The sequence below is a fragment of the Bradyrhizobium sp. STM 3562 genome (genome assembly GCF_045571435.1).
GTDB lineage: Bacteria > Pseudomonadota > Alphaproteobacteria > Rhizobiales > Xanthobacteraceae > Bradyrhizobium.
Window position 1 is genome coordinate 1,308,612 of the sequence record NZ_CP120694.1, and the last position, 57,671, is coordinate 1,366,282.

The following is a 57,671-nucleotide window of genomic DNA, read 5'->3' on the forward strand; positions in this document are numbered from 1 at the left end:
CTGGTGGCGGCCACGGTTGGCGCCGTCGGATTCTTCGGCTTTGGAACGAGCATCCACGGTGAGCAGGGCATTGCCGGAGCGCTCATCGGAACCGGTGCGGAGGCCATTTTCTCCGCCCTCGACATCCTGTGGATCATCCTGCCGGCCTTATCGCTCTATGAGCTTCAGCAGCGCTCAGGTGCGATCGACGCCATCCGGACCGGGTTGATAAGCCTGTCCTCGGACAAGACCTTGCTTGCCATCATCATCGCCTGGTTCTTCGCGCCCTTCATGGAGGGCGCGGCGGGCTTCGGCACACCTATCGCTCTGGCCGCACCTCTCCTGGTCAGCCTCGGCTTCACACCCGTGGTGGCGGTCGCTTTGCCGCTCATTGGTCATGTCGCCGGCACTTCTTTTGGCGCGCTCGGCACTCCGATTCTCGCACAGGCCGACGTGTCAGGCATCAGCGGCAACAGCATCGCGCTCCCGACCGCCTTACTGCACACGGGCCTGGCGCCGTTGCTGGTGCTTTCGATCGTGTTCATCGCGAGCACGGGACGTTTCCAGGCGAAATATGCGGCATGGGCCGTCCTCGCCGCGGTCTGTTTCCTGCTGCCTTACCTGGCCTTGGCCACGTGGGTGGGACCAGAGCTGCCGACGATCGGCGGAGCACTTGCCGGCGGATTTGCATTCGCCTTTGTCCTCAGGTGGATGCATGCGGAGCAGGCCGAAGCCCTGGATGCGAGATCGCTCGCCATTGCTGGTCTGCCATATGCCGTGCTGGTCGGCTTGATCCTTGTGACGCGTCTCGTTCCGCAGATCCGCGATACGCTGCGGCAGGTCGTGCTCGAATGGGCGCTGCCCGGACCGTTCGGCGGCCGTATCGAGCCCCTCTATCATCCCGGCACCATGCTGCTCGCAGGATTTCTGTTTGGGGGGCTCCTGCAGGCGTGCAAGCTCGCCGATCTGGCCGGTGCCGTCGCTGCTGCCGTTCGCCGGTTGGTTCCCGTCGCCGTTGCCTTGTTCGCGATGCTCGCCATCGCCCGGCTAATGGTCCATGCGGGCATGATAGAGGCGCTGGCGGCGACAGCCACACGGACTGGTCGCGCCTGGCCGCTGCTTGCTCCCTCAGTTGGGGCCATCGGCTCCTTCATCACGGGCTCCACGACCGTCTCCAACATCCTCCTGACGGATCTTCAGCAGGCTGCGGCCGTCAGGCTCGGCCTGCCAGTGCTTGCGTTGATTGCTGCTCAGGGATTCGGAGCTGCCGTCGGCAATTGTGCGGCTTTGCACAACATCATCACGGGCGCGGCCACGGTCGGTCTGCAGGGACGTGAAGGCGATATTCTGAGGACGACGGGACCGGTTTGTCTTGGGTACCTCGCGCTCGGAGGCATTCTGGCGCTCGGGCTCGCGCGATGGTTCCCCTGAACAAGTTGAAGGGACGATCCGGAGTGCACGTCGTGTGCCCATCGCTGTTCGGGAACAAAGATATTGCAGGACCACTGTCCTATCTGGCAACGCGCGGCTTGGACTGATTTCGGCGATCAATCGTCGGTTGCATGCACCGGTTTACTCAAAGATTGGACCGTGTAAGGTGATTGAGCCCAGAACCCGTGCTCCGATCCCGGGAGGCCGCAATGAACATCGCCATGTTCGAGACCGAGGAATGGGAGCGTCAGGCCTGCGCGCGCCTCGAGCCGCACCATCGCGTGCGATGCGTTGCTGAGCCGCTGGACCAGCGGAACGCGGCTGATTTCTCCGATGCGGAAGTCGCCAGCCCGTTCGTCAATTCACGGCTTGATGCATCGGCACTTTCGCACTTTCCGAGACTGAAGCTGATCGCGACGCGATCCACGGGATACGATCACATTGATCTGCGCTACTGCGCGGCGCATGGCATCATTGTCTCGAACGTGCCTGACTACGGCGACTCGACGGTGGCCGAGCACGTGTTCGCCCTGCTGCTTGCGGTTGCGCGCAAGATCGTGGACTCGGTGGAGCGGACGCGGCGCGGGCGTTTCACGCAAACCGGGCTCCGGGGCTTCGAGCTGCGCGACCAGATGATCGGCGTGGTCGGTACCGGCCGCATCGGGCTCCGTGTCATCGAAATCGCGCGCGGCTTCGGCATGAATGTCGTTGCTTACGATCTCCAGCCGGACGAAGCAGCGGCGAACCGCCTCAAGTTTGCCTACACCAGCCTCGATAGACTGTTGTCCGATTCCGACGTCGTTACGTTGCACGTGCCCGCGACGCCTGGCACCGTCCGCTTGCTCTCAGATCGCGAGTTCTCCCGCATGAAGCCGGGAGCAATCCTGATCAATACGGCACGCGGCCATATCGTTGACGTCGAAGCGCTGGTGCGGGCACTGGCTGACGGCAAGCTCCGCGGCGCCGGCCTCGACGTCCTGCCGCAGGAGCCCTTGATCCGCGAAGAAGCGGCGATCTTCCACCAGGAAGCGGTCCGGGACGCCGAGGATTTCAAGGCGCTCGTTGCGAACCACGTGTTGCTGCGTTTTCCCAACGTGATCGTTACGCCGCACAATGCCTACAACACCGAGGCGGCGTTGGAGCGAATCATCGCGACGACACTTGCGAACATCGAGGCATTTGCCCAGGGGACGCCGCAGAACGTCGTATCCTCGCATTGAAGCTGACGCGGGAGGAATTGCTTGCGGAGCCCCGCGAGCGGCTTCGCAGTACGCGCCCGCGTGATCACGATGGACGGGCAAGCGGCACGCTGGTTCGCTCGCCCGGGCGCAGGACGATGTGCCGGTCGTCGACCGCGATGGAGATCGCGTCCGCGCCACTTGGATCGCTCGCCAGCGTTAGCGCATCCTGGGTTATGTCGACGCTCAGCGAATGCTGGCGATAGCGGAGCCGAAATGCAAGCCGGCGCAGTTCGTTCGGCAGCGCCGGATGGAAATGTAATTCTTCGCCGCGCAGCTCCAGCCCGGTGAAGCAGCGTTGCAACAGGTCGATCGTGCCAGCCATGGCGCCGAGATGGATGCCTTCGCGCGTGGTCCCACCCTGAATATCGCCGATGTCGCTTTGCAGAGCTTCCGTGAATAACGACCAGGAGCGCTGCCGGCAGGAGCGCGCCAAAACCCAGGCATGCGCGATCGCGCTCAAGGTGGAGCCGTGCGAGCTGCGCCGCAGATAGTAGTCGATGGTCCTGGGGATCGTGCCGGGATCGAACGCGTAACCGACGCGGTTGAAGAGTTCCGCTAATTCCTCTGCCGAAAACAGATAGAACAGCATCAGCACGTCAGCCTGCTTGGATAGCTTGTAGCGATTGGGCGTGTCGCGCTCCGCCTCAAGGATGAGATCGAGGCGCATGATGTTTGGGTATTTGCGCCGATAGGCATCCCAGTCGAATTCCTGCAGCGCCTCATAGCCCTCGAACTGACTGAGAATGCCGTCCTCATGGAATGGCAGATAAAGCTTGGCGCTGACATGTTCCCAACGCGCGAGTTCCTCCTGATCGATCCGCAGGCTCTGGCACAGCTCGTGACAGCGTTCCTTCGGGAGCAGTTCAAGCAGGTCGAGCGCGCGAGCGATGCACCAGACGGCCATGACGTTCGTGTACGCATTGTTGTCGAGGCCCGGCGTGTCCCGATCCGGATAGCCGTCATGGAATTCGTCCGGGCCCATCACGCCGCGGATGTCATAACGGCCGCTTGCTTCGTTCCATTGCGCGATACTGGCCCAGAACCGGGCAATCTCGAACATCAACTCGGCGCCGAAGGCGTAGAGGAATTCGGCATCGCCGGTGGCCTGATAGTACTGCCAGACATTGTAGGCGACGGCCGCGCCGACATGGCGCTGAAGATGCGTATCGTCCTTGATCCAATTGCCCGACCGCGGGTTGAAGTACATGAGGTCGGTTTCTTCGCGCCCGTCGCTGCCGCTCTGCCATGGGTACATCGCGCCGCGGAATCCGGCTTGCCGAGCGGCCCAGCGCGCCTCATCGAGACGGCGGTAGCGGTAGAGCAGCAAGGCACGGGCGAGGATCGGCAGGCGCAGGTTCAGCAATGGGAAGATGAACAGCTCGTCCCAGAAGATGTGGCCGCGATAGCCCTCGCCATGCCAGCCGCGGGCGGGGATGCCGGCGTCCAGCTCCATGCTGTGGCTGGAAGCCGTCTGGAGCAGATGGAAGAGGTGCAGGCGCGCGGCCAAATGCGCGTCATCCGACTCCTCGCTCGGGGCATCGAGCAGGTCGAGGTCGCTGCGCTCCCACAAATGCGCCCAGACGCGCTCATGGGCTTGCAGAAGTTCATCAAATCGGTCGGCCCTGGCGATGGCGGTGCGCGCGGCGATTTCCGGGTCGGCGATGGCGCGGTCCCTGGAGGTATAGAGGGCGGCGATCTTCTCGATCTCGATGCTGGCACCCGGCACGACATCAAGGACGATGTCATAGCCGACACGCGCCGCTTGCTCGATCGGGTATTTGTCGACGGCGGCATCCAGTCCTCGCACGCTTACGTCCAACCGTGCGGCCTGTGCGATCCGTAGCTGCGACTGCGTCGTCTCCACTTGGAGCAACATGGAGCAAGGTGCAATCGCCGCCGCTTCGCACACGCGTAGATGCTTGCTTTCGAACGCTTTGTAGCGCGGCACGCCGGCATTGGCGACGTCGCCGTCCAGCATGGCGCGCACCGTGAGCCGACCGGACCAGTTCTGCGAGCTGATGGTGACATGCTGGCCCGCGAGGTGCTTGCTGTCCATGTGCACGAAACGGCGCTCGGCGAGGCTGGTTTCCCGCCCCTGCCGGTCGCGTACCCGCATAGTCCGCAAGTACAGACCACGCCGCAGATCGAGCGCCTGACGATACTCAAGGATTTCGACGCGACGCAGGTCGAACCATTCTCCCTCTTCGATTCGGAAGGTCAGTGGCAGCCAGTTGGGGAGGTTGACGAGGTCCTCGTGCTCGACGGGGCGGCCATCGATCACGGTCGTGAGCCGGTTGTAGCCACCGGCAAGATACGTGCCGGGATAGTAAAGATCATCAGCGTGCGCCTCGGCGGCGGCTCCGCGGGTCACGAAGTACCCGTTGCCAACGGCGAACAGCGTTTCGCGACGGCCCTCTAGGGCCGGGTCAAAACCCTCATGAGCAAACAGCCAAGGATCCGGCCGAGCATGGGCCGCGGGATGGCGCGTCTCCGTCCCCGGCCGCGCGATGAACGGATCAAGCCGATGCACATCCGGCTTGGCGGTGAACCGTCGCTGCGTCATCCCATCATCCAATTCCAAATCGATCTGGTTGAGGTCGGCGACAACGAGATCGGCACCGGCATTCTCCAGCTCCGTCCCGTCGCCTGTCCGGTCGATGCCGATGACGAGGCCGAAACCGCCGGCTCGTCCGGCCGTCACGCCGGCGATCGCGTCCTCAATGACGACGGTGCGCTCGGGCGACGTGCCGAGGCGCCGCGCCGCCGCGAGAAAGGTGTCCGGCGCCGGCTTGCCTGGCAGCCCCAAAGTCGCGGCATCACGTCCATCAATGCGAGCGTCGAACAGATGATCGAGCCGTGCCGTCTGCAGGATCTCCTGGCAATTGCGGCTCGCCGAAACCACTGCCGTCTTAAGACCGAGCGCGCGCAGACGTCGGATCAGAGCCACTGTGGACGGATAAACATCGACGCCTTTGCTGCGCATCTCCTGCAGAAACAGTCCGTCCTTTCGCTCCGCGAGCCCGTGGATGGTGTCGACCTCGGGGCCATCGGTCTCGCTGCCTTCCGTGACGTCCACCCCCCGTGCGGCGAGAAAGGCACGAATGGCCTCTTCGCGCGGACGGCCGTCGATGTACCTGCGATAGTCATCGAGCGTGAATGGCACGAAGGCAATGCCGGTGCGGCGCGCACGCTCGTGGAAAAAAACATCGAAGGTTTGCGTCCACGCCTGGAAATGGATGCCCGCGGTATCCGTGACCACGCCATCGAGATCGAAAGCCGCGGCGTCAAATTGCGACGGGACTAAAGCGTTTTTGCGAGACATCTCTCGGCTCACGGAGTGGTTGCCATCGCGCTTGTTCATTTAAGTTAAACGGAGCGGCGCGGCTCCACATACACTGCTGCGCCGAGGAGGCCTGCATGAGGACGCAAGATCTGGTCGATCGGTATGCCGTCCAGGTACGAGCTGAACCGTCCCTTTGCGATAAAAGCGCGGGTCAGCGCTTCCACATCCCACACTGGCCGCAGCCCGCGGCACAGTCCGCCAGTGATGATAACCCCGCCCCCGGTGAGAAGGGTCAAGGCCAGATTGCCTGCCGTGGAGCCAAGGATGGACGAGAAGATCCTAATCGCCTCAAGGCAAGTGGGGCACTTGCCTGCTGCAGCGCGGGCCGAAACGTCTCTTGGATCCTGCACGTCGATGATCTGCCCGTTCATCTCGGCCAGCGTTTTAGCAATCGCCAACAGCCCTGATCCGGACAGCAAGCGTTCAGTTGAGACATGCGCGTATTGGTCTTGGAGACGCAACAGGATTTCCGCTTGGACGCGGTCCATCGGGGCGAATGTAGCGTGTCCGGCCTCGCTCGGCCGACCCACGAGTGTACCCGCATTATTCACTAGAAAGGCAACGCCGAGTCCGGTTCCTGGGCCGATCACGAGGACAGCTTCTTGTGGATCGCGGGTTCCCGACTTCAGCGAACCGATCTCGTCGGGTGGCAGTGCAGCAACGCACAGCGCCTGGGCGACAAGGTCATTGATGACGACCAGCTTGCGCAGGCCAAGGCGCCGGCGCACATCGCTGATCGAGAAGTGCCAAGCGCTGTTGCTGAACGTTATCTCATCGCCCAACACAGGGCCTGCCACGGCAAGCACCGCCTCGTCCGGCCGGGGAACGCCGGACAGATAGTCCTCCACTGCCTCGAGAAGGCTGGGGTATTGAGCAACGGGCAGCTTGCGTACGTCGTATGGCTGCGTACCAGGCTCCGCAATCGCAAACCTCGCGTTGGTTCCGCCAATGTCTCCGACGAGTCGCATGGCGCTCATCCTCTAAGGATGGTAACCTTTGATCTTCTATTTCCAGGCGAGAAGGCTTGCGACATGATACAGCAGCCGGAGGTAGTCTCAAAGCCGATCGTTACACTGACGCTGAACCCGACCATCGATCTCGCGTTTCAGTCGAATGAGATCAGACCGATCCGTAAGAACCGTGCGGTAGAACAACGCATTGACGCAGGCGGTGGCGGCATAAATGTCGCGCGCGTCCTGAAGGAGCTGGGCGCCGAAGCCTGCGCCATTTACCTGGCTGGCGGCGCAACTGGTCTCGTCCTGAACGAGCTTGTCGCGAAACTGGACGTGCCGGCAAAATGCATCGACATAGCTGGCGGCACACGCATCAGTTTTACGGTCTTCGAAGAGATTTCGGGACTGGAATATCGTTTCGTAAGCGAGGGCTGCACCCTTCTCGAACCCGAGTGGCAATCGGCTCTATCGCACCTCAGGGAATCCGATGCGGACTACGTCGTCGCGAGCGGCAGCCTGCCGCCCGGTGTTCCCATCGATTTTTACGCCCGCCTGGCGGGGATTGTGCGGAGCAATGGAGCACGCTTGATCCTCGATACGTCAGGACCCGCGCTCCAGGCGGCACTATCGGCAGGAGGCATTTATCTCGCCAAGCCCAGCCTTGGGGAGTTCGAGACGCTGACACACCGAAAGTTTGAAAGCGCCGGGGAGCTTGTCGATGCGGCGTCGTCTTTGGTTGCCACTGGCGCTATCGAAAACCTTGCAGTCACCATGGGACGTGATGGCGCATTGCTCGCACATCCATCAGGCACGTTGCGCCTAAAAGGTCCCAAGGTGAAGCCATTGAGCGCCGTGGGGGCGGGCGATAGCTTCGTGGCGGGCATGACTTTCGCGCTCGCACGCCGACAAAATGTTGAGGACGCGTTCATGCTCGGCATGGCCGCGGGAGCCGCTGCCGTCCTGACCCACGGCACCCAATTGTGCCGTCGGGAGGATATCGAGCGTCTCCATGCGGAAGTGATGGCCGAGCGCCTATCCATGCAGGCGACGTAGCGCGCTGCGAGCCCCGTCGCGCGTTTTCGGAATTGTTACTCTACTCGGCGGCGTGAGCTCGACGTCGCAGCCGCTCCGTAACTGAGCCTGGCCCGGATAACCGGGTGAACACAGACCAAACGGGGACAACCAATGGGCGCAGTGGCAGACGCGACCAGGACGACTGGCCTCATAGCTTGGCATGCGATGTCCGCCAACGACGTTGAGAACTCGCTTGCCACCAACTGCGAAAAAGGTCTCGATCCCGCCGAAGCAGCGAGGCGCCTGCAAACGTATGGGCCAAACCGGTTGCCGGAGGGCAAGAAGCGGGGGCCGCTCATGCGGTTCTTGTCTCAGTTCAACAACGTTCTGGTTTACGTTCTGTTGGGTGCCGGCTTCACGAAGCTTATGCTCAATCTGTGGGTCGACGCGTCGATCATCTTCGGCGTCGTCATCCTCAACGCGCTGCTCGGATTCATACAGGAGGGCAAGGCCGAGAAAGCGCTGGATGCGATCCGCAACATGCTGTCCGCTGAAGCTCGAACCGCGCGCGGCGGAGAGACGCGCATGATTCCCGCGGAGCAGCTCGTTCCGGGAGACATTGTGCTCCTTGAGTCGGGCGACAGGATCCCCGCGGACATGCGGCTTGCCGAGGCGAAAAACCTGCGGACCGAGGAGGCAGCCCTCACCGGCGAGTCCGTGCCGGCCGACAAGAGCACAGAAGCTGTTTCCGATAATTCCACGGTCGGGGATCGGGAATGCATGGCGTTCTCTGGAACCATGGTCGTGTCCGGGCGTGCAACCGGCGTCGTCGTCGCGACGGGCAGCGAGACCGAGCTCGGTCGCATCAACGCGCTGCTCACCAGCGTGAGCGCGCTCGAGACGCCACTGCTGCGCCAGATCAAGAAGTTCGGCTACGTCATCACCGCGGTCGTCGGTGCTGTGGGCGTGCTGGTGTTCGCCTACGGCAAGTGGGTGACGCACATGGACTTCGTTGAGCTGTTCCAGGCCGTGGTCGGCATCGCCGTCTCCGTGATTCCCGAGGGGCTGCCAGCCATCATCACAATCACGCTCGCGATCGGCGTTCAACGCATGGCCGAGCGCAATGCCATCATCCGGCGGCTGCCGGCGGTGGAAACGCTGGGGTCGGTATCGCGCATCTGCTCGGACAAGACCGGCACCTTGACGCTCATGGAAATGATGGTGGTGTCCGCCGTCACCGCCGAAGCGGCCTATCATGTCACCGGGAATGGCTATGCCCCGGAGGGTGAGGTCAAGAGGGACGAAAAGCCCGCCGACAAGGAGCCGGTGCTCACGCTGATGGGACGCGCCTCCATGCTGTGCAACGATGCGGAGCTGCTTCAGGAGCAAGGCACCTGGAAGGTGGAGGGCGATCCCACGGAGGGGGCCCTCTATCCGTTCGCAATCAAGCTCGGCTTGGACCGGCGAACCGAGCAGACCGCGTTTCCGCGCATCGACGCCATTCCTTTCGAGTCCGAGCACAAGTTCATGGCGACGCTTCACAGGTCTAGCGACGACGGACGGGAATGTCTTTTCGTCAAGGGCGCGCCCGAGGTCATCCTTGAGCACTGCGATCGACAGCAGACCATCGGCGGTCAGCCGGTGCCGCTCAATGCCGCGCATTTCCTGCAGGCTGCCGACATGCTTGCCGGTCAGGGCGAGCGTGTGCTCGCTCTCGCATGGCGGGAGAACCCAGGCTTGAAGACGGGAAACCTCGCCCCCGCCGACCTGCCGAAGGACCTTGTCCTGCTCGGCTTGATCGGTCTTCTGGATCCGCCACGCAAGGAAGCCATCGAGGCGGTCAGGGAATGCCATGGCGGTGGCATTCGCGTGACGATGATCACGGGCGATCACAAGATCACTGCTGCAGCGATCGCCAAAATGCTGGGTATTGGCGACGGCAGGACGGCAATCAGTGGCGCCGAGATCGAGGAGATGAACGAGGCCACCTTGCGGGAAAAGGTTCGCAACGTCGATGTCTTCGCGCGGGCGAGCCCCGAACACAAGCTTCGCCTGGTGAAGGCTATCCAAGCCAACAAGCAGATCGTGGCAATGACAGGCGACGGCGTGAACGATGCACCCGCGCTCAAGAAGGCCGATATCGGTGTTGCGATGGGGATCAAGGGCACCGAAGTCACCAAAGAGGCTGCGGGAATGATCCTGGCTGACGACAACTTCGCCTCGATCACCGCAGCCGTGAAGGAAGGCCGCACCGTCTACAACAATATTGAAAAGGCCATCCTGTTCATGCTGCCGACCAACGTGGCCCAGGCGCTTGTCATCATGGTCGCGATCTTTTTCCACTTCACAATGCCGATCACGGCTCCGCAAGTCCTTTGGGTCAACATGGTAACGTCGGTCGCGTTAGGACTGGTGATTTCGTTCGAGCCGCACGAGCTCGATGTCATGAACCGGCCGCCTCGCGCGGTGGATCGGCCCATCCTGACCGGCTTTGGCATCTGGCGCGTGCTGTTCGTCGGCTTCGCGTTGCTTGCGGTCACCCTGTGGGCGTTTTTCTGGATGAAAGCGCAAGGGGCCTCGGACGAGCTCGCCCGGACGGCCGCGGTCAACATGATCACGATCGGCCAGGTGTTCTATCTCCTGAACAGCCGCTACCTGCTGGACAGTTCATTGTCCTTCACCGCGCATCTCGGCAATAAATATCTGCCGCTCGGAATTGCCGCAGTCGTGGTTCTCCAACTGATTTTCACCTACGCGCCGCCGCTGCAAGCGATGTTCGGCAACGAAGCCATTCCGATCGGGGCTTGGCCCTGGCTCCTCGCGGCTGGACTGGCATTCTTTCTCGTTGTGGAGGCGGAGAAACTCGTCATCCGCTCGTCGGCTTGGTTGCGCAGGGCGGTGACTGCGGTGGAGGCTGGAGCACGGCTTCGTCAGGTGACTTCCGCGTGAGGAGCGCGACGCATGCAGGTGAGTAAAAACTAGTGAGACAGGAATACGGGAATTGCGATCCTTGCGCCAAAGATATCCCGTGTTGCGCTACCGAGCATCAGCGCGCGCTCGAATCCATGTGCGAATGCGCCCATCACAAGCAGATCGGCCTCTGTTTGGCGCGCGTAGGCTAAAAGGGTCGCACCGACGTTCAGAGTCTCACGATTGATCGTGCTGAATTTGGCATCAACGTGCCAGCGCGCCAGATGGCGGCAAAGCGCGGGTCCAGAATGTGGCGTTGAAAACGCCTTGTCATCAATGACCGACACGACGAGGACCTCACGCGACTTAACGAGAAGGGGCAAGGCGTCGTGCACCGCGCGAACCGCTGAGCGTGTTCCGTCCCAGGCAATCACAATCCGGCCGCCTGCAAGCAAAGGCGTGTTCGGCGGCACCAGAACAATTGGCCGACCACTGCCAAACAGGGCTGCCTCGACCAGTTCTTTGCGAGGCGAATCGAGCGGTCCGCGCACATCGATAATCAGGATATCGTGCACCTGGCTGCAACGGATCATTCGTTCGCGAAGCGAAGCCGGCTCATTCTCGGTCGATAGAATGTCACAGGATACGCCTGCATCCCGCGCCGCCGATTGAACGAGCTCCGCCGTTCGTGCCACCCGTTCACTTGACGACGTTGGCGTAGCGCTGGCTCGCTCGACCTGCCGGATGTCCGGTTCAGGCGCCAAGTCGCGGAGATCGGTTTCGATGTCCGCAATCAATGCGGACAGATGCGAGCCGTACGTGCGAGCCAGGGCGATCGCGTAGTGCCCTCCGCCGGATAGATCATCTCTGCACGCCGAAGGCGAAAGGAAAACGAGTATGTCCTTCATGTTTCACCCCCATGCAAATCAAAAAGTCCAAATTCATTTTCAGTAGCGGGGATTCGTATAAGCCGTGCCAACTCGCTCCCCGACGACCGACAATTGGCCGAACGGAAGCTTGCAAACCAACTTGTAGGATGACCAGACGTTCCAGATCGGGAACGTGCACGCGCGACGCGGCAATCTGACCGTGCTTCAGGCCTAGCAGCACAGAGCACTGTGGGGCGTTTTGGCTGGTGCACCTTGTCACAATCCGCTTGCCGGGATGGCGCTGGCGTACCAGGACTGAGCATCAGCCTGTCAAAGGCGATCCGGCGAGTAGCCCATACAACCATGCGATGTACGAGCCGGCGCAAAAATGCTAATACTGGCCAACAAGACCGACGCGGAAGCGTCGGTGGTTGAGCAGCAAGGAGGGTGTCATGCTCTTCGAGGGAGGCTTCACCTTTTCAAACTTTCTGATCGATGTGCTGACGATATTCGCCTTCGTGGTATGGTTCTGGTTCGTCATTACAATCTTTGCAGATCTCTTTAGACGTCACGATATTTCGGGGTGGGCAAAGGCCATCTGGGTCATTGTCCTGATTTTGACCTCCTATCTCGGCGTGATCGTTTATTTGATCACTCAGGGGCGAGGCATGGCCGAGCGCAATGCGCAACAGGCGCAGGCGGCTCGCGACGAATTGCGGCGCGTGGTTGGATTCAGCGTTGCCGACGAGCTTGGAAAGCTGGATCAGCTCAGGAAAGCAGGGTCTATCACTGAGGGCGAATTCACGCGTCTTCGCGCGAAGCTGGTTCAATAGCGGCGGTCCTTCCTTCGGCGTCGCTGGAGCGACATCGCTGCATCGGAAGAAGCGGCATCCTGGGTGCAATTCCTGCCTGATCGGGCCGGGGCAGAAAGGGTCATATCGCCATGCGTCGTCGACGGGCCAAGATCGTCGCAACCGTTGGACCGGCCAGCGCCTCGCCGGAGATGCTCAAGGGGCTGTTTCTCGCGGGTGTGGACACATTCCGTCTCAACTTCAGCCACGGAACCCAGGATGATCATGCGAAAGTGCATGCCGCGATCCGTGCGCTCGAGCGGGAGATGCAAAGACCGATCGGCATTTTGATGGACCTGCAGGGCCCAAAAATCCGCATCGGTACACTGCGCGACAAGAACATCACGGTTCGGTCCGGGGAGTCCATTCGCTTCGTTCGCTCCGGATCGGAAGGGGACCGTTCAGCGATACCCTTGCCGCATCCGGAAATCTTTGCAGCCCTCGCGCCCGGGGACGATCTTTTGATCGACGATGGCAGAGTGCGCGTTCGCGCGAGGCGCCTCGGCAAAGACGAGATCGAGGCCGAAGTGATTGTCGGTGGGGCGATCTCGAACCACAAGGGCGTCAATCTGCCCGGAACGATGCTCGATCTGTCGCCGCTCACCGCAAAGGACCGTGCCGATCTGGAATTCGGCTTGCGCCTTGGCATGGACTGGGTGGCTCTCTCATTCGTGCAGAAGCCGTCGGACGTGATCGAAGCGCGGGCCCTGATCGGCGAGCGCGCCGGGCTCATGGCGAAGATCGAGAAGCCGGCCGCACTCGAACGGATCGATGACATCATTCAGGCGTCGGATGCGATCATGGTCGCGCGCGGCGATCTCGGGGTCGAGATTCCGCACGAGGAGGTCCCCGGTCGCCAGAAGGAGCTGGTGCGCGCCTGCAGGCTCGCTGTCAAACCGGTGATCGTTGCCACTCAGATGCTCGATTCCATGGTAGCGGTCCCGACGCCTACGCGCGCCGAGGCCTCGGATGTTGCAACCGCGATCTACGACGGCGCGGATGCCGTGATGTTGTCGGCGGAGTCGGCCACGGGCCGGTACCCGCGCGAAGCCGTGGAAATGATGGACCGCATCATCCGCAGCACCGAGCAGCACAAGATGTATCGCTCGATCATCGAAGCGACCCAGCCCGACGAGGAAAAGACGCCGCCACATGCGGTTGCGGCCGCGGCGGCTGACCTGGCCTCGGCGATCCATGCTGCCGCCATCGTCGCCTATACCTCGAGCGGGACGACAGCCGCACGCATTGCGCGCAAGCGGCCGAGAGTGCCGATCCTGGCCACCACACCGAGCGTGGAAGTGGCCCGTCGTCTCTGCCTGTTGTGGGGCGCGCACAGCGCTGTTTCCGCGCACGTGCAAAGCTACGAGGAGATGGTCAGTCATGCCACCGAGCTTGCCAAGCGGGAGAAGTTCGCCGGTGCCGGCGATAATCTGGTGGTCGTTGCCGGCATGCCATTAGGTCAGGCCGGAACGACCAACAATCTGCGTGTCGTTTCGGTCTCCTGATCCCTTAAAAGCAGGTGAGCACGTCCGTAGGGCTGCGCACCCGCCGCGATGACGGCGACCTGACGATAAGCCGGCGGCAGCCGCGTTGGAGATCATCCCCGCAGCGAGGTGGTTGCGAGGAGCGCGATGACTGCGGCTTCAGTTCAAAGGAGCCGATTTCTCGTCTGCGAGGCGGTTTCGATCTCACGCCGTCACCGCTCTACCGTAAGGTGCATTTCCGTGTTAAATGAAGCACCTGGCGGAGGCCCTGTCCGCGGAGAGCCCGCAGCGTGGAAATTGCAATCAGAAAAACACCTAACCCCACGGGAGTCTCGAAAACTAGAGCATGATCCGGAAAAGTGTGAAGCGGTTTTCCGAAAAGATCATGCTCAAACAAGAATCGAAAGCGCGATGGCGATTCGACCTAATCCGATCGCGCTTTAGGGTGCGAAACCTTGCAGGGAGGTTGAGATGTCGCGTTCCAAGTTGGCGCTTATGGCGATGCTTCTCTTAACGGGCTTCGTTCTTTGTCCTCAAGATCCTGCCAATGCTGCCAAATTCTGTGCGCAGTTGAGAGGGGCGACAGCCGCAGGACAGCCTGACTGCTCGTTTTCAACACTGGAGGCATGTCGCGCGCGCGTAAGGCATAGGGGCGGCGGGCACTGCTACAAACTGACCCACTAGCCCGGCGTGCAGATGCATGTCCCGTGTCGGCGTTGCGGACGCATCCTGGTTCGGTGCGGCCGCGCGATCCGCACACGGTTTCAACCGCGCGGCCACTCGTCGTGAGCGACGAAACGTGCGTGTCTGGTGAGCTAGCCCAACGGGCAACTGGCGACGCGAAGGCGTGGTAAGTCATCATCGATTTATGGTGGGCCCGGCAGGACTCGAACCTGCAACCAGACCGTTATGAGCGGCCGGCTCTAACCATTGAGCTACAGGCCCCCGAGGCATTCCGCCTGGCGGTGCGGCCTTCGTTTACAGGGCTGCAGCCCCCGGTGCAATGGTGCGGGCGCGGGGGCGGGAATGGGAGCTGTGCGCGGCCCTTGGGCGCGTTCCAGGCGGCCAGCTTCGAAGGCCGGTTCTCAAACGTCACCCGCCGCCAACACCGGCTCAGGCAGCTTCCGTTACCAGGGTGACTGCATTCCGGCGCCAGGCCTGAGTTTCAGGGCGAGCCGCGCACGATCGCTGCTGTGCCGCGGTCGGCCTGCGTCACCATATGCAAAATGCTGGTCCGATTGCGTCCCGCTTTTTTCGCCGCGTAGAGCGCCGAATCGGCCGTCGACATGAGCCGGTCGAGAACGGCCCCTTGTTGAACCTGGCCGACCGAGATCCCGGCGCTCGCGGTGGCCATGATTTCAACGTCGTCATGCAGGATCGCCGCTTCGGCAAATGCGGCCCGCACGCGATCGACGATGAGCCTTGCTTCGTTGATGGTCGTGTCAGGCAGCAACAGCGCGAATTCCTCCCCGCCGATCCTGCCGAGAATGTCGCCCCGGCGGATCGTGCGCGCGGCGCGCTCCGCGAACTCGGCAATGACCTTGTCTCCGGCAGGATGGCCATAATTGTCGTTGATGGCCTTGAAAAAATCGATGTCGAACAGAGCAATCGCAACTTCGTGCGACTTGCCGGAGAGCCTGGCGAGCTGGGCCGCGCTCGCTTCGAAGAAGCCGCGTCGATTGAGGATGCCGGTCAATTGGTCGTTCATCGCGAGATCGCGGAGGCGGCGTTCGGAGCGTTCGCCGATCATCAGGATCCCGAGAACGACGATCGCGACCATTGCGACGGCGGATTGGAAGGGCGCAAAAGTCAGCCATCCCCGCACCGGCCCCTGGCCGACCTCATCGCGCATGGCAAAGAGGGCGATCGCCTGGCTGTAGCTGACCACCGTCTCAAACAGGCAGATCAGGGCGATGCAGAGGCGGGGCGAGAGCCCCCTGGAAGACGAGCGCCACAGGTCGAGGCCGATCAATAGCGTCGCGGTGCCGATCGCGAGATTGAAGTGCATCTGCCGCAGCGCAAAGCTTTGGTAGACGAAGGGCAGGCCCAGCGCCCAAATGGACGGCGGCAGCAAGGTCAGTCTCGGCAGCGCTCGCTTGTCGAAAACGCGCAGTCCCGACCAGAGCGCGCCGGCGCCAAACAGTGCGAAGAACCCGGGAACGCCGAGGGCAGTGAGATAGGGCAGCGCCTGGCGTTGCGCGGCAAGAACGACGCCCAGCCCGGAGAGCAAAAATCCGAGGATCCACCAAGAATAGGATCTCGTCGAGCGATCCCGTATCCATGTGATCACGATGATCAAGCAGCCGATCGCGCATGCGGCTTCAGCCAACAGCCCGACGGTGAACATATCGAACAAGGACCACACTCCGGGCCTTTTTTCCAAGGGATCACCTAGTCGCCCCACATTAATGGAGCGAGAGCTGATTCACTACAATTCTATCGATTGAAGTTTGTGATAAACGCCTGCATCGGTCCGCATGCGGTGCAGGGAGAAACCACGAGAGATCGGAGTGGGTCGGCGCTTGCGTCGCTCGGTCGGATCGCTGCCTTCAATCCACCGATACGCCCGCGAACTCCACCACCTTGCGCCATTTCTCGGTTTCATCGGCGATCAGCTTGCCAAACTCCGCCGGCGTCATCGGCTTCACGATGCCGCCGGTCTCGGCGAGACGCGCCACCAGTTTCGGATCCTTCAAGGCTTCGTTCACCGCCTTGTTGAGCGCATCGACGATCTCTGGCGGCGTGCCCTTGGGCGCTGAGATGCCATAAAAGCCGACGGACTCGAATCCAGGGACAGTTTCGGCGATCGCGGGAATGTCCGCCACGCCGGGCCAGCGCTGCGGCGAAGTCACCCCGAGCGCGCGGACGGTGCCGCCGCGCGCCTGTTCGAGCGCGGAAGGCAGGTTGTCGAAGATCAACTGCACCTTGTTGGAGATGATGTCGGGCATGGCGACCGCGGAACCACGATAGGGCACATGCACCATCTCGCATTTGGTCATCGCCTTGAACAGCTCCGCGGACATGTGCACCGAGGTGCCGTTGCCGGAGGATGCAAAGGAGATCTTGCCGGGATTGGCCTTGCAGTAATCGATGAACTCCTGAACGGTCTTCACCGGCATCGCATTCGAGACGATCAGCATGTTGGTGAGCTGCATGATGCTCGCGACCGGCACGGTGTCACGCAGGAAATCGAACGGCAGACGCTTGTACAGCGAGGTGCTGATCGCGTTGTTGGGCGCGACGAACAACAGCGTATAGCCGTCCGGCGGCGCATTGATCGCAGCCGCGGCGGCAATGTTGCCGCCCGAGCCTGCGCGATTTTCGACGATGAATTGCTGGCCGAAACGGTCCGAAAGCCATTGTGCCATGATCCGGGCCACTGTGTCGACCGGTCCGCCCGCGGCAAAGCCGATCAGCCAATGCACCGGCCGGCTCGGATAAGTGTCGGCAGCAGACGGCGCGGTCCCACCAGCCAGTGCGACGACACAGGCGAGGCCGGCCAGAGCGCCGCGCAGGCTTGCGAGCATGAATTCCCCCCGATCATTTCTTCTTGATGCCCCATGCTTTCATAAATTTCCGCGCTTGCCTACACGTCGCGCCCGGTCATGATCGGACATCTTGACGCGCGGAAATCGGAACGCCGATGCCAAGAACCACAATGAGCCGGCTTGTTTGCGCTGCGATACTGATGCTGAACGGACCAGCCGTCGCCCAAGAGGGGGGCAAGACCATTCCGAAGACTCCGGTCATTCTGGGAACGGCGACGCCCGGCGGCGGCTTCCCGCTCTATGGCGACGCCTTTGCGCAAGTGATGAACGCGGCAGATCCCACGCTGGCAATCGAGCCGCGCAACACCAAGGGCAGCAACGAGAACATTCCGCTTCTCGAACAGGGCAAGCTCGACATTGGCCTGGTGGCCGGCGAGCCCGCTTACGAAGCCTTTCTGGGGCTTGCCGGGCGACCGAAGACGAATGTCAAAATCCTCACCGCGATGTATTCCTCGCCGGGGATGTTCGTGGTGCGCGCCGACAGTCCCTACCGATCGATCCGCGACCTCGTGGGGCAGCCGGTTGCGTTCGGCGCCAAGGGCTCCGGCCTGCCGATCCTGTCGCGCTATATCCTCGATGGTCTGGGTCTAAAGCAGGACGAAGACTTCAAATCGATCTATCTCGACCGCGCCGGCGATGGCCCCGCGATGGTGCTGGACGGGCGCGCCGCCGCGCTCTGGGGCGCCGGCATCGGCTGGCCGGGCTTTGCGGCGGTGGCATCAAGTCCGCAAGGAGCGCGCTTCATCGCGCCTGGCGCCGACGAGATCGCGCGCATCCGCGCCAAGCACAGTTTCTTAAAGCCGCTCTCCGTGCCGGCCGGCAGCTATCCCGGCCAGACCGCGGCGATCGCGTCCGTCGGCTCCTGGAGTTTTGTGCTCGCGCGACAAGACCTTCCGGATGATGTCGCCTACCATCTCGCCCGCACGCTGCACGGCGTGGAAGGCACGTTATGTCAAAACTTGGCGCAGGCCTGCGAAACAACCGCAGCGAACACGGTCGCCGCAGCGCCCGATGTGGCGCTGATCCATCCCGGCGTGCTCAGATATTTCCGCGAGATTGGAATCGTAAAATAACTCGCCGTCGTCCCGGCCAAGCGACTTGTCCGCCGTAGCTCGAAGAGCGAAGGCGAAAGCGCAGAGCCGGGACGACAGCGGCTTTGCAGCGAGCCCCGCGCCTTTACTTCTTCACCATCGAACACGCCGGATCGGGCGGGCCGAAGGCGTCCTCGCCGGAGATCTTGGCCAGGACCTTGTAATAATCCCAGGGATATTTGCTCTCGTCCGGCTTCTTGACCTGGACCAGCCAGAGGTCATGCACCATCAGATTGTCCTCGCGCAAGCGGCCGTTGCGGGCGAAGAAATCCTCGATCGGCTTCTCGCGCATCTTCGCCGCGACCTTCAGCGGATCGTCGGTGCCGGTCTCCTTGATCGCCTGGAGATAATGCATCACGGACGAGTAGACGCCGGCCTGCCACATCGTCGGCATGCGGTTCATCTTGGCGAAGTAGCGCTTGGACCATTCGCGGGTCTTGTCGTCCATGTCCCAATAGAACGAGGTGGTGAGCAGGAGCCCCTGTGCGGCCTGCAGTCCCAGACCATGGATGTCCGTGATTAGCGCGAGCAACGCCGCCATCTGTTGGCCGCCCTGGAACACGCCGAACTCCGAACCGGTCTTGATCTCGTTCATGTTGTTCGGCGGACCCGCTGCGATACCGATGATCTTGGCTTTCGAAGCCTGCGCCTGCAGCACGAATGAGGAGAGATCAGGCGTCGCGAGCGGCGGCCGCACCGAACCCAGCACCTTGCCGCCATTGGCGGTGACCACGCTCGAGGCGTCGCGCTCCAGTGAATGTCCGAACGCGTAATCGTCGGTGATGAAGAACCACGTGTCGCCGCCGCGCTTGACCACCGCCCGTGCGGTGCCGACCGCGAGCGCGTGCGTATCGAACACCCACTGGATCGCATAGGGCGAGCAGAACTTGCCGTGGAAATCCGCCGTGCCGGTCGAATGGGTGATGAAAAGCTTCTTCTTCTCGTTGGCGATGTTCTGCACCGCGAGGCCAACGGCGGAGACCGGCACGTCGACAATGAGATCGACCTGTTCCGTGTCGTACCAGCGCCGCGCGATCGCGCCGCCGATATCCGGTTTGAGCTGGTGATCGCCGACGATCACGCTGATCGGCTTGCCCAGCACCTTACCACCGAAATCGTCGACGGCCATTTGGGCCGCCGTGACCGAGCCTTGGCCGGTCGGTGTCGAAGCCGGGCCGTTCATGTCGGTCAGCACGCCGATCTTGACCACGTCGTCGGATATTTGTGCGTGCGCAGCCGGCGCGGCCAGCGTCGCGACCGCCAGCGCGGCAAGCACGATTCGTGTTGCGGATGTCACGTCTTGTCCTCCCCGGATGATGACGGCCGTGTTTTTCGTTGTTTTCGGCCATGCTGGCTTTAGCTGCAAATTGGTTGTATTTGCAACTAATTCTTCGTCGGGGTCGAGCTGCTTGCCGGCCGTCAGGCCGCGAAGCGAATTTGCCCCGCAGGCGTGGTGTCATAGCCGGAGAGGTCGGCTGCCCGCTGCTTCATCCGCCTGCTGGAGAGAAAGCCGATCAGCGCCTGCATGCCGGGACGGAAATAGCTGCGCTGGCGCATCAACAGGTCGAAATCTTCCCAGAGCAGGGGTACGAAATCGAGGCCGGCTGACCTGGCCGCGGCGCGGGTGGCAATGCCGCAATCGGCTTGGCCTGTCGCGATCGCCGCGGCAAGATCGGGTCCCGTCAGGCAGGGCGGCTCCAGCCGGCGCAAATCTTTCAGCGAAGCGCCGATGCGCGTGAGCAGCTCTTCGAGCAGCAATTGCGCGCCGGCGCCCGCTTGCCGCACCGCGATTTTGGCTCCGGACGCCAGGACATCGGGAAGACTGTGCAAGCGCTTCGAGTTGCCGGACGCGACCAACAGCCCTTGTTCGCGCCTGGCAACGCCGATCAGCACGGCGTCATGCAGCCCCGGCATCGCGCGCACGGTCGCAACGTTCGGGTCTCCGGCGCGGTTGTCCGAGACTTCATCGCCGTGGAAATGGATCGCGGTGGCCGTCACCTCGCCGCGCAGCAAGCGGTCGACGCCGCGCGTGGTGCCTTCGTTGAGCGAGGCCAATCCGGAACCCGACTCGCGCAGGCTCCATTCCAACAGATCGTCCTGGCTGCCGCCGACGATCGGCGGAGCATCGGCGGCCATCATGCCGGCCGGCCGCGCCAGCCCCGAGAGCACCCAGAGATCGAGCTCGTGACGCGGAAACAGCCATTTGCCGGTCACCTTGCTGCAGGGGATGGCGCCGGAGGTCACGAGCTCATAGAGCTTGCGCTCCCCGAGCCGGAGGTATTCCGCTGCCTCGCTGGTGGTCAAAAATTCCATCCTGCATTTCTATGCATATTTATGCTTAGGCTCAACCAATTGACAAACCGCGGAATCTTTGCCGAACAAGGCCGCGGGAGGAGCCATGCCGGACCACGCAAGCGCCTGGGACCTGATCTTGAGCGGCGATGCGGCGCTGTTTGCCATCGTGCGGCTGTCGCTGGCCGTGAGCCTCTCCGCAGTCGCGTTGGCGGCTCTTATCGGCATGCCGTTGGGAGCGCTGCTGGCGCTGACGCGATTTCCCGGCCGGCCCATTCTCGTGGTCCTGCTCAATGCGGCGATGGGCCTGCCGCCGGTGGTCGTAGGGCTCGCCGTCTATCTCCTGCTGTCGCGATCCGGGCCGCTTGGCGCGATGGGGCTGTTGTTCACGCCGAGCGCGATGGTGATCGCCCAGACCATTTTGATTGCGCCGATCCTGGCAGCGCTGACGCGCCAGACCGTCGAGGATATCTGGGCCGAGTATCGCGATGAACTCGGTGCGATGAATGTGGGTCCGCTCTCCCGCGTGACGACGCTGCTGTGGGATGCGCGCTTCAGTCTGCTCACCGCGCTGCTCGCCGGCTTTGGCCGCGCCGCTGCGGAGGTCGGCGCGGTGATGATTGTCGGCGGCAATATCGACGGCTTCACTCGCACAATGACAACTGCGATCGCGCTGGAAACGTCCAAGGGCAACCTGCCGCTGGCGATGGGGCTCGGGCTGATCCTGGTGGCGATCGTGATCGCAATCAATGCCGCGGTCTGGGGCACGCGTCTCTGGTCCGAACGGCACGTGGGCTGATCATGCGCGCGCCTTCGAGCGATCTGCCGCTGGTTCTGGAGAACGTCTCGCTGCGGGCGGGCGCGACCGCGATCCTCGACGGCCTGAATTTGACGATCACGCAAGGGGCGCCGACGCTCCTCATCGGACCGAACGGCGCGGGGAAGACCAGCCTGCTGCGGCTGTGCATGGGTCTCACGGCGCCGTCCTCCGGCCGCATCACCTGGGGCGGGCGCCTTGATCGCGCGCCGACGCGACGCGCGATCGTGTTTCAGCGCCCGGTGATGCTGCGCCGCTCGGCGTCCGCCAACATCGCCTATGCGCTCGCGCAAGCGGGCGTGCCGCGCAAGGATCGCGCATCGCGCATTGACGATCTCCTGCAGCGCGTCGGGCTCCCCGAGCTGGCGCACCGACCCGCGCGGCGGCTATCGAGCGGGGAGCAGCAGCGGCTGGCGCTCGCACGCGCGCTGGCACGCGATCCCGAGATCTTGCTGCTTGACGAGCCCACCGCCAATCTCGATCCCGCCGCCACGCGCGGCGTCGAAGAGATCATCCAGATGGTGGCGTTGTCGGGCATCAAGGTGGTGATGGCCTCGCACGATCTCGGGCAGGTCCGGCGCCTTGCCGGCGAGGTGATCTTTCTGTTGCGCGGGCGCCAGCACGAGCGCGCCCCGGCACGCGACTTTCTCGACCATCCATCGTCCGCGGAGGCGGCCAGCTTTTTGCGCGGCGATCTCGTGATCTGAACGTGAAGGACCAGGAGATGTCTCGGCTCACATCCTCTCTGCTTGCGGGCCTGTTGCTCGTCATTGCGAGCGCCGCGAGCGCGGCGGACCGCTCGATCGTGGTGGCCTCGACCACCTCGACCCAGGATTCCGGCCTATTCGGCTATCTCTTGCCGATCTTCAAGCAAAAGACCGGCATCGAGGTGAAGGTGATCGCGCAAGGTACGGGGCAGGCGCTCGACACTGCGCGGCGCGGCGATGCCGACGTCGTGTTCGTCCATGCCAAGCCGCAGGAAGAGAAGTTCCTGGCCGAAGGCTATGGCGTGAAGCGTTATGACGTCATGTACAACGATTTCGTCCTGATCGGGCCGAAGAGCGATCCCGCCGGCATCAAGGGCAAGGACATCGAGACCGCGCTGAAGGTGATTGCCGAGAAGCACGCGCCGTTCGTTTCGCGCGGTGACCGCTCTGGGACGCACACGGCCGAGCTGAACCTGTGGAAGCAGTCCGGCATCGACATCGCCGCCGCCAAGGGCCCCTGGTACCGCGAGATTGGGCAAGGCATGGGCGCCGCGCTCAACACCGCAAACGCCATGGGCGCTTACACGCTCTCCGATCGCGGCACCTGGATTTCCTATCAGAACAAGGGCGATCTCGAGATCGTCGTCGAGGGCGACAAGCGGCTGTTCAACCAATACGGCGTGATGCTGGTGAACCCGGAAAAATATCCGCATGTGAAGAAGGAGGACGGCCAGGCTTTTGTCGACTGGCTGATCTCGCCGGAGGGACAGGCGACGATCGCGGGTTACAAGATCAACGGCCAGCAGTTGTTCTTCCCCGACGCTGGGAAGGGGAGTTGAGATCCGTCATTGCGAGGAGCGAAGCGACGAAGCAATCCAGCGTCTCACGGGTGGCTCTGGATTGCTTCGCTTCGCTCGCAATGACGTCCTTGCGGCGGGATAACCCTTCCATTCAACTGCGCAGACCCGGCGCTTCCTGGCCGGTGCGCGCCACATACTCCGTGTAACCGCCGCCGTATTGATGGATGCCCTCCGCCGTCAGCTCCAGCACCCTGTTGGACAGCGCGGCGAGGAAGCGGCGGTCGTGCGAGACGAACAGCATCGTGCCCTCGAAGTTCGACAGTGCCGTGATGAGCATTTCCTTGGTCGCCATGTCCAGATGGTTGGTCGGCTCGTCCAGCACCAGGAAGTTCGGCGGGTCGTAAAGCATTTTTGCCATGACGAGGCGGGCCTTTTCGCCGCCTGAAAGCACCCGGCATCTTTTCTCAACGTCGTCGCCGGAGAAGCCGAAGCTGCCGGCGAGCGCACGCAGCGAGCCTTGCCCGGCCAGCGGGAACGCGTCTTCCAACGACTGGAACACGGTGCGCTCGCCATCCAGGAGGTCCATGGCGTGCTGGGCGAAATAGCCCATCTTCACGCTGCCGCCGAGCGTCACGCTGCCGTCGTCGGGCTCGGCTGAGCCCGCCACCAGTTTGAGCAGCGTGGACTTGCCGGCACCGTTGACGCCCATCACGCACCAGCGCTCGCGTCGGCGAATCTGGAAATCGAGTCCCTCATAGATGCGCCTTTTGCCATAGCTTTTGTGCACGTTCTTGAGGCTCGCCACGTCCTCCCCGGAGCGCGGCGCCGGCGGGAAATCGAAATCGACCGTCTGCCGTCGCCTCGGCGGCTCGACCCGATCGATCTTTTCGAGCTTCTTGACCCGGCTCTGCACCTGCGCCGCGTGCGAGGCGCGCGCCTTGAAGCGCTCGATGAACTTGATCTCCTTGGCCAGCATGGCCTGCTGGCGATCGAACTGGGCCTGCTGCTGCTTCTCGTTCAGCGCGCGTTGCTGCTCGTAGAATTCGTAATTGCCCGAATAGGCGGTGAGCTCGCCGCCATCGATCTCCAGCACCTTGGTGACGATGCGGTTCATGAATTCGCGGTCATGCGAGGTCATCAGCAGCGCGCCGTCATAGGCTTTGAGGAATTGCTCCAGCCAGATCAGGCTCTCGAGGTCGAGGTGGTTGCTCGGCTCGTCCAGCAGCATGACGTCGGGGCGCATCAAGAGGATGCGGGCGAGCGCGACGCGCATCTTCCAGCCGCCCGACAACGCGCCGACGTCGCCGTCCATCATCTCCTGGCTGAAGCTCAAGCCGGCCAGCACTTCGCGGGCGCGGCCCTCGAGCGCATAGCCGTCCAATTCCTCGAACCGCGCCTGCACCTCGCCGTAGCGCGCGATGATGTCGTCCATGTCATCGGCACGTTCCGGATCCGCCATGGCGGCCTCCAGCTCTTTCAGCTCGGCCGCGACGATGCTGACCGGGCCGGCGCCGTCCATCACCTCGGCCACCGCGCTGCGGCCCGACATCTCGCCGACATCCTGGCTGAAGTAACCGATGGTCACGCCGCGATCGACGGAAACCTGGCCCTCGTCGGGGAGGTCCTGGCCCGTGATCATCCGGAACAGCGTCGTCTTGCCGGACCCGTTCGGGCCGACGAGTCCGATCTTTTCGCCCCTCTGGAGCGCCGCGGAGGCTTCGATGAAGAGGATCTGATGGCCGTTCTGTTTGCTGATGCTGTCGAGACGAATCATGGGCTACGCGGGCGGGAGGAGAATTTGGCTCGCGCCGCCCTTAGCGCATGTGGCGTATCAGCGGAAGGGCAATGCGGCGGCGGCGATCTATTCTCCGTCCAGCGCCGCAAGCTGCTCGGCTTGTGCGATATCCTCGACCGTGTTGGCATTGAAAAACGGATCGACCGGTATCGTCGGCCAGGTGACGGTGGCGAGCTTGTAGCGCGCGGTCCAGCGGTCGATCTTGCGGATGTCTTGCTTGACCAGCGCGTGACGGAGCTCGTCGCGCAAGGCGACGCTCCATAGCCCGATCACGGGATGGGTTTGGCCGCCGGAGGCGGCGACCGCAAGCTCGGCCTTCTGTTCCTCGCGCGCGGCCGCGAGCCGCGTCACCAAGTCGCGCGGCAGGAACGGGCAATCCGCGGCCGCGCTCAGCATGAACTTTACATCCGGCCGGTTGGCCGCGGCCCAATCGAGCGCGGCCAGGATGCCGGCCAGCGGCCCTGGAAAATCGGGAACGCCATCGGCGATCACCGGAAGGGCGAATGCGGCGAAGCGCGCGGGATCGCCGTTGGCATTGAGGATCAGGCCATCGCATTGCGGCTGCAGCCGCGCGATCACACGCTCCAGGATGGTGCGTCCGCCGATCCTGCGCATCGGCTTGTCGCCGCCGCCCATCCGCCGCGCCAGGCCGCCGGCGAGCAGGACGCCCGGAATGTCATTCATCGCCGCGGGCGCCCTTGCGCCGGTGGCGCGCGGACTCCTCTTCGACGTAATCGAGGTTCTGGTCGTAGACGATGCGCTCCTCGCCCGACAGCGCGATGAAGCGCTTGCCGCGCGTGCGGCCGATCAGCGTCAGCCCGACCTGCCGCGCCAGTTCCACGCCCCAGGCCGTGAAGCCGGAGCGCGAGACCAGGATCGGAATCCCCATCCGCACCGTCTTGATCACCATTTCCGAGGTCAGGCGTCCCGTGGTGTAGAGGATCTTGTCGCCGGCGTCGACGCCATGGCGGAACATCCAACCTGCGATCTTGTCCACTGCATTGTGCCGGCCGACATCCTCGGTGTAGCAAATGGGCGTGCCCTCCTCGCACAGCACGCAGCCATGGATCGCGCCGGCCTCGAGGTAGAGCGAGGGCATGGTATTGATGGTCTGCGTCATCTGATAAAGCCAGGAGGTGCGCAGCTCCGCTTTCGGCAGCGCCACGCTCTCCACCGCCTCCAGGAGATCGCCGAACGCGGTGCCCTGCGCGCAGCCGGAGGTCTGGGTGCGCTTCTTCAGCTTCTGTTCGAAATTGGTGTGATGCGCGGTGCGCACCACCACGACCTGGAGATCGTCGTCATATTCAACCTCGGTGACGACGTCGTCGTATTTCAGCATGTTCTGATTGAGCAGATAGCCCAGCGCCAGATATTCGGGGTAATCGCCGATCGTCATCATGGTGACGATCTCCTGGGCATTGAGGTAGAGCGTCAGCGGCCGTTCCATCGGCACTTTGGTTTCGATCCTGGCCCCGGTCTGGTCGATGCCTTCGACGGCTTGCGTCAGCCGCGGATCGTCCGGATTGGGCAGGATAAGAGGAACGGGCTGCTTTTTGTCGATCTTCATCATGGCCATCAGCTTAGCATGACAAGGCCTGCATACCGATATAATGCTGGTTGGAGAGGAGCAAAATGCGTCTCAATCGTCGTTGCTGTGCATGTTCACTAATTCGCTGATCGAATGGTTTGAGTCTGGGCGGCGGCGAAGTCCTTTGGGGTCTTGCCGCCGAGGGCCTGATGAGGTCTGAAGTTGTTGTAGTAGATCAGGTACTCGAACAGTTCATTGGCGAAGTGCTCAAGGTTATCGAAGGTGGCGCCCTCGATGACGTCATCGTCCAGGGTTCGCCAGAACCGCTCGACCTTGCCATTGGTCTGCGGCCGGTAGGGCCTGGTGTAGCGGTGCTTGATGCCGAGCTCGATCAGCATGGCTTCGAAGGGGTGCTCCTCCGGTTTATTGCGGGAGGCGAACTCGGCCCCGTTATCAGAGAGGATCTCGGCGAACTGGACCCCATAGGTGACGCTCAGGGTGTTGATCATCTTCAGGGCCTTGAACATGACCGGCAGCGCCTTTTTCGAGGTCAGGACTTCGGCCCAGGCCAGGCGTGAGCAACTGTCGAGCAGGCTGATGATGAAGGCAGGGCTTGGCGGCGGCACCAGGAACATGTCGCGCGGCAGTTGGTGCAGGTCAATATGGCCGAGTTCCCCGATCTTGTCCTTGATAATGCGGCGTTTCTCCTCACGCATCGCCGGGGTGCGGCGGTTCAGCTCGTGGCGCTTTAGGACGCGATAGATGGTCGATGGCGAGGGTACCGTATCGCGCTGTTCACGCAAGGCGGCATGGATCTCGTAGCGGTTCATGCCGCGCTTGCGGCAGGCGACGATCTCCGCCTCAATGCCTTCCGGCTGGCGGCGTTCGCGCCATTTCGGCCCGCGGCGCTGCGGCAGCAGGTCGGCCTCCGCGCCGCTGCGCAGGTAGCGGTTATAGTACTTCCGGAACGTCTGCGAGCACGTGCCGTGGTGGCGGTAGAAATCCCCGACCCGCCGGAATGTCGCCGATCGCCCCGCTTTCACTTCCTCATACTCTGCGATCAAGAACCGCCACTTCTGAATGTAATTCCGTTCAATCGTCCGGTCGAAGCTGTTGTCGCGCATCGAATCCCCCCTGCGGGCTGGATTCGATCAGCGAATTAGTGAACATGCACAGTTGCGAGCCAACGGATCCTCGCGAAGCGCGGCCCCGGTGAGGCGCCCCGGAATGACGGAGCATGATGGAGAGCGTTGGTTCCCGAAGGCGGAATGGGATTGAAGGTAACATGAAAGTCATCGGACTCGCGGGCTGGAGCGGCGCCGGCAAGACGACCTTGCTGACGCGCGTGATTCCGCTGTTCCGCCAGCAGGGCCTGCGCGTCTCCGTGATCAAGCACGCCCATCACAAGTTCGATGTCGACGTGCCGGGCAAGGATTCCTGGCGCCACCGCGAGGCCGGCGCCGAGGAGGTGCTGGTATCGTCGGGCAACCGTTGGGCCTTGATGCATGAGCTGCGCGGAGCGCCCGAGCCGCGACTGCCGGAGCTCTTGAAGAAGATGAGCCGCGTCGATCTCGTCGTCATCGAGGGCTACAAGGCCGAGCCGCATCGCAAGATTGAGGTGCATCGCGCCGCCAACGGCAAGCCGTTTCTGTTCCCTGACGATCCCGGCATCGTCGGTATCGCCAGCGACGTCGCCGTTGAAACCCGGCTGCCGGTGGCGCATCTCGACGATATCCCCGCGATCGCCGCGCTGATACGGCGGTCGGCTGTTACGATCGAAGAGCTGCTGGCGATGAGCACGGTGGCGGGGTAAACGCATGATCGTGCTAGACCGAAATGGGCTCCTATCTTTGCCCGTCATCCTGAGGCGCGAGCGGAGCGAGCCTCGAAGGATGACGGTCGGACAGGGGCATCCGCTTCAGTCCAAAGCCATAACAATCTAGAGGCAGCATGGCGCAATTGTCCGACGATTGCTTTGCCTTCGGCGGACCGATGATGTCGGTCGACGAAGCGGTTGCCATCATCGCCGCGCGGGTCGCGGCGGTGCGCGATGTCGAGACCGTTGCGCTTGCTCAGGCCGATGGCCGCATTCTCGCGCACGATCTCGCCGCGCCCTTGCCCCTGCCGCCCTTCACCAATTCCGCCGTCGACGGCTATGCCGTGCGGAGCGGCGAGCTGCCGCGCGAGCAAGCGCTCGCATTTCCGCTCGCCGGGCGGGTTCAGGCCGGCAGCACGGCGCAGCCGGCAAAAGCCGGGCACGCGGTGCGGATCTTCACCGGCGCGCCGATGCCCGAAGGCACCGACACGGTGTTCATGCAGGAAGACGTGCGAATTGACGAAGCCGGACGTGTGGTGCTGCCGCCAGGCTTAAAGCCCGGCGCCAATGTGCGCCCCTCCGGCGAAGACATTCCGCGAGGTCACGTCGCGTTGAAGGCCGGCCGGCGCTTGCGCCCGCAGGATGTCGCGCTCGCCGCCGCCTTCGGGCTGACCCGGCTGGAGGTGGTCCGGCCGCTTCGCGTCGCGGTGTTCTCCACCGGCGACGAACTCGCCTCGCCTGGCGAGCCGCGCGCCGCGGCGCAGCTCTTCGACTCCAACCGCTTCATGCTGATGGCGATGCTCAAGCGCCTCGGCTGCGCGGTCAGCGATCTTGGCATCCTGCGCGACGAGCGCATCTCGCTCGCAAACGGCCTTAAGCAGGTGGCCGCCAGCCACGATCTCCTCCTCACCACCGGCGGCGTCTCGACCGGCGAAGAGGATCACGTCAAGGCGGCCGTCGAGAGCGTGGGCAAGCTGGTGCTGTGGCGCATGGCGATCAAGCCCGGGCGCCCGGTGGCGATGGGCATCATCGACGGCACGCCGTTGATCGGCCTGCCTGGCAATCCCGTGGCAAGCTTTGTCACCTTCGTTCACGTGGTGCGGCCGACGGTGCTCGCGCTGATGGGCGCGCCCGCGGCGCCACCGGTCCCGATGCCGGTGCGCGCCGCCTTCACCTACAAGAAGAAGATCGGCCGCCGCGAATATGTCCGCGGTTTCCTGCGCAGGGGCGGGGATGGCGCGCTCGAGGCGATCAAGTTTCCACGCGAGGGTGCGGGCCTGCTGTCGTCGCTGGTGGAGACCGACGGCCTGATCGAACTCGGCGAGACCGTGACAAAGGTCGAGCCCGGCGACGTCGTCGGCTTTCTCGGCTACGCGGATCTGATCGGCTAGATCATGATCTGAAGCGTTGACCGCCACCGATCGCCTCGCCATCTTGCACGCATGACCACGACAAAGCTCGACCTGTCCGGCCTGAAATGCCCGTTGCCTGCGCTGAAGACGCGCAAGGCGCTGAAATCCGTGAAGGCGGGCGATTGCCTCGAAGTCCACTGCACCGATCCGCTCGCGGTGATCGACATCCCGAACCTGATCCGCGAAACCGGCGACAAGGTCGAGATCACCGAACGCACGCAGGAGCGGATCGTGTTTCTGATCGAGAAGTTGGACGGCGGCGCAAAGCCGGATCCGACCGCGCCTGCGGGTTAAGACGCGATCGCTTTGCATCAGGCTTTCAGTTGTTCCGTCATCCCTGAGGTGCTCGCGAAAGCGAGCCTCGAAGGATGAACGGCCCCGCTGCTGGATCCGGGCTGTCGCCCTTCGAGGCCGCCGCGGAGCCTGTCATCGGGCCGTGCTTCGCGCGGACCCGTTGGCGCCGGCACCTTGAGGGTGACGGTTGACATATGCGCCAGCTTCAAGGTCGTTCTCGGGTTAAGCCCGCGCTGCCTTGTGCTCCTCATGCGCCGCCTGCCAGACCTCGCGCGCGGCGTCGGCGTTCATGATGGCGATGCCGCAGCCGACGATGAGATCGGGCCAGGCCGAGCGCCAGAGACAGGCGGTGATCGCGCCGGCGGCGATGATCGCGATATTGGCGATCGCATCGTTGCGCGCCGAGAGAAACGCGGCTTTGGTCAGGCTGCCGCTGTGATGACGGAATTTCGCGAGCATCAGCGCGCAGGAGAGGTTCACCGCGAGCGCCCCAAGCCCGGCGAGCGTCAGCGGAATGGGCGCCGGGGCTACCGGCGACGTCAATTTCTGCCACGCGGTCCAGAGCCCGGCCAGTGCCGGCGCCAGCAGGATGAGCGCGAGCAGCATCGCGAGGCGTGCCCGCGCCGCCGGGCTCCAGCCCAGCGCGAACGCGATCAGGAAATTCACGGAGGCGTCCTCGAGAAAGTCGACACTATCGGCAAACAGCGAGACCGAACCGATGGCAAGCCCGACGGCGAACTCGATGCCGAAATAGGCGCAGTTGAGCAGCGCGACTATGATCACTGTTCGGCGCAATGCCTGATCATCTCGCGCCATCGCGGGCTCTTGCATCGTTCATTCCCATTCTCTGTAACGTCTCGTCCTGCTTGCAAGCCTCATGCAACGGAAGCTATTGCGCGATTGTGCCGATTCCACTAACGTTTTCGGCAACATGAAGGGGATGGGGTTCCCCCGACAACCGCCGCAAGGCTGATGACTCCTACCAGGCGCTGTCCGCGTCGGTAGGAGCGTGTCCAAAACTCCTCCACGGTCGGCAACTGGTGAATAGGACGCGCCGCAGGGCTCCGGTTCTGGGCGAAAGGCTTCGTGCGTGCAGGCCGGCAATGGAAGGCGTGAGAGATGATATGCGTTGTAGGGTGGGTTGAGCGAAGCGAAACCCACCGCATCCACATCGGCAAGAACGGTAGGTTTCGCTTGCGCTCAACCCACCCTACGGGATTGATGCGTCGTGAAGCAGCGTGGGCAAAGCAGTTTGCGCGCCGTAGCTCGAAGAGCGGAGGCGGAAGCGTGCCCACCATTCGCAACGGCAATTGTCGTGACGGGCACGGCTGCACCTTTGCCGGCCCTACAGAATTGATGCGTAGAATCGCGACTGGCTTGGGAATTGCCGAGTGGCTTATGTTTGCTCAGAGCACCGCCGTCGAACACCGAGCCACGCTTGCTCGGCCTGAAAGGACCATTTCCATATCATGAGCGGATTGATCAGCGTCGCCTTGGGGAGCGTGCTCGGCGCGATGGCGCGCTATTTCGTGTCGGGCTTCGTCGCAAGGCGCATCGGCGAAACGTTTCCCTGGGGCACTCTGCTGATCAATGTCAGCGGCGCCTTTGTGATCGGCATCTTCGGTGGGCTCGCGCGCGACCCGGCGTCGGCGCTTGCCATGCCCAATCCATGGCTGTTCGCGGTGACGGGCTTTCTCGGGGCCTACACGACCGTGTCTTCCTTCAGCCTGCAGACGCTGGCGCTCGCACGCGACGGGGAGCAAGCCCGCGCGGCGGGTTATGTGATCGTCTCATTGGCACTGGGACTTTCGGCCGCGGCGCTCGGTTTTGCTCTGGTGGATGCATTGAAATGAAGCGGAAACCGGACGCGATGACCGGCAGCAAGGCGCCCTCGACCGCGCGGAACACGGCGATGTTGTATGCATATGTCGCGGCCGGTGGCGTGCTGGGCAGCCTCGCGCGCTATCTTGCATCGCTTGTCATCCCGCTGACGTCGGGATTTCCCTGGCCGACGCTGTTCGTGAACATCACAGGCTCGTTCATCATCGGCTTCTACAGCACGCTGACCGGACCGGACGGCCGGCTGTTCGTGAGCGCCCGCCAGCGGCAGTTTGTGATGACCGGGTTTTGCGGTGGCTACACCACGTTCTCATCCTTCAGCCTGGAAACCGTCAGGCTGCTGCAGGCTGGCGCGGAACGGACGGCCTTGATCTATATCGCGGTGTCCGTCGTGACCTGGCTTGTCGCCGTCTGGCTCGGATCCATGCTGGCGGGCCGCCTCAATCGTTTGAAAGGGAGTTGACAATGCAGATGCCAAAACAGGCGGTGTTGCTTCGGATCTTTATCGGCGAAAACGACCGGTTTGGCGGCTCGCCGCTTTACGAGGCGATCGTGCTGAAAGCGCGCGAGATGCATCTCGCGGGCGCGACGGTCCTGCGGGGACCAATGGGCTTTGGCGCCTCCAGCCGCCTGCACACCACGAAGATCCTGCGCCTCTCGGAAGACCTGCCGCTGGTGATCGAGATCGTCGATGCCGAGGACAAGATCAACGCCTTCCTGCCGACGCTCGACGGTATGATGTCGAGCGGCCTCGTTACGCTGGAGAAGGTGCAGGTGCTGCAATACGGGACGAAGGCCGCGAGTTGATCGCCTCACAGCGATAGTCATTTCCGCGTTCGCGCTGATAGCTCCGCCCGGAATGACGGCGGAGCTCGTTGATTTGCCCGACGGGTGCGCGCCCTAGGATCCTGTCAATCCGGACGCACAAAAATATTTCTGTTTTTCAGAAACTAGAATCAGTCGTATCGTTCACCCATCCCGCCTCGATTGCAGAGGGGCGTTTCGCGATCGTCACGAACGCGAGGCGGGGATGCGATGGCCGCGAATGTAGCGAAGGCGAACGATGCAAACGCGGACGGCGAAGTCGTGTGGTCCTGGCGCCCCAAGGCTGGCGCTAAGTTTCGCGAGGATGCGCAAGCGCATCGCGCGGGCAACGGTGACAACAAAGTCTGGCTCACCGGGGAGAGCGCGGAGTAAGCCGTAAAACCACTCGCGCAGGGAAGGCCGGTGTGATTCCGCCTTACCTGTGGTTACTCCCGTGTGCATTTCTTTGCGCATTATCGCACACGGGGCCGCGGGTGCGGCGGGCACTCGGTCTTCCCTGCGCCCTCTGCTAGCAAGAGGGACAAGGCTTTGGCACAACTCGGGCGCATCGCGCGGCGAGAATGCATGATGATGCCCTCGATTGGAAAATCAAATCGCCCGATTGAAAAGCTTGATTGTTTTCGGCGCATGTTGCAACTGCGGAATCTGCCCGGTCAAATCGCAATGCCCGGTATATGCAGCGCAAGCGCCGAGCTGTGGCTGGGCGGCTCGCTACCTTTTATCTAGCGACAGCGAGGTGAGCCTTGCTCCAATCGAATTGACACCGCGCGGCAGGGAAGGTTGATTCGCGCCTTCGATACCCGCGATCCTGCGTCTATCCAAACGCGAAGGTCGCGCGGGCCAAACGGCGGGCAAATGGGCGCGCCGGCATAAGGCGATTGAACAGGTGTTAGGCTCTGGAGTGCGCTTTCTGATCCCGGCGCATCTCAAGGATCGTGCGAAGCAGCAAGCGCAGGCTCGCATCCGCGCAGGAGCTGAGGACGGGGATCGTGGGCAGACACCCTTCTGGGGGCACTGTTAGGGGAGGAATGAATGGCAACTGCTGAAACTGCCGGCACCGTGTCCGGCGCCGGCGCGGGAATCCTTGATCGCGAGCACACGATCGCCAAGGCGGGCTTCAACCGCTGGCTGGTGCCGCCCGCGGCGCTGTGCATCCATCTTTGCATCGGCATGGCCTACGGCTTTTCGGTGTTCTGGCTGCCGCTGTCGCGCGCGATCGGCATCACCCAGAGCAAGGCCTGTGCCGACATGTCGCTGTGGCAGGAGCTGTTCACCACCACCTGCGACTGGCGCGTCGCCAGCATGGGCTGGATGTTCACGCTGTTCTTCGTGCTGCTCGGCGTCTCCGCCGCGATCTGGGGCGGCTGGCTCGAGCGCGTCGGCCCGCGCAAGGCGGGCGTCGTCGCCGCGCTGTGCTGGGGCGGCGGCCTCATCATCGCGGCGCTCGGCGTCTATGTGCATCAGCTCTGGATCATGTGGCTGGGCGCCGGCGTGATCGGCGGCGTCGGCCTCGGGCTCGGCTACATCTCGCCGGTGTCGACCCTGATCAAGTGGTTTCCGGATCGCCGCGGCATGGCGACCGGCATGGCGATCATGGGGTTCGGCGGCGGCGCCATGATCGGCGCGCCGCTGGCGGACTTGCTGATGAACTATTTCAAGACCCCGACCTCGGTCGGCGTCTGGGAGACCTTCGTCACCATGGGCGTGATCTATTTCGTGTTCATGATGATCGGCGCCTTCGCCTATCGCGTGACGCCGTCGGGCTGGCAGCCGGACGGCTGGACGCCGCCGAGCGAAAAGAAGTCGATGATCACCGAGCACCACGTGCATCTCGACAACGCGCACAAGACGCCGCAGTTCTGGCTGATCTGGTGGGTGCTGTGCTTGAACGTCTCCGCCGGCATCGGCGTGATCGGCATGGCCTCGCCGATGCTGCAGGAGATCTTCGCCGGCAAGCTGATCGGGCACCCCGAGCTCGCCTTCGGCCAGCTCTCGGTCGAGCAGAAGACGATGATCGCGGGAATCGCCGCCGGCTTTGCCGGGCTATTGTCGCTGTTCAACATCGGCGGCCGCTTCTTCTGGGCCTCGCTGTCGGACTATATCGGCCGCAAGAACACCTACTACACCTTCTTCATTCTCGGCATCGTGCTCTATGCCTCGGCGCCGACCTTCGCGACCATGGGCTCGAAACTTCTGTTCGTGCTCGCCTTCTGCATCATCCTGTCGATGTATGGCGGCGGCTTCTCCACCGTGCCGGCCTATCTCGCCGACATGTTCGGCACCCAGTTCGTGGGCGCCATCCACGGCCGGCTGCTGACGGCGTGGTCCACGGCCGGCATCATCGGCCCGGTGGTGGTGAACTATATCCGCGAGTTCCAGCTCGCCGCCGGCGTGCCGCGCGACCAGCTCTATAACTCGACGATGTATGTCCTCTGCGCGATGCTGGTCGCGGGCCTCATCTGCAACTATCTCGTCAAGCCGGTGAACCCGAAATGGTACATGCGCGCCGACGAGGTGGCGAAGCTGCAGGCGGCCAGCGCGCAAAAGGAGGCCGCGGTCCAGCACGGCTCGTTCGGCATCGGCAAGGGCGGCCTCGACGTCAAGGCCGCGCTGTTCTGGGCCTTCGTCGGCATCCCGCTGGCCTGGGGCGTTTACCGGACACTGCTGAGCGCGGCCAAGATCTTCTGACCGCCATTCTGATCAGTGGCTTTGCCTGACGGAGGGACGCGCGGGAAGCGCGCGTCCCTCCGATCTAAAGATCAAAAAATCATTTCAGGAGGGAATTCATGCTTCGCATCATCGGTTGCGTCGTGGCGATCCTGATCTTGACCGTTCATCTTCAAACCACGTCCGCCCAGACCGCCACGCCACCAGCGGCCAGCAGCGAGGCCAAGCCCTCGAAGATGAAGCTGACGGTCCAAAAGCTGAGGGCGATGAAGGCCAAATGGAACACCAACAAGCCCAAGCTCGCCGCCTGCCGCAAGGAGGTGAAGGCCAAGGGACTTGCCGGCGACGACCGTTGGTTCTACATCGCCGACTGCATGGAAAAGACTTGAAGGGCCCGGCGCGGGCCCTCGTCCAAAAGGGGCATGGCAGGGACCCTCTCCGCCCCTTAAATCATTATTTGGACATCGTAATTTCCTCTTGGCATCTGGCATGCCAGAGGTTAGAGTCGTTCTAAACAGACGTGAGGGAACGAGACACATTCATGAGTCATGACGTCCATCAGGTTCGCTCGTTCGAGCATCCGGGTCAGGGGCGGAAACGCGCGAAGGCGACGCCGAAGGGACGCCAGGTCGATCCGGTTGCCGCCCATGAAATCGAGCAATTACTCGGCGATCGCCCGCGGCGGCGCGATCTTCTGATCGAGCACCTGCACCTGATCCAGGACACCTACAAGCAGATTTCCGCGGCCCATCTCGCGGCGCTCGCGGAAGCGATGCGGCTATCCTTTGCCGAAGTGTTCGAGACCGCGACCTTCTACGCGCATTTCGACGTGGTGAAGGAGGGGGAACCAAACATTCCGCCGCTGACCATCCGCGTCTGCGACTCCCTGACCTGCGCCATGCTGGGCGGCGAACAATTGCTGCAGGACCTGCAGAGCAAATCAGGGCCGGGCATCCGCGTGGTGCGTGCGCCGTGCGTCGGCCGCTGCGATACGGCCCCTGCGGCCGAGGTCGGCCACAACTTCGTCGATCATGCCAGCGTCGAAGGCGTCCTCGCGGCCGCGAAAGCCGGCGAGACCCATGCGCATCTGCCGAAATACATCGGCTACGAGGCCTATGTCGCGGATGGCGGCTACAAGCTGCTGCAGCGGCTGCGCGCGGGCGAATTGTCCAAGGAAGATGTGCTGAAGCACCTCGATGATGCGAGCCTGCGCGGCCTTGGCGGCGCGGGGTTCCCCACCGGACGCAAATGGCGCGCCGTGCTCGGCGAGCCGGGACCGCGACTCATGGCGATCAACGGCGATGAGGGCGAGCCCGGAACGTTCAAGGACCGCTACTATCTCGAGCGCGATCCGCACCGCTTCCTCGAGGGCACCCTGATCGGCGCACATATCGTCGAGGCCAGCGACGTCTACATCTACATCCGTGACGAATATCCGGCCTGTCGCGACATCCTCGACCGCGAGATCGCGAAGCTGCCGCCGGGCGGACCGGTCCTGCATTTGCGGCGCGGCGCCGGAGCCTACATCTGCGGCGAGGAATCCTCCCTGCTCGAGAGCATCGAGGGCAAGCGCGGCTTGCCGCGGCACAAGCCGCCCTATCCGTTCCAGGTCGGCCTGTTCGGTCTGCCGACATTGATCAACAATGTCGAGACGCTGTGGTGGGTGCGCGACATCGTCGAGAAAGGCGCCGACTGGTGGAAGAGCCACGGCCGCAACGGCCGACAAGGCCTGCGCAGCTATTCGGTTTCCGGCCGGGTCAAAAATCCCGGCGTGAAGCTCGCACCATCAGGCATTACGGTACGTGAACTGATCGACGAGTTCTGCGGCGGCATGGCCGACGGCCATACGTTTTACGCTTATCTGCCGGGCGGGGCCTCCGGCGGCATCCTTCCCGCGTCGATGGACGACATCCCGCTCGATTTCGGCACGCTGGAGAAATACGGCTGCTTCATCGGTTCGGCGGCAATCGTCATCCTCTCGCAGCACGACAGCGTGAGGACGGCCGCGCTCAACCTGATGCGCTTCTTCGAGGATGAGAGTTGCGGCCAGTGTACGCCCTGCCGCGTCGGAACCCAGAAAGCGGCGCAGCTCATGGAGCGGCCGGTCTGGAACCGGCAATTGCTCGAAGAATTGAGCCAGGCGATGCGGGATGCATCGATTTGCGGGCTGGGCCAAGCGGCCTCCAATCCGCTTACTTCGGTCATCAAATACTTCGCGGACGAGTTCAAGGACGCAGCGGAATGACGAAAATCCAGTTCGAGCTCGACGGCAAACAGGTCGAAGCGAAGCCCGGCGAGACCATCTGGCAGGTTGCCAAGCGCGAGGGCCAGGAAATCCCGCACCTCTGCTATTCGCCGGCACCGGACTATCGTCCCGACGGCAATTGCCGCGCCTGCATGGTCGAGATCGAAGGCGAGCGCGTGCTCGCCGCCTCCTGCAAGCGCACGCCGACGGTCGGCATGAAGGTGAAGACCGCGAGCTCCCGCGCGGTTGCGGCGCAGAAGATGGTGATGGAGCTCCTGGTCGCGGACCAGCCCGCGCGCGAGACCTCGCACGATCCGGATTCAAAATTCTGGCACTGGGCCGAGAAGGTCGGCGTCACCGAAAGCCGCTTTCCCGGGGCCGAGCGCTGGCAGCCCGATGCCAGCCATTCGGCAATGCGCGTCAATCTTGACGCCTGCATCCAGTGCGGCCTGTGCGTGCGCGCCTGCCGCGAGGTTCAGGTCAACGACGTCATCGGCATGGCCTATCGCAACCACGGCGCCAAGGTCGTGTTCGACTTCGACGATCCGATGGGCGAATCCACCTGCGTTGCTTGCGGCGAATGCGTGCAGGCCTGCCCGACCGGCGCTTTGATGCCGGCGGTGATGCTGGATGAAAAACAGACCCGCGTCGTCTATCCCGATCGCAAGGTCGATTCGCTCTGTCCCTATTGCGGCGTCGGCTGTCAGGTGACCTACAACGTCAAGGACGACAAGGTGATTTATGCCGAGGGCCGCGACGGCCCGGCCAATCACAATCGCCTTTGCGTCAAGGGGCGCTTCGGCTTCGACTACATCCATCACCCGCATCGCCTGACCAAGCCGCTCGTGCGGATGCCGAATGCGAAAAAGGATGCCAACGACCAGGTCGATCCCGCCAATCCCTTCACCCATTTCCGTGAAGCGAGCTGGGAGGAGGCGCTCGACATCGCCGCGAAAGGCCTGGTCAAGATCCGAGACGAGAGGGGGCCGAAGGCGCTTGCCGGCTTCGGCTCGGCCAAGGGCTCGAATGAAGAGGCCTATCTTTTCCAGAAGCTGGTGCGCACTGGCTTTGGCTCCAACAACGTCGACCACTGCACGCGTCTGTGCCACGCCTCTTCGGTGGCTGCACTCACCGAGGGCTTGAACTCGGGCGCGGTCTCGGCGCCGTTCTCCGCGGCGCTCGAAGCCGAAGTGATCATCGTCATCGGCGCCAATCCGACGGTGAACCACCCGGTCGCGGCGACCTTCATCAAGAACGCCGCCAAACGCGGCGCCAAGCTGATCGTGATGGATCCTCGCCGGCAAACGTTGTCGCGGCATGCCTACAAGCATCTCGCCTTCAAGCCGGGCAGCGACGTCGCGCTTCTGAACGCGATGATCAACACCATCATCACCGAGGGCCTGACCGACGAGCAATATATCGCGGGCTATACCGAAGGCTTTGAGGAGCTGAAGGCCAAGATCAAGGATTTCACGCCGGAGAAGATGGCGCCGATCTGTGGCATTCCGGCCGAGACCCTGCGGGAGGTGGCGCGGCTGTATGCGCGCTCGCGTGCGTCCATCATCTTCTGGGGCATGGGTATCAGCCAACATGTGCACGGCACCGACAATGCGCGCTGCCTGATTGCGCTTGCGCTGATCACCGGTCAGGTCGGTCGTCCCGGTACCGGCCTGCATCCGCTGCGCGGCCAGAACAACGTGCAGGGCGCGTCCGACGCCGGTCTCATTCCGATGTTCCTGCCTGACTATCAGCCGGTCGGCCGCGCCGATCTGCGCGGCGCGTTCGAGAAGCTGTGGCAGCAGGATCTCGATCCGGTGCGCGGGCTCACCGTGGTCGAGATCATGAACGCGATCCACGCCGGTGAAATCCGGGGCATGTATATCGAGGGCGAGAATCCCGCGATGTCCGACCCCGACCTGCAGCATGCGCGCGAGGCATTGGCAAAGCTGGAGCATCTGGTGGTGCAGGATCTCTTCGTGACCGAGACGGCATTTCATGCCGACGTTATCCTGCCGGCCTCGGCCTTTGCGGAGAAAGCGGGCACCTTCACCAACACCGACCGCCGCGTGCAGCTCGCGCGCGAGGTGATCAAGCCGCCGGGCGATGCGCGGCAGGATCTCTGGATCATCCAGGAGATCGCGCGGCGCATGGGACTGCCCTGGAATTACAATGGCCCGGCCGATGTCTACGCGGAGATGGCGCAGTTGATGCCCTCGCTCGACAACATTAGCTGGGAGCGCTTGGTGCGCGAAGGCGCGGTGACCTATCCGGCCGACGATCCGCAGAAGCCCGGCAACGAGATCATCTTCACGACCGGTTTCCCCACCGAAAGCGGGCGCGGCAAGATCGTGCCGGCGCATGTGCGGCCGCCGGACGAATTGCCCGACGACGAATATCCGATGGTGCTGTCGACGGGCCGTGTGCTCGAACATTGGCACACCGGCGCCATGACGCGGCGGGCCAGCGTGCTCGATGAGATCGAGCCCGAGGCGGTCGCGTTCATGTCGCCGAAGGACATGCGGCGGATGCAGCTCTCGCCCGGTGACTTCATTCGGCTGGAAACGCGCCGCGGCGCAGTGGAAGTGAAAGTGCGTGCCGACAACGACGTGCCGCAGAACATGGTGTTCATGCCATTCTGTTACGCCGAGGCGGCGGCCAACCTGCTGACCAACCCGGCGCTGGATCCGTTCGGAAAAATTCCCGAGTTCAAGTTCTGCGCGGTGCGGGTCGAACCGGTCGAGATACGCACTGCGGCGGAGTAGGGCGCGCCGAACCCGCCCGGTTACAGACCGGGTGGTCGGCTTGCGGTGTCGCCGACATCGCGATCCCGCTTTGGACGGCTCCGGCGCGCCGCGATCGGGGCGGGCCCCTCGGCGACCTGGCCGGGATCGAGGGTCCTGGCGGTCGTCAACAGGAGCAGAAACAGGGCACGTTCGCCCTGATATTTAGCCTCGGGGCGGCTGATCTCCGAGGCGCCCATGATGGTCTTGCCGGACGAGTCGCAGACCCGCCATTCCCATCGCGCCCGCCCGCGCTTTGTAAGGAGCACTTCCAACATCACTCATTGAGTATCATCTCGGGTCATTTGGTTTCGCGTTACGTCGGTAAAATTTTTTTAAATAATTCGGGAATAAGTCGCCCCTCCCACCCAAACGCGGAGCGCGTGACCGCGGCGCGGCAGCGCGAATTTGCAAGCGGTGGTCGGCGCCTAAAGTGCACCAAAACCAAAGCGCGAAAAATAGATCGCCGTCTTCAGCGCGATGATTCCGCCAAGCGCCGCTGACGCAAATAGCAAGGCCGGCACGCAACTGCAGAAGCGCTTGACAATGGGCAGGTGCGCGATCGCGATGCGCATCAGCGAGGCCAAATCCGTGGCCAACGGATTGCCGCGATTCTCGAATCGAGTTCGCCGGGATGATCGTTCACGCGGCGTGCTGCACTTGTGCATGGCCGATCGGGCAGGCGTGTTGCGGACCCGGAGAGAGAATGTCGATTTCAACATCGCGCGGCAGCTCCACGATCGCTTCCGGATGATGGCCGTTCTCGAACAGCGCATATTTGATGGCTTGCGCGCGGTTGATGAACAGGCCGCCGAAGAGGCCGTGCTGTTCACAAGCGACCCATTCGCCGCGGCGATTCCTGCCGATGAGGACGAGCGTAGATGCAGCAGAGCTGCAGGAGGGAGGTTCGAAGAGCTTCACGTTGTTAGTCCTTCCAAATGTCATGATGACCATGCCCCACTGCAGCCGGCCGCCTGGCACATCATCAATTTCCCCCGATGTTCGAAGGCGCTCGGCCGCAGTCACGCTTGACTCGCGCATGCCCAATATCTCTCCCGCAAGGTATGAATTCGAGAGAGGCGGAACGCCGATCGCATAAGCGTTGCATAAGAGCCCGGCGTCGGACCGAGGCTGAATCTTTATAAGATTCCTATAACGTGGCCGATGCTCCCGTCTCGAAAACATATGCGCGGAATGGCACCTCACGGGCCGGCGACACCGGTAGGCGCGTCGTCACGACACGGGCCGCTGTCAGATCTCAGCCCAGAGCTGATTCATCTAAGCTGTGCGTCCCGGGGAAGAGCAGATCATTGCGCACCGAGTTGCGCAACAAGGAGCAAGCCATGATGGATGTCCTGATGTTGGCGCTGGCGCTGTTATTCTTCGCCGCCGCGATTGGCTACACCTATGCCTGCGAGCGGCTGTAACGGAGCAAGCCATGATACTCGACTATTCGCTCGCCGGCCTCGTCTCGCTCGGCCTGTTGATCTACCTGACCTACGCCCTACTGCGGCCCGAGCGGTTCTGATCCGCCGGTCCTGAAAGCGCGTCTCCTCAAAGGCTCACTCCTATGACCGTCATCGGTTGGCTTCAAATTATCCTTTATTGCGTCATCGTCGTCGCGCTCGTCAAACCACTCGGCTGGTACATGGCGCGGGTCTTCAACGGCGAGCGCACCCTCCTGTCGCCGGTCTTGCGTCCCGTGGAGGCAGGTATCTACTGGATCGGCGGCGTCGATGAGAGGCGCGAGCAGCATTGGCTGAACTATACGGCCGCCATGCTGCTCTTTCATGTCGGCGGCTTCCTCATCATTTATGGGCTGATGCGGCTGCAGGCATTGCTGCCGTTCAATCCGGCCGGTCAGTCCGCTGTTGCCGAGGACCTGTCGTTCAATACGGCGATCAGCTTCGTCACCAACACCAACTGGCAGAACTATGGTGGAGAAAGCACGCTTTCCTACCTGACGCAGATGGTCGGCCTGACGCATCAGAACTTCCTGTCCGCGGCTACCGGCATCGTGCTCGCGGTCGCGTTGATCCGCGGCTTTGCACGTGCCTCGATGCGCACGGTCGGCAATTTCTGGGTCGACGTCACCCGCTGCACGCTCTATGTGCTGTTGCCGATCTGCATCGTCTACACGCTCTTCCTGGTCTGGCAGGGCATGCCGCAGACACTCGGCGATTACGTCGAAGCCACCACATTGGAAGGCGCGAAGCAGACCATTGCGGTCGGCCCGGTTGCCTCGCAGGTCGCGATCAAGATGCTGGGCACCAATGGTGGCGGCTTCTTCAATGCCAATGCCGCGCATCCTTTCGAAAATCCCACGGCGCTCTCCAACTTCGTGCAGATGATTTCGATCTTTGCGATCGGCGCCGCGCTGACGAACGTGTTCGGGCGCATGGTCGGCAACCAGCGCCAGGGCTGGGCGATTTTGATCGTGATGGGCGTGCTGTTCCTGGCCGGTGTGATCGTCACCTACTGGGCGGAAGCCAACGGCACCACCATGCTTTCGTCGCTGGGGCTCACCGGCGGCAACATGGAAGGAAAGGAAGTCCGCTTCGGCATCGTCGCGTCTTCGCTGTTTGCAGTGGTCACCACCGCTGCCTCCTGCGGTGCGGTTAACGCCATGCATGATAGCTTCACTGCGCTCGGCGGCATGATCCCGCTGATCAACATTCAGCTTGGTGAGATCGTCGTCGGCGGCGTCGGCGCGGGCATGTACGGCATGCTGCTGTTCGTCGTGCTCGCGATCTTCGTCGCCGGCCTCATGGTCGGCCGCACGCCTGAATATGTCGGCAAGAAGATCGAGGCGCGTGAGGTCAAGATGGCAATGCTCGCCATTTTGGTGCTGCCCTTGATGATCCTGGGCTGGACCGCTGTGGCCGTGGTGCTGCCGGGACCGGTGGCCGCAATGACCAATGCGGGCCCACACGGCTTCTCCGAAGCGCTCTATGCCTATACCTCGCAGACCGGCAACAACGGCTCGGCCTTCGCCGGGCTTGGCGGCAACACCCCATTCTACAACCTCACCGGCGCTGTTGCGATGTTCGTCGGCCGTTTCTTCATGATCATCCCCGCGATGGCGATCGCGGGCTCATTGGCCGGCAAGAAATCGATTCCGCCGTCGATGGGGACCTTCCCAACCACTGGCGGCCTGTTCGTGGGTCTCGTCGTCGGCGTGATCCTGATCATGGGCGGCCTCACCTTCTTCCCGGCGCTCGCGCTCGGGCCAATCGTCGAACACCTCGCGATGACCGCGGGCGCGCTGTTCTGAGCGAGCGCATTTGGAGCTACATCCATGGAACCTGTTGTTAAGATGAATAAGCGGATGCCGGTCGCTACGATGCTGGATCCAAAGATCGTGATGCCCGCGATCAGAGCCTCGTTCGGCAAGCTCGATCCACGGCTGATGATGAAGAATCCAGTGATGTTCGTGGTCGAGATCGTGGCGGCGTTGACCAGCATCATCTTCCTGCGTGATCTCGCCACCGGCGGGGCCGACCTCTTCTTCACCTTCCAGATCATTCTCTGGCTGTGGTTCACGGTGTTGTTCGCCAACTTCGCCGAAGCAGTCGCCGAAGGTCGCGGCAAGGCGCAGGCCGAATCGCTGCGCAAGACACGGACGGAAAGCCAGGCCAAACTGCTGAACGGCTCCGATGGGACCTATCGTCTGGTGCCCGGCACCAGCCTCAAGATGGGCGACATCGTTCTGGTCGAGGCCGGCGACACCATTCCGTCCGACGGCGAAGTCATCGAAGGTGTTGCGTCGGTCAACGAGGCGGCGATCACCGGGGAATCCGCGCCCGTGATCCGCGAATCCGGCGGTGACCGTTCGGCCGTCACCGGCGGCACGCAGGTGCTGTCGGACTGGATCCGCGTCCGCATCACGGCCGAGCAGGGCTCGACCTTCATCGACCGTATGATCAAGCTGGTCGAAGGTGCGGAGCGGCAGAAGACGCCGAACGAGATCGCGCTCAACATCCTGCTCGCGGGGCTCACGATCATCTTCGTCTTCGCGACCGTCACCATCCCCAGCTACGCATCCTATGCCGGCGGACAGATTTCGGTCGTGATCCTGGTCGCGCTGTTCGTGACCCTGATCCCGACCACCATCGGCGCTCTCTTGTCGGCGATCGGGATCGCGGGCATGGATCGCCTGGTGCGCTTCAACGTGCTGGCGATGTCCGGCCGCGCGGTCGAAGCCGCCGGCGACGTCGATACCCTACTGCTCGACAAGACCGGCACCATCACGCTTGGCAATCGTCAGGCCACCGCCTTCCGCCCCGTGCGCGGCGTGACCGAACAGGAGCTCGCGGATGCGGCGCAGCTTGCGTCGCTCGCCGACGAGACCCCGGAGGGTCGCTCCATTGTCGTGCTCGCGAAGGAGAAGTACGGCATCCGTGGCCGCGATATGGGCGAACTTGGCGCCACGTTCGTTCCGTTCACGGCGCAGACCCGCATGAGCGGCGTCGATGCGGGCGGCTCGTCGGTGCGCAAGGGCGCGGTCGACGCCATCCTCAATTATGTCACTGGCGGCACCCAGCTCGTGGCTTCCGGCAACGTTGCGCGGATGGTGCAGCCGGCGGCGCTATCGGACGTGGGGCGCGAGGTCCAGTCGATTGCAGACGAGATCGCCAAGTCGGGCGGAACGCCGCTTGCGGTGGCGAAGGACGGCCGGCTGCTCGGCGTCGTGCAACTGAAGGACATCGTCAAGGGAGGCATCCGCGAGCGCTTTGCCGAACTACGTCGCATGGGCATCCGCACCATCATGATCACAGGTGATAATCCGATGACGGCGGCCGCCATCGCCGCCGAAGCCGGAGTGGACGACTTCCTTGCCCAGGCGACGCCGGAGGACAAGCTGAAGCTGATCCGCGACGAACAGGCCAAGGGCAAGCTGGTGGCGATGTGCGGCGACGGCACCAACGACGCGCCTGCGCTGGCGCAAGCCGATGTCGGCGTTGCCATGAACACGGGCACGCAAGCCGCCCGCGAGGCGGGAAACATGGTCGATCTCGACTCCAACCCAACCAAGCTGATCGAGGTGGTCGAGATCGGCAAGCAGCTCTTGATGACGCGCGGTGCGCTGACGACGTTCTCGATCGCCAATGACGTCGCGAAATATTTCGCCATCATCCCCGCGATGTTCCTTGCCTTTTATCCGCAACTCAACGTGCTCAACATCATGGATTTGGCGAGCCCGCAGAGCGCGATCCTCTCGGCGATCATCTTCAACGCGTTGATCATCATCGCGCTGATCCCGCTCGCTTTGAAAGGTGTGGCCTATCGAGCAATCGGCGCCGGCGCGCTCCTGCGGCGCAACCTGCTGATCTACGGTCTAGGTGGCATCATCATTCCCTTCATCGGCATCAAGGCCATCGACCTCGCGATCGCGGCCCTGCATCTGGCTTAGCTGTCGTTGCGAGCGCAGCGATGAGGCAGATTTGGAATCTTGCGGACGTCATTCCGGGGCGATGCTTCGAGGCGCCCCGGAATGACGAAGGAAATTAGGAGACAAACATGCTCAGAGAAATTCGTCCTGCGATATTTGTGCTTCTGGCACTCACGCTAATCACGGGCGTGGCCTATCCCCTCGTCATGACCGGCGTCGCCGGCGCGATCTTCCCGAGGCAGGCACAAGGCAGCCTGATCGAAAGAGACGGCAAGGTCGTCGGTTCCGTGCTGATCGGCCAGGAGTTCAAGAGCGACAGATATTTCCATGGCCGGCCGTCGGCGACCACCGCGCCGGACCCGAACGATTCGACCAAGACCGTTGCGGCACCCTATAATGCGGCCAATTCGGGTGGCTCCAATCTCGGTCCGACCAGCAAGGCGCTGAACGACCGCATCAAGGACGACGTCGAGAAGCTGAAGGCCGAAAATCCTGCGAGCTCGATCCCGGTCGATCTCGTCACAACGTCCGCCAGCGGTCTCGACCCTGACATTTCGCCTGAGGCTGCGCTATTCCAGGTGCCTCGCGTCGCCAAGGCGCGCAGGATGCCAGAGGAGCGCGTCCGCGACCTGGTCAGCCAGAACACGCAGGGCCGCCTGCTCGGGCTGCTTGGCGAGCCACGGGTTAACGTGCTGGCGCTGAACCTCGCGCTCGATGCGGCGGCCAAATGAGGCATGCGAGGCTCGCGCAGCCACCTTGCCTGTGTCTATAATGGTCCATGGCAAATCAGCGTCGCGATCCCGAACAACGGCCCCTGCCGGAAGCCCTGCTGGAGGCAGCAAAGCGCGAGCATGGCGGCGTCGGACGGCTGAAGATTTTCGTCGGCGCTGCGCCCGGGGTCGGTAAGACCTACGAGATGCTGCAGAGTGCGCATGCCCGGTTAAAGGGCGGAGCCGATATCGTGATCGGCTTCGTCGAGACCCACGGCCGCGCGGAGACAGAGGCGTTGCTGCGTGGGCTCGAAATCACTCCGCGCAAGCGGCTCGAATATAAAGGCCAAATCATCGAGGAGATGGACCTTGATGCGGTGATCGCACGCCACCCGCGGATCGCGGTCGTCGACGAGCTTGCCCACACCAACGCGCCGGGCAGCCGCCATCCCAAGCGCTACCTGGACGTCGAGGAGTTGCTGTCGCGCGGCATCGACGTCTATACGGCAGTCAACATCCAGCACATTGAAAGTCTCAACGATGTGGTCGCCCAGATCACGCATGTGCGGGTGCGCGAGACCGTGCCGGATTCGGTGTTCGACCGCGCGGATGAGATCGAGCTGATCGATCTCACGCCGGACGATCTGATCCAGCGGCTGAAGGAGGGCAAGGTCTATGTCCCCAAACAGGCCGAGCGCGCGCTGGAGCATTATTTCTCGCCGGGAAACCTGACTGCCCTGCGCGAGCTGGCGCTCCGCCGCACTGCCGAGCGGGTCGACGAGCAGCTACTCACCCATATGCAGGCCAATGCGATCGCCGGGCCCTGGGCCGCCGGCGAGCGCATCCTGGTGTGCGTCAGTGAGGATTCGCGCGCGGCGGGGCTCGTGCGCTACACCAAGCGGCTGGCCGATCGGGTGCACGCGCCCTGGACCGCGATCAGCATCGAGACCCGGCGCAGCCTGCAACTGACCGATGAGGAGCGTGATCGGCTGGCGGATACCCTGCGGCTGGCCGAGGCGCTGGGCGGCGAGGCCCTCACCATTCCCGGTGTGGAGCGGCGCATTGCCGACGACATCATCAAGTTCGCGCAGGCCAATAACGTCACGCAGATCATCATCGGCAAATCCACGCGTTCGCGACTGTTCGAGATCATGCGCGGCTCGGTGGTGCATGACCTGGTGCGCCGCGCCGGCAATATCACCATCAACGTGATTGCCGGCGAGGAATTGCCGGCGGCGCCGGTTCTGAAGAATGCGGTACAGACGGCCGCGCGCAGTGAACCCTTTAATGCGCGGCCCTATCTGATGGCGCTTGCGATCTCGGCAGTTGGTCTTGCCGTCGCTGAATTGATCCAGCCATGGTTCGGGGTCGAGAACGTCGATTTGGTATTCCTGACCGCCGTCGTGGTGGTCGCCGTGCGCTATGGCTTGTGGCCATCGCTCTTGGCGAGCGTCGCGGCCTCGTTGTGTTACAATTTCTTTTTCCTGCCGCCGGTCTATACCTTCACGATCACAGATCCGACCAACATCGCGGCCTTCTTCTTTTTCATGCTGATCGCGATCCTGGTGTCGAATGTCGCAGGCCGCGTGCGCACCCAAGCCGACACGGCGATCGGCCGCGTCAGGATGACCGAACAGCTTTATGCATTCAGCCGCAAGCTTGCGGGTACGGCGACGTTGGATGACGTGTTGTGGGCGACGGCGTATCAGACCGCGCTGATGCTGAAGGTCCGGGTCGTGCTGTTGTTGCCCGAACAGGGCGTGCTGACGGTGAAGGCCGGCTATCCGCCCGAGGATCAGCTCGACCAGGCCGATCTTGCCGCCGCGAACTGGGCCTGGAGCAACGACCGGCCCGCGGGTCGCGGTTCGGACACGCTGCCCGGCGCCAAGCGCTTGTTCCTGCCGATGCGCACCGGCCGCGGCTCGATCGGCGTGATCGGCATCGATAACGACCGAACCGGACCGTTGCTGACGCCGGACCAGCGCCGGCTGCTCGACGCGCTGGTCGACCAGGGGGCGCTTGCGATCGAACGGGTCTTGCTGGTGGAGGACATGGATCAGGTCAAGCGCACGATTGAATCGGAGCGACTGCGCTCGGCGCTGTTGACCTCGATCTCCCATGATCTGAAGACGCCGCTCGCCTCCGTGCTCGGCGCCGCGTCCACGATGCGCGATCTCGAGAGCGGTCTTTCCGACCAGCAGAAGCGCGACCTGCTGGCCACGGTGATCGACGAATCCGAACGGCTCAACCGTTTCATCGCCAATCTCCTCGACATGACCAAGCTGGAATCCGGTGCCATCGTCCCGAACACCGCGCTTCACGATGTCGGCGAGATCGTGGGCAGCGCGCTTCGGCGCGCCGGCAAGATCCTGGCGCGGCACAAGATCTCGCTGGAGTTGGACGCGAATCTGCCGATGCTGGAGCTTGACGCCGTGTTGTTCGAGCAGGTGCTGTTCAATCTCTTGGACAATGCCGCCAAATATTCGCCGCCGGAGACCACGATCTCGATCCGGAGCTTGCGCGACAAGGATTCGGTGTCGCTGCAGGTCGCCGATGAAGGCGAGGGCATTCCGCCGGGAGAGCTGGAGAGCGTGTTCGACAAGTTTTATCGGGTACAGAAGACCGACCATGTGCGTCCCGGCACCGGTCTGGGCCTTGCCATCTCGCGCGGCTTCATCGAGGCGATGCACGGCAAGATCTTTGCCGCTAACCGCAGCGACCGCCGCGGCGCCGTGCTGACCATCCGCTTGCCGATTCCGGCGCAAGTCAAGACTCTGGACACCGCTGCATGAGTGCGCGCCCGATCAAGGTGCTTGTCATTGACGACGAGCCGCCGATCCGCAAATTGCTGCGGATGGGCCTGACCACTCAGGGCTATGAGATTCTCGAAGCGCCGAACGGCAAGGCGGCGCTCGAATTGCTCGCGCAGCGCCCCGCGCTGGTCATTCTGGACCTGGGTCTGCCGGATATCCAGGGTCATGAACTGTTGCGGGTGATCCGGGCACGCGACGACAGCGTGCCGATCGTGGTATTGTCGAGCCGCGGCGATGAGGCCGGCAAGGTGCAGGCGCTCGATCTCGGCGCCGATGACTACCTGACGAAGCCTTTCGGTATGGACGAGCTGCTGGCGCGCCTGCGCGCGGCGCTGCGGCATCAGTTGCAAGCCCAAGGCGAGCGGCCGGTGTTTCGCACAGGCGACCTCTCGGTCGATCTGGTGCGTCGCATCGTCAAGGTCGGCGACCGCGATATAAAGCTGTCACCAAAGGAGTACGAGCTCTTGCGCGTGCTGGTGCAGCACGCCGGCAAGGTCCTAACTCACCGCTTTCTCTTGAAGGAGCTTTGGGACGAACTGACCGACGCGCAATATCTTCGCGTCTATGTGCGTCAGCTCCGGCAGAAGATCGAAGCCGACCCCGAACGTCCGCAATTCGTGCTGACCGAGACCGGCATCGGCTATCGCCTGCGCGCGCCCGACTAGCGCCGTCCTTGTTGCAAATGTGGAACCAACGCCTGCGGCAATGATTTACACCATCGCCACCGGGAGGATCACCATGGCACGGAAATACTCCAGAAAAGCATCGGCGAAGGTCGGTCGCGCGATGAAGAAACGCAAAACCGGCACATTGAGAAGCGGACGTTCGGGCCGCAAGGTCAAGAGCCGCAAACAGGCGATTGCGATCGGGCTGTCGGAAGCACGCCGGGAAGGCAAGAAAGTGCCGCCCAAGAAGTCTTCAAAAAAGCGAAAGAGCTCAAAGAAGCGGAAGACGTCGAAGAAGCGGAAGTCGAAGAGGTAGGCTCCGTTATTGGCAGGAGCGAAGCGACGAAGCAATCCAAAATCGCGGCTCTGGATGCTTCGCGGAGGCGAAGCTTTGCGCCCACCCATTGGCTTGCAATCGCGATTTAGCCGGCCTTGCGGTGCCTTGCCGGCGAGCGCTGTGCCTTTCTGGCCGCGCGGCGATGCGAGGTGCGACGGCGTTCTGCCGCATGGCTTGGCCGTTTTGCGGCGGCTCTGCCCTTTAGGCTCTGCTTCAACGCATCCATCAGATTGATGACATTGCTTGGCCGCTCCTCCGGCTCGGGCAGCTTGATCGGTTTGCCGGCGGCCTTGCGCCGCACCAGCGTCTTCAATGCGTTTTCATACTCGTCCTTGAACTGCGAGGGATCGAAATGTGCCGCCTTGCTGCGCAGGATATGCCCCGCAAGCTCGACCATGTCCTTCGTGATCCTTGGATTCCTGATGTCCTCGAAATAGTCGTCGGCGTCGCGCATTTCATAGGGAAAGCGCAGCGTCGTGCCGAGCAGGCCCTTGCCGCAGGGTTCGATCGCGATCACATGCTCGCGGTTGGTGAGCACGATATGGGCAAGCGCCACCCGGTCCTGGTCTTTCATGGCGTCGCGAATGACGGCAAAGGCATCGACGCCGGCCGCTCCGTCCGGCGCGATGTAGTAGGGATGGTTGAGGTAGCGTTCGTCGATCTCGTCCTTGGGGACAAAACTGTCGATGTCGATCGTATGCGTACTTTCGATCTGGATAGCGTCCAGCTCCTCCTTGTCGATCTCGACGTAGTTGCCCTTGCTGATTTCATAGCCGCGCGCCTTCTGTTCGCCCTCGACGACGTCGCCGGTCTCGGAATCCACCATCTGCTGCTTCAGCCGGTTGCCCGTCTCTTTGTTGATGAGATGAAAGCGGGTCTTTGCCACCGCAGTTGTTGCCGGATAGAGGACGACCGGACAGGTCACCAGCGAAAGCTTGAGCGAGCCTTTCCAATAGGCGCGGGGGGCCATTCACGATCTCCGAACGTTTCCAGTACGTTACAGGAACCCCAACGGGGGTTGCGGGTTTTGGTTCCGGATAGGTGCGTGATAGGGTTTCGCGCCATCCGAACCAGCGAGATCGATCGTGCTGCTGAGAGAGCTCTCTACCTATCGGAAGAAGCGGGATTTCGGGAAGACCTCGGAGCCGTCGGGCGAGACGCCAGTCTCGCCGTCCAAGCGGTTGCGTTTCGTGATCCAGAAGCATGCCGCGACGCGGCTGCATTATGATCTGCGGCTCGAGCTCGATGGCGTCTTCAAATCCTGGGCGGTGACCCGCGGCCCCTCGCTCGATCCGCATGACAAGCGGCTGGCGGTCGAGGTGGAGGATCATCCGCTCGACTATGGCGATTTCGAAGGCACTATCCCAAAAGGCGAATATGGCGGCGGCACCGTGATGATCTGGGACCGCGGCTATTGGGAGGGCGAGGATCCCGCACGCGGCTTCAAGAAAGGCGACCTCAAGTTCACGCTCGATGGCGGTAAGCTGCATGGGAGCTGGGTGCTCGTGCGCATGCGCCATGACCGCACCGGCGGCAAGCGCACCAACTGGCTCCTCATCAAGCATCTGGACGAGTTTGTCCGCGAAGGTGAAGCCAACGATATCCTTGAGGAAGATCGCTCCGTCGCCTCAGGCCGGACCATGGAAGAGATCGCGGAAGGAAGGGGCAGGTCGCCCAAACCGTTCATGACGGCAAAGAACGGCCGCGGCAAGCCCGATGCCGTCTGGCATTCCAATCGCGGCGATGGTGCCGCTGCGCGTCCCGCAACCAAGGCGTCCGCGAAGGCCAGGAAGGTCTCGTTAATGGCAGACTTCGTGGCACCAGAGCTGTGCACTTCGGTGGAGCATCCGCCCAGCGGAGAAGGATGGGGCCACGAGATCAAGTTCGACGGTTACCGGGTGCAGTTGCGGGTCGAGAACGGCGAAGCCACGCTGAAGACGCGCAAGGGACTGGACTGGACGGACAAGTTTGCCTCGATCGCCGACGAGGCGAGCGCGCTGCCCGACGTGATGATCGACGGCGAGATCGTCGCCCTCGATGCCAAGGGCGTGCCGAATTTCTCCGCGTTGCAAGCCGCGATCGCGGACGGCAAGACCGACAAGCTGATCTTCTTTGCCTTCGATCTGCTGTTCGCGGAAGGCATGGACTTGCGGCGCCTGCCGCTCTCCGAGCGCAAGGCGCAGCTCAAGCGGATCCTCGATGCGCAGCGGGGCAAGGCGAAATGCATCCACTATGTCGAGCATTTCGAGGCCGACGGCGAGGCGGTGATGGAGTCGGCGCGAAAGCTTTCGATGGAGGGGATCATCTCCAAGAAGCTCAGCGCGCCCTATCGTTCCGGCCGCTCGGAAAGCTGGACCAAGACGAAGACGCGGCCGGGGCATGAGGTCGTCCTCGGCGGCTACAAGACAACCAACGGCAAATTCCGCTCGCTGCTCGCCGGCGTCTATCGCGACGGCCATCTTGCCTATGTCGGAACGGTCGGCACCGGCTTTGGACAGGACACGGTGCGGCGGATCATGCCGGCACTCAAGAAGGCGCAGTCGGACGAGAATCCGTTCGGCGGCAAGAACGCGCCGCGTAAAACGCGCGAGGTGCATTGGCTGGCGCCCGAACTCGTTGCCGAAATCGAATTCGCCGGCTGGACCGGCGACGGCAATATCCGGCAGGCGTCGTTCAAGGGCTTGCGGCAGGACAAGCCGGCGAGCGAGGTCAAGGCGGAAGAGCCGGTGATGACCAAGGTGGCCAGGCCGGTCGCGCGCGCAAGGACTGCGCTGCAGCGCTCCGCGAGGCCGGAGCGCAACGGCTCCGAAGTGATGGGCGTTGTGATCTCGAAGCCCGACAAGGAGTTCTGGCCCGATGGCGGCGACGGCGAGCCCATCACCAAGCTTGATCTGGCCCGCTATTTCGAAGCGGTGGGCGACTGGCTGATGCCTCACATCAAGGGCCGGCCCTGCTCGATCATCCGCGGTCCCGACGGCATCACCGGCGAATGCTTCTTCCAGCGGCACGCCATGCAGGGGACGCCGAAATATCTGGAGCTCGCCAAAGTCTCGGGGGACCGCAAGCCATATTTGCAGATCGACCGGATCGAAGGACTTGCCGCTGTGGCGCAGATTGGCGGTCTCGAACTGCATCCCTGGAATTGCGCGCCTTATGCCTACGATACGCCCGGGCGCCTGGTATTCGATTTGGATCCGGCACCTGACGTTGACTTCACTGAGGTGGTTGCGGCCGCCAGGGAGATGCGGCAGCGCCTGGCCGATGTCGGCATGGAGAGCTTCTGTAAAACAACCGGCGGCAAGGGCCTGCACGTCGTGGTGCCGCTGCTCCACGGCGCCAAGGACAAGGTGAGCTGGAAAGAAGCAAAGTCCTTCGCACAAGGCATCTGCCAGTGGATGGCGGGCGACGCGCCGGAGCGCTACCTGCTCAACATGTCGAAGCGGCTGCGCAAGGGAAAGATTTTCTTGGATTACCTGCGCAACGACCGCATGTCGACCGCGGTTGCGCCGCTATCGCCGCGGGCGCGTGTGGGCGCCACCGTCTCGATGCCGCTCACGTGGACGCAGGTGAAGGCCGACCTCGATCCGAAGCGCTTCACCATGCGCACTGTGCCGACGCTGCTTGCGAAAAGCAAAGCGTGGCAGGGCTACGATGATGCAGCGTACGCGATCAAGGCGGCGATCGCGAAGCTTGCAAAAAAGAAGGCTGGCTGATTGCGGCGCACTCGCCCATCATCCTCCACAGGACGCCGCGGCTCCGCCTCTGGAATACTGGACCGCCCGCTTTCGCGGGTGATGACAGCCTTATCAAAGGGAAAGAGGAGTGCGCTCTAAATCCTGCCCAACAAAATCAGGATCAGCAGGATGATAATGACGAGCCCGAGCCCGCCGCCGCCGTAATAGCCGGTGCCATAGAACGGCCCGCCGCCGAGGCCGGAAAATCCGCCGAGCAGGGCGATGATGAGAATAATCAGGACAATCGTTGCAATCGACATAAACATCTCCTCCAGCCGCCATTGAGCGAGCGCCTCGGGCGGAAAACCGATTCCAAAGTTGAAGGTTCCGGTGTTGCGATGCGATAATTCGCGCCGTGATCTTTATTTCCAGCCGTGGGCAACTACATCGATCGGCATTGTAAGGACTTCACCGAGATGTCCGCACCGCTCGTCGTCTCGATTCCGCATCAGCTCGGCCGCGAGGAGGCAACGCGCCGTCTCAAAGGCGGACTGACGCGTGCGGCCGCGAGCGTGCCTGTTCTGAAGGTCGATGAAGAACGCTGGGAGGAGAACCGGATGTTCTTCCGCGTTCGCGCGCTCGGGCAAGCCGCTTCAGGCCAGATCGATGTCACCGACGATCAAGTTCGGCTGGAAGTGACGTTGCCCTGGCTGCTGCAGCGATTTGCCGAGGTCGCGCAGACTGCGATTCGCAATCGCGGACAATTGCTTCTCGGCAAGAAGAGCTGAGATTGTTTGCGCGCGAGCGCTTCGCTTCGAAACACGCCTTCATCTCGCCGCGTTGCAGCAATGAAGTCTGTGCAAATCGTCGCTCCTCGCCGGCATTAACTTGTCGTTAACCAACTCTCAAAATACTGAAGTACGCGCGGAGGGAGGGAACCGACCTGGAGTCGGCACGAGATCCGCCGGGCCGTCCGGCCATTCGATCCCGGACGGCCTTTCGCTTTTCAGGCACTCGCGCGCTGCCGGATTCGTTTAGCCGGCGCTTCGCTTCGCGCTCTCAGGACGGCGGCAGGAAAATGCACAAACAGCGAGGAGAGGCTGATCTCGCCGCCGCGCGCGTGCGCGCCTTCGAGCGTCAACCCCCGCAGATCGATGCTGCCCTCAAACTGCTCGGCGCGCGGCCAGGTACGGCCGCCTTGCGTGAATGGCGCAAAGGATTTTGCGGCCACGGCGATTGCCGCATCGCGGCCGCGGCGCCGTGCGAAGGCAATGACGTGATCGCGATCACGGCCTGTGACGTCGAGCGGCTGATAGTCACCCTGCGTGAAAACGTCGGCGAGCTCGTTGCGCAATTTCAAGAGATGCCGCGTCCAGGCGAATTTGATCTCGCCGCTTCGCCACGTTTCGGCGAGGCGCTCCCAGTCAGGCCTTTCGATGATGGCCAGGAGCTTCTCGCGCGCGGCAAAGTCGACGGGCCTGCGGTTGTCGGGATCGACCAGGGAGAAGTCCCAGAGCTCGGTGCCCTGGTAGAAATCGGGTACGCCCGGCAGCGTCGCTTTCAGCGAAAGCTGGCTCAAGGAATTGAGTGCCCCGAGCAGCGCAAGCCGCTGGGCCACCGCGTCCAGCGCGCTCAAGAATTCGCCTGAGATGGAGAGATCGAGAATGCGGGCGATGAAGTCTCGCAATCCCGCCTCGTAGGCCGCGTTGGGATTAAGCCAGCTCGTCTCCTGCTTGCCCTCGCGCGCCGCCTTCAATGCATAGACCTGGAAGCGCTCCAGGAAGGTCGGATCGTGGCCACTCACCGGCCAGGCGCCGAGAAGGGACTGGTAGAGCATGTATTCCGCGGTGACCGAAGGCGCGCGCATCTCCCCCGTGATGACGAGGTGCGGCGCGTTCAAAACCTTCCATCGGGCCACGATCGCCGCCCATTCATCGGCGATTTCGGTGAGTGCGACCAATCGCGCTCGCGCATCCTCGCCGCGCTTGGTGTCGTGCGTGGCCGTGGCCGTCATGCCATGCGGCCATTGGTCGTTGCGCGCCGACATCATCGCGTGAAATGCCGGGATCGAGAGTCCGTTTGAGGCAGGATTGCCCCCGACCTCATTGAGTGCCAGCAGGCGATGGTAGCGATAAAAGCCCGTGTCTTCGAGCGACTTCGCCATCACCGGACCGGTGAACTGTTGCAGCTTCAAGGCAAAGCGGCGCACGCGCAGCGCGCTGTGCGCCGGCCGCCCGGGCTTGAGCAGGTCCATGGTGATGGTATCGCGCAGAAAATCGAAGATGCCGTCATCGGCGGCGAACCAGTCCGCGCGCGCCAGCTCGATCGTCTGCTCGATCAGCGCTCGGTCATGTGCGGTCGGGCCCGGCACCGTGATGTAGGTGCGGTAGACCGGGAAATGCAGGATGTAGAGCTCCAGCGCCTGCCGCAGGCTGTCCGCAGAATAGTCGCGGGTCGAATAATGACCGTTGGCAATCCTGGCAAGCAGGCGCGACAGCACGATAAATTCGCTGGTCAACAAGGTTTCGAGCACGCGCCGCTTGGCTTGCTTCAACACCGGATCGAGCCTCGGCGGCGTGTTGCTGATCTGGCGCCAGATCTCGTCGAGCGATCGCAATCCCTTGACCTCGATCAGCACCTGCGTGATGGCGTTCATCCACTCATAGCCGGTCGTGCCATGCACGCCGGAGAAGGCGGGCAACTGCTCACCCCCGCCAAGGATCTTTTCGATCACGACATAGAAGGGGGCAGTGTGCTGTCCCTGCGCCTCGCGGATCAGGCGACGCAGCCTCTGGCAATATTGTGCGGGATCGCGCAGGCCGTCGATATGGTCGAGCCGAATGCCCTGCAGCTTGCCCTCGGCGATCAGGCGCTTGACCAGACGGTGGATGGCCTCAAACGTGCCGGCATCTTCGACACGCAGGCCGGCGAGCGTGTTGATATCGAAGAACCGTCGGTAGTTGATGTCGCTCGAAGCGAGCCGCCAATGGCCGAGCTTGTAATGCTGGCGTTCGAGCAGATGATGCAGCGCGAGCGTTTGTGCTGTGCGGCCGGGACCTGCACCATAGGCGGAAAGGCCGCGGGCGATGATCTCGGCGGAGCCTTCGATCTCTCTCAGCTCCGCCTTGAAGGCGGGCGCTTCCTTGCGGTTGGGATGACGGAGGCCTCGGTAACGCGAGCCAAGCTCGAGCATGCGCCTGCCCGTTTCGCTGTTCTCTGCCTCCGCGTGCTTGACGATCACGCGCAAGATTTCGCCATAGCGTTCCGGCGCAATCGGCAGGCGGTGTTCGAAATACCAGCAGGAAAAGCTGCCTTCATCGGGATCATAGCGCAGCTCGATCTCGCCGGCTTCCAGCGCCTCCCCATAAGCGGAGCCGAGGATCGGAATGAGGACGCCGCCGCGTGCGCGATAGGGCAGTTGCTCCCAATCGATATCGAACGAGACCGCATAGGGCGAGGTCTCGCCCCATTCCAACACATCAAGCCACCGGGGATTGTCGGCAAAATGCACCCCGACATGATTGGGCACGAAATCCAGAATCAGGCCGA

The 57,671-nt window shown here is 62.9% G+C and carries 47 protein-coding genes, 1 tRNA gene and 1 riboswitch (2 of these 49 cut by a window edge); of the genes, 29 read left to right on the forward strand and 19 right to left on the reverse strand.

All coding sequences use genetic code 11. The features are described 5' to 3' along the window. Both P6U23_RS06120 and P6U23_RS06125 read left to right on the forward strand, forming a co-directional pair. Positions 1-1,410 carry the 3' portion of an L-lactate permease gene (locus P6U23_RS06120; RefSeq protein WP_407178676.1) on the forward strand. The gene continues 93 nt to the left of window position 1, outside the view, so the window shows 1,410 of its 1,503 coding nt (coding positions 94-1,503); the start codon falls outside the window, past its left edge; the stop codon is at positions 1,408-1,410. A gap of 209 nt (positions 1,411-1,619) precedes the next feature. After that, positions 1,620-2,630 carry a hydroxyacid dehydrogenase gene (locus P6U23_RS06125; RefSeq protein WP_407178677.1) on the forward strand — a complete coding sequence of 337 codons (1,011 nt, stop codon included), beginning with the start codon at positions 1,620-1,622 and terminating at the stop codon, positions 2,628-2,630. A gap of 64 nt (positions 2,631-2,694) precedes the next feature. Here P6U23_RS06125 and P6U23_RS06130 read toward each other — a convergent pair whose 3' ends face one another. Continuing rightward, complete coding sequence (locus P6U23_RS06130) at positions 2,695-5,973, reverse strand: beta-phosphoglucomutase family hydrolase (protein ID WP_407178678.1); 3,279 nt, start codon at positions 5,971-5,973, stop codon at positions 2,695-2,697. A gap of 44 nt (positions 5,974-6,017) precedes the next feature. After that, positions 6,018-6,962: a glucokinase gene (glk, locus tag P6U23_RS06135; protein ID WP_407178679.1), complete on the reverse strand. Its 945-nt coding sequence runs from the start codon at positions 6,960-6,962 to the stop codon at positions 6,018-6,020. Between the two features lie 63 nt (positions 6,963-7,025). Between glk and P6U23_RS06140 the strand changes: the two genes are divergently transcribed. Together P6U23_RS06140 and P6U23_RS06145 are read left to right on the forward strand one after the other, a co-directional pair. Continuing rightward, the gene (locus P6U23_RS06140; protein ID WP_407178680.1) at positions 7,026-8,000 is read left to right on the forward strand and encodes a 1-phosphofructokinase family hexose kinase; all 975 of its coding nucleotides are present in this window, start codon (positions 7,026-7,028) and stop codon (positions 7,998-8,000) included. A 186-nt stretch (positions 8,001-8,186) separates the two neighbouring features. Next, positions 8,187-10,910 carry an HAD-IC family P-type ATPase gene (locus P6U23_RS06145; protein ID WP_407181346.1) on the forward strand — a complete coding sequence of 908 codons (2,724 nt, stop codon included), beginning with the start codon at positions 8,187-8,189 and terminating at the stop codon, positions 10,908-10,910. A gap of 29 nt (positions 10,911-10,939) precedes the next feature. Here P6U23_RS06145 and P6U23_RS06150 read toward each other — a convergent pair whose 3' ends face one another. Continuing rightward, entirely contained in the window at positions 10,940-11,779 is an 840-nt protein-coding gene (locus tag P6U23_RS06150) for a universal stress protein (RefSeq protein WP_407178681.1), read from the reverse strand. A gap of 392 nt (positions 11,780-12,171) precedes the next feature. Here P6U23_RS06150 and P6U23_RS06155 point away from each other — a divergent pair, with 392 nt between their 5' ends. Next, entirely contained in the window at positions 12,172-12,573 is a 402-nt protein-coding gene (locus P6U23_RS06155; protein ID WP_407178682.1) for an SHOCT domain-containing protein, read from the forward strand. A 110-nt stretch (positions 12,574-12,683) separates the two neighbouring features. Then, positions 12,684-14,096: a pyruvate kinase gene (gene pyk / locus P6U23_RS06160; RefSeq protein ID WP_407178683.1), complete on the forward strand. Its 1,413-nt coding sequence runs from the start codon at positions 12,684-12,686 to the stop codon at positions 14,094-14,096. Positions 14,097-14,944: 848 nt separating this feature from the next. On the opposite strand, the gene P6U23_RS06165 is transcribed toward pyk, so the two are convergent. The 3 genes from P6U23_RS06165 to P6U23_RS06175 all read right to left on the reverse strand — a co-directional run bounded on the left by P6U23_RS06165 (position 14,945) and on the right by P6U23_RS06175 (position 17,602). Continuing rightward, positions 14,945-15,020, reverse strand: a tRNA-Ile gene (locus P6U23_RS06165). A gap of 220 nt (positions 15,021-15,240) precedes the next feature. Continuing rightward, positions 15,241-16,422, reverse strand: a complete 1,182-nt coding sequence (locus tag P6U23_RS06170) for a GGDEF domain-containing protein (RefSeq protein WP_407181347.1) — start codon at positions 16,420-16,422, stop codon at positions 15,241-15,243. A 202-nt stretch (positions 16,423-16,624) separates the two neighbouring features. Next, positions 16,625-17,602, reverse strand: a complete 978-nt coding sequence (locus tag P6U23_RS06175) for a Bug family tripartite tricarboxylate transporter substrate binding protein (RefSeq protein ID WP_407178684.1) — start codon at positions 17,600-17,602, stop codon at positions 16,625-16,627. 161 nt (positions 17,603-17,763) lie between these two features. On the opposite strand from P6U23_RS06175, the gene P6U23_RS06180 reads away from it, so the two are divergent. Continuing rightward, positions 17,764-18,696: a TAXI family TRAP transporter solute-binding subunit gene (locus P6U23_RS06180; protein WP_407178685.1), complete on the forward strand. Its 933-nt coding sequence runs from the start codon at positions 17,764-17,766 to the stop codon at positions 18,694-18,696. 103 nt (positions 18,697-18,799) lie between these two features. Here the strand turns inward: P6U23_RS06180 and P6U23_RS06185 are convergent, their stop codons facing one another. Together P6U23_RS06185 and P6U23_RS06190 are read right to left on the reverse strand one after the other, a co-directional pair. Then, the gene (locus P6U23_RS06185) at positions 18,800-20,011 is read right to left on the reverse strand and encodes an ABC transporter substrate-binding protein (RefSeq protein WP_407178686.1); all 1,212 of its coding nucleotides are present in this window, start codon (positions 20,009-20,011) and stop codon (positions 18,800-18,802) included. Positions 20,012-20,133: 122 nt separating this feature from the next. Beyond that, entirely contained in the window at positions 20,134-21,027 is an 894-nt protein-coding gene (locus tag P6U23_RS06190; protein WP_407178687.1) for a substrate-binding domain-containing protein, read from the reverse strand. A gap of 85 nt (positions 21,028-21,112) precedes the next feature. Between P6U23_RS06190 and P6U23_RS06195 the strand changes: the two genes are divergently transcribed. From P6U23_RS06195 to P6U23_RS06205, 3 genes are read left to right on the forward strand one after another with little or no spacing between them, the layout of a single operon-like run. Next, positions 21,113-21,805, forward strand: coding sequence for an ABC transporter permease (locus tag P6U23_RS06195; RefSeq protein WP_407178688.1), 693 nt, complete (start codon positions 21,113-21,115; stop codon positions 21,803-21,805). A gap of 2 nt (positions 21,806-21,807) precedes the next feature. Beyond that, complete coding sequence (locus P6U23_RS06200; RefSeq protein ID WP_407178689.1) at positions 21,808-22,530, forward strand: ABC transporter ATP-binding protein; 723 nt, start codon at positions 21,808-21,810, stop codon at positions 22,528-22,530. A 17-nt stretch (positions 22,531-22,547) separates the two neighbouring features. Then, positions 22,548-23,369 carry a substrate-binding domain-containing protein gene (locus tag P6U23_RS06205; RefSeq protein WP_407178690.1) on the forward strand — a complete coding sequence of 274 codons (822 nt, stop codon included), beginning with the start codon at positions 22,548-22,550 and terminating at the stop codon, positions 23,367-23,369. 112 nt (positions 23,370-23,481) lie between these two features. Here P6U23_RS06205 and P6U23_RS06210 read toward each other — a convergent pair whose 3' ends face one another. The 4 genes from P6U23_RS06210 to P6U23_RS06225 form a co-directional block, all read right to left on the reverse strand. Next, complete coding sequence (locus P6U23_RS06210) at positions 23,482-25,104, reverse strand: ABC-F family ATP-binding cassette domain-containing protein (protein WP_407178691.1); 1,623 nt, start codon at positions 25,102-25,104, stop codon at positions 23,482-23,484. Between the two features lie 87 nt (positions 25,105-25,191). Further along, the gene (gene mobA / locus P6U23_RS06215; protein ID WP_407178692.1) at positions 25,192-25,809 is read right to left on the reverse strand and encodes a molybdenum cofactor guanylyltransferase MobA; all 618 of its coding nucleotides are present in this window, start codon (positions 25,807-25,809) and stop codon (positions 25,192-25,194) included. Then, entirely contained in the window at positions 25,802-26,695 is an 894-nt protein-coding gene (locus P6U23_RS06220) for a formate dehydrogenase accessory sulfurtransferase FdhD (protein ID WP_407178693.1), read from the reverse strand. Before P6U23_RS06220 ends, mobA begins: the two co-directional genes overlap by 8 nt. Before the next feature lie 95 nt (positions 26,696-26,790). Then, positions 26,791-27,777: an integrase core domain-containing protein gene (locus P6U23_RS06225; protein ID WP_407176980.1), complete on the reverse strand. Its 987-nt coding sequence runs from the start codon at positions 27,775-27,777 to the stop codon at positions 26,791-26,793. A gap of 161 nt (positions 27,778-27,938) precedes the next feature. Between P6U23_RS06225 and mobB the strand changes: the two genes are divergently transcribed. The 3 genes from mobB to P6U23_RS06240 all read left to right on the forward strand — a co-directional run bounded on the left by mobB (position 27,939) and on the right by P6U23_RS06240 (position 30,175). Next, entirely contained in the window at positions 27,939-28,466 is a 528-nt protein-coding gene (gene mobB / locus P6U23_RS06230; protein ID WP_407178694.1) for a molybdopterin-guanine dinucleotide biosynthesis protein B, read from the forward strand. A 137-nt stretch (positions 28,467-28,603) separates the two neighbouring features. Beyond that, positions 28,604-29,860 (forward strand): gephyrin-like molybdotransferase Glp, encoded by a 1,257-nt coding sequence (gene glp, locus P6U23_RS06235; RefSeq protein WP_407178695.1) that lies wholly within the window; start codon positions 28,604-28,606, stop codon positions 29,858-29,860. 51 nt (positions 29,861-29,911) lie between these two features. Further along, a complete protein-coding gene (locus tag P6U23_RS06240; protein WP_407178696.1) occupies positions 29,912-30,175 on the forward strand; it encodes a sulfurtransferase TusA family protein in 264 nt (87 codons plus the stop codon). Positions 30,176-30,397: 222 nt separating this feature from the next. On the opposite strand, the gene P6U23_RS06245 is transcribed toward P6U23_RS06240, so the two are convergent. After that, positions 30,398-31,006 (reverse strand): cation transporter, encoded by a 609-nt coding sequence (locus P6U23_RS06245; RefSeq protein WP_407178697.1) that lies wholly within the window; start codon positions 31,004-31,006, stop codon positions 30,398-30,400. A gap of 96 nt (positions 31,007-31,102) precedes the next feature. Next, a riboswitch (Fluoride riboswitch) is annotated at positions 31,103-31,164 on the forward strand. A 480-nt stretch (positions 31,165-31,644) separates the two neighbouring features. On the opposite strand from P6U23_RS06245, the gene crcB (P6U23_RS06250) reads away from it, so the two are divergent. The 7 genes from crcB (P6U23_RS06250) to fdhF all read left to right on the forward strand — a co-directional run bounded on the left by crcB (P6U23_RS06250) (position 31,645) and on the right by fdhF (position 40,513). Beyond that, entirely contained in the window at positions 31,645-32,028 is a 384-nt protein-coding gene (gene crcB / locus P6U23_RS06250) for a fluoride efflux transporter CrcB (protein ID WP_407178698.1), read from the forward strand. After that, positions 32,025-32,477: a fluoride efflux transporter CrcB gene (crcB, locus tag P6U23_RS06255; protein WP_407178699.1), complete on the forward strand. Its 453-nt coding sequence runs from the start codon at positions 32,025-32,027 to the stop codon at positions 32,475-32,477. The genes crcB (P6U23_RS06250) and crcB (P6U23_RS06255) overlap by 4 nt, the downstream gene beginning before the upstream one ends. Positions 32,478-32,479: 2 nt before the next feature. Beyond that, positions 32,480-32,821: a DUF190 domain-containing protein gene (locus tag P6U23_RS06260; RefSeq protein WP_407178700.1), complete on the forward strand. Its 342-nt coding sequence runs from the start codon at positions 32,480-32,482 to the stop codon at positions 32,819-32,821. A gap of 1,050 nt (positions 32,822-33,871) precedes the next feature. Beyond that, positions 33,872-35,527 carry an OFA family MFS transporter gene (locus P6U23_RS06265; RefSeq protein WP_407178701.1) on the forward strand — a complete coding sequence of 552 codons (1,656 nt, stop codon included), beginning with the start codon at positions 33,872-33,874 and terminating at the stop codon, positions 35,525-35,527. A 98-nt stretch (positions 35,528-35,625) separates the two neighbouring features. After that, entirely contained in the window at positions 35,626-35,895 is a 270-nt protein-coding gene (locus P6U23_RS06270) for a hypothetical protein (protein WP_407178702.1), read from the forward strand. A 152-nt stretch (positions 35,896-36,047) separates the two neighbouring features. Then, positions 36,048-37,751 (forward strand): NADH-ubiquinone oxidoreductase-F iron-sulfur binding region domain-containing protein, encoded by a 1,704-nt coding sequence (locus tag P6U23_RS06275; protein WP_407178703.1) that lies wholly within the window; start codon positions 36,048-36,050, stop codon positions 37,749-37,751. Next, positions 37,748-40,513: a formate dehydrogenase subunit alpha gene (gene fdhF / locus P6U23_RS06280; protein ID WP_407178704.1), complete on the forward strand. Its 2,766-nt coding sequence runs from the start codon at positions 37,748-37,750 to the stop codon at positions 40,511-40,513. The genes P6U23_RS06275 and fdhF overlap by 4 nt, the downstream gene beginning before the upstream one ends. A gap of 20 nt (positions 40,514-40,533) precedes the next feature. On the opposite strand, the gene P6U23_RS06285 is transcribed toward fdhF, so the two are convergent. The 3 genes from P6U23_RS06285 to P6U23_RS06295 form a co-directional block, all read right to left on the reverse strand. Next, a complete protein-coding gene (locus P6U23_RS06285; RefSeq protein WP_407178705.1) occupies positions 40,534-40,809 on the reverse strand; it encodes a hypothetical protein in 276 nt (91 codons plus the stop codon). A gap of 150 nt (positions 40,810-40,959) precedes the next feature. Further along, positions 40,960-41,106: a hypothetical protein gene (locus tag P6U23_RS06290; protein WP_407178706.1), complete on the reverse strand. Its 147-nt coding sequence runs from the start codon at positions 41,104-41,106 to the stop codon at positions 40,960-40,962. 67 nt (positions 41,107-41,173) lie between these two features. Beyond that, positions 41,174-41,452, reverse strand: a complete 279-nt coding sequence (locus P6U23_RS06295; protein ID WP_407181348.1) for a hypothetical protein — start codon at positions 41,450-41,452, stop codon at positions 41,174-41,176. A gap of 517 nt (positions 41,453-41,969) precedes the next feature. Here P6U23_RS06295 and P6U23_RS06300 point away from each other — a divergent pair. From P6U23_RS06300 to P6U23_RS06330, 7 genes are all read left to right on the forward strand, one after another. After that, complete coding sequence (locus P6U23_RS06300) at positions 41,970-42,059, forward strand: K(+)-transporting ATPase subunit F (RefSeq protein ID WP_407178707.1); 90 nt, start codon at positions 41,970-41,972, stop codon at positions 42,057-42,059. A 42-nt stretch (positions 42,060-42,101) separates the two neighbouring features. Further along, a complete protein-coding gene (gene kdpA / locus P6U23_RS06305; RefSeq protein WP_407178708.1) occupies positions 42,102-43,805 on the forward strand; it encodes a potassium-transporting ATPase subunit KdpA in 1,704 nt (567 codons plus the stop codon). Positions 43,806-43,829: 24 nt separating this feature from the next. After that, positions 43,830-45,944 carry a potassium-transporting ATPase subunit KdpB gene (gene kdpB / locus P6U23_RS06310; protein ID WP_407178709.1) on the forward strand — a complete coding sequence of 705 codons (2,115 nt, stop codon included), beginning with the start codon at positions 43,830-43,832 and terminating at the stop codon, positions 45,942-45,944. Between the two features lie 107 nt (positions 45,945-46,051). Then, entirely contained in the window at positions 46,052-46,654 is a 603-nt protein-coding gene (locus P6U23_RS06315; protein ID WP_407178710.1) for a K(+)-transporting ATPase subunit C, read from the forward strand. A 47-nt stretch (positions 46,655-46,701) separates the two neighbouring features. Next, complete coding sequence (locus P6U23_RS06320; RefSeq protein ID WP_407178711.1) at positions 46,702-49,425, forward strand: DUF4118 domain-containing protein; 2,724 nt, start codon at positions 46,702-46,704, stop codon at positions 49,423-49,425. Next, positions 49,422-50,111 carry a response regulator gene (locus P6U23_RS06325; protein ID WP_407178712.1) on the forward strand — a complete coding sequence of 230 codons (690 nt, stop codon included), beginning with the start codon at positions 49,422-49,424 and terminating at the stop codon, positions 50,109-50,111. Before P6U23_RS06320 ends, P6U23_RS06325 begins: the two co-directional genes overlap by 4 nt. A 121-nt stretch (positions 50,112-50,232) precedes the next feature. Further along, positions 50,233-50,427, forward strand: a complete 195-nt coding sequence (locus P6U23_RS06330; protein ID WP_407181349.1) for a DUF6496 domain-containing protein — start codon at positions 50,233-50,235, stop codon at positions 50,425-50,427. Between the two features lie 106 nt (positions 50,428-50,533). On the opposite strand, the gene P6U23_RS06335 is transcribed toward P6U23_RS06330, so the two are convergent. After that, entirely contained in the window at positions 50,534-51,418 is an 885-nt protein-coding gene (locus P6U23_RS06335) for a Ku protein (protein ID WP_407178713.1), read from the reverse strand. Between the two features lie 118 nt (positions 51,419-51,536). On the opposite strand from P6U23_RS06335, the gene ligD reads away from it, so the two are divergent. Then, complete coding sequence (gene ligD / locus P6U23_RS06340; RefSeq protein WP_407181350.1) at positions 51,537-54,161, forward strand: DNA ligase D; 2,625 nt, start codon at positions 51,537-51,539, stop codon at positions 54,159-54,161. Positions 54,162-54,277: 116 nt separating this feature from the next. On the opposite strand, the gene P6U23_RS06345 is transcribed toward ligD, so the two are convergent. After that, on the reverse strand, positions 54,278-54,442 hold the full coding sequence (locus P6U23_RS06345) for a DUF3309 family protein (protein ID WP_407178714.1): 165 nt from the start codon (positions 54,440-54,442) through the stop codon (positions 54,278-54,280). Between the two features lie 156 nt (positions 54,443-54,598). Here P6U23_RS06345 and P6U23_RS06350 point away from each other — a divergent pair, with 156 nt between their 5' ends. Next, entirely contained in the window at positions 54,599-54,910 is a 312-nt protein-coding gene (locus tag P6U23_RS06350) for a polyhydroxyalkanoic acid system family protein (protein ID WP_407178715.1), read from the forward strand. A 218-nt stretch (positions 54,911-55,128) separates the two neighbouring features. Here P6U23_RS06350 and treY read toward each other — a convergent pair whose 3' ends face one another. After that, a protein-coding gene (gene treY / locus P6U23_RS06355) for a malto-oligosyltrehalose synthase (protein WP_407178716.1) crosses the window boundary here: on the reverse strand, positions 55,129-57,671 show its 3' portion. It continues 250 nt past the right edge of the window; 2,543 of the gene's 2,793 nt are visible here — the last part of the coding sequence; its start codon lies beyond the right edge, outside the window — the gene reads right to left on this strand; it ends in the stop codon at positions 55,129-55,131.

Excerpts from the sequence above, each read along its gene's own strand:
- P6U23_RS06125 (WP_407178677.1), top strand. The coding sequence starts at position 1,620 with ATGAACATCGCCATGTTCGAGACCGAGGAATGGGAGCGTCAGGCCTGC.
- P6U23_RS06130 (WP_407178678.1), bottom strand. The coding sequence starts at position 5,973 with ATGTCTCGCAAAAACGCTTTAGTCCCGTCGCAATTTGACGCCGCGGCT.
- glk (WP_407178679.1), bottom strand. The coding sequence starts at position 6,962 with ATGCGACTCGTCGGAGACATTGGCGGAACCAACGCGAGGTTTGCGATT.
- P6U23_RS06140 (WP_407178680.1), top strand. The coding sequence starts at position 7,026 with ATGATACAGCAGCCGGAGGTAGTCTCAAAGCCGATCGTTACACTGACG.
- P6U23_RS06145 (WP_407181346.1), top strand. The coding sequence starts at position 8,187 with ATGTCCGCCAACGACGTTGAGAACTCGCTTGCCACCAACTGCGAAAAA.
- P6U23_RS06150 (WP_407178681.1), bottom strand. The coding sequence starts at position 11,779 with ATGAAGGACATACTCGTTTTCCTTTCGCCTTCGGCGTGCAGAGATGAT.
- pyk (WP_407178683.1), top strand. The coding sequence starts at position 12,684 with ATGCGTCGTCGACGGGCCAAGATCGTCGCAACCGTTGGACCGGCCAGC.
- P6U23_RS06170 (WP_407181347.1), bottom strand. The coding sequence starts at position 16,422 with ATGTTCACCGTCGGGCTGTTGGCTGAAGCCGCATGCGCGATCGGCTGC.
- P6U23_RS06175 (WP_407178684.1), bottom strand. The coding sequence starts at position 17,602 with ATGCTCGCAAGCCTGCGCGGCGCTCTGGCCGGCCTCGCCTGTGTCGTC.
- P6U23_RS06180 (WP_407178685.1), top strand. The coding sequence starts at position 17,764 with ATGCTGAACGGACCAGCCGTCGCCCAAGAGGGGGGCAAGACCATTCCG.
- P6U23_RS06190 (WP_407178687.1), bottom strand. The coding sequence starts at position 21,027 with ATGGAATTTTTGACCACCAGCGAGGCAGCGGAATACCTCCGGCTCGGG.
- P6U23_RS06195 (WP_407178688.1), top strand. The coding sequence starts at position 21,113 with ATGCCGGACCACGCAAGCGCCTGGGACCTGATCTTGAGCGGCGATGCG.
- P6U23_RS06200 (WP_407178689.1), top strand. The coding sequence starts at position 21,808 with ATGCGCGCGCCTTCGAGCGATCTGCCGCTGGTTCTGGAGAACGTCTCG.
- P6U23_RS06205 (WP_407178690.1), top strand. The coding sequence starts at position 22,548 with ATGTCTCGGCTCACATCCTCTCTGCTTGCGGGCCTGTTGCTCGTCATT.
- P6U23_RS06210 (WP_407178691.1), bottom strand. The coding sequence starts at position 25,104 with ATGATTCGTCTCGACAGCATCAGCAAACAGAACGGCCATCAGATCCTC.
- mobA (WP_407178692.1), bottom strand. The coding sequence starts at position 25,809 with ATGAATGACATTCCGGGCGTCCTGCTCGCCGGCGGCCTGGCGCGGCGG.
- P6U23_RS06220 (WP_407178693.1), bottom strand. The coding sequence starts at position 26,695 with ATGATGAAGATCGACAAAAAGCAGCCCGTTCCTCTTATCCTGCCCAAT.
- P6U23_RS06225 (WP_407176980.1), bottom strand. The coding sequence starts at position 27,777 with ATGCGCGACAACAGCTTCGACCGGACGATTGAACGGAATTACATTCAG.
- mobB (WP_407178694.1), top strand. The coding sequence starts at position 27,939 with ATGAAAGTCATCGGACTCGCGGGCTGGAGCGGCGCCGGCAAGACGACC.
- glp (WP_407178695.1), top strand. The coding sequence starts at position 28,604 with ATGGCGCAATTGTCCGACGATTGCTTTGCCTTCGGCGGACCGATGATG.
- P6U23_RS06240 (WP_407178696.1), top strand. The coding sequence starts at position 29,912 with ATGACCACGACAAAGCTCGACCTGTCCGGCCTGAAATGCCCGTTGCCT.
- P6U23_RS06245 (WP_407178697.1), bottom strand. The coding sequence starts at position 31,006 with ATGCAAGAGCCCGCGATGGCGCGAGATGATCAGGCATTGCGCCGAACA.
- crcB (WP_407178698.1), top strand. The coding sequence starts at position 31,645 with ATGAGCGGATTGATCAGCGTCGCCTTGGGGAGCGTGCTCGGCGCGATG.
- crcB (WP_407178699.1), top strand. The coding sequence starts at position 32,025 with ATGAAGCGGAAACCGGACGCGATGACCGGCAGCAAGGCGCCCTCGACC.
- P6U23_RS06260 (WP_407178700.1), top strand. The coding sequence starts at position 32,480 with ATGCAGATGCCAAAACAGGCGGTGTTGCTTCGGATCTTTATCGGCGAA.
- P6U23_RS06265 (WP_407178701.1), top strand. The coding sequence starts at position 33,872 with ATGGCAACTGCTGAAACTGCCGGCACCGTGTCCGGCGCCGGCGCGGGA.
- P6U23_RS06270 (WP_407178702.1), top strand. The coding sequence starts at position 35,626 with ATGCTTCGCATCATCGGTTGCGTCGTGGCGATCCTGATCTTGACCGTT.
- P6U23_RS06275 (WP_407178703.1), top strand. The coding sequence starts at position 36,048 with ATGAGTCATGACGTCCATCAGGTTCGCTCGTTCGAGCATCCGGGTCAG.
- fdhF (WP_407178704.1), top strand. The coding sequence starts at position 37,748 with ATGACGAAAATCCAGTTCGAGCTCGACGGCAAACAGGTCGAAGCGAAG.
- P6U23_RS06285 (WP_407178705.1), bottom strand. The coding sequence starts at position 40,809 with ATGTTGGAAGTGCTCCTTACAAAGCGCGGGCGGGCGCGATGGGAATGG.
- P6U23_RS06290 (WP_407178706.1), bottom strand. The coding sequence starts at position 41,106 with ATGCGCATCGCGATCGCGCACCTGCCCATTGTCAAGCGCTTCTGCAGT.
- P6U23_RS06300 (WP_407178707.1), top strand. The coding sequence starts at position 41,970 with ATGATACTCGACTATTCGCTCGCCGGCCTCGTCTCGCTCGGCCTGTTG.
- kdpA (WP_407178708.1), top strand. The coding sequence starts at position 42,102 with ATGACCGTCATCGGTTGGCTTCAAATTATCCTTTATTGCGTCATCGTC.
- kdpB (WP_407178709.1), top strand. The coding sequence starts at position 43,830 with ATGGAACCTGTTGTTAAGATGAATAAGCGGATGCCGGTCGCTACGATG.
- P6U23_RS06315 (WP_407178710.1), top strand. The coding sequence starts at position 46,052 with ATGCTCAGAGAAATTCGTCCTGCGATATTTGTGCTTCTGGCACTCACG.
- P6U23_RS06320 (WP_407178711.1), top strand. The coding sequence starts at position 46,702 with ATGGCAAATCAGCGTCGCGATCCCGAACAACGGCCCCTGCCGGAAGCC.
- P6U23_RS06325 (WP_407178712.1), top strand. The coding sequence starts at position 49,422 with ATGAGTGCGCGCCCGATCAAGGTGCTTGTCATTGACGACGAGCCGCCG.
- P6U23_RS06330 (WP_407181349.1), top strand. The coding sequence starts at position 50,233 with ATGAAGAAACGCAAAACCGGCACATTGAGAAGCGGACGTTCGGGCCGC.
- P6U23_RS06335 (WP_407178713.1), bottom strand. The coding sequence starts at position 51,418 with ATGGCCCCCCGCGCCTATTGGAAAGGCTCGCTCAAGCTTTCGCTGGTG.
- P6U23_RS06345 (WP_407178714.1), bottom strand. The coding sequence starts at position 54,442 with ATGTCGATTGCAACGATTGTCCTGATTATTCTCATCATCGCCCTGCTC.
- P6U23_RS06350 (WP_407178715.1), top strand. The coding sequence starts at position 54,599 with ATGTCCGCACCGCTCGTCGTCTCGATTCCGCATCAGCTCGGCCGCGAG.